This window comes from Boudabousia marimammalium, from assembly GCF_001936115.1.
GTDB lineage: Bacteria > Actinomycetota > Actinomycetes > Actinomycetales > Actinomycetaceae > Boudabousia > Boudabousia marimammalium.
Genome location: NZ_MPDM01000008.1, coordinates 1 through 57,671, shown reverse-complemented (window position 1 = coordinate 57,671; position 57,671 = coordinate 1). Strand labels below are relative to the sequence as shown.

The 57,671-nt window shown below is 55.4% G+C and carries 43 protein-coding genes and 2 tRNA genes (1 of these 45 running past the window's edge); 12 read left to right on the top strand and 33 right to left on the bottom strand.

Features of this window, described 5'->3' with window-relative positions; translation table 11 throughout:
* On the bottom strand, window positions 1–1,036 hold the start of the coding sequence (gene clpB, locus BM477_RS07305; RefSeq protein ID WP_075362014.1) for an ATP-dependent chaperone ClpB. The gene continues 1,592 nt to the left of window position 1, outside the view; 1,036 of the gene's 2,628 nt are visible here — the first part of the coding sequence; it begins with the start codon at window positions 1,034–1,036; the stop codon falls past the left edge of the window.
* 204 nt (window positions 1,037–1,240) lie between these two features.
* On the opposite strand from clpB, the gene BM477_RS07300 reads away from it, so the two are divergent.
* Window positions 1,241–1,432, top strand: a complete 192-nt coding sequence (locus BM477_RS07300) for a hypothetical protein (RefSeq protein WP_075362013.1) — start codon at window positions 1,241–1,243, stop codon at window positions 1,430–1,432.
* A gap of 96 nt (window positions 1,433–1,528) precedes the next feature.
* Here BM477_RS07300 and BM477_RS07295 read toward each other — a convergent pair whose 3' ends face one another.
* The 6 genes from BM477_RS07295 to BM477_RS07270 all read right to left on the bottom strand — a co-directional run bounded on the left by BM477_RS07295 (window position 1,529) and on the right by BM477_RS07270 (window position 10,074).
* A complete protein-coding gene (locus tag BM477_RS07295) occupies window positions 1,529–2,593 on the bottom strand; it encodes a hypothetical protein (RefSeq protein WP_075362012.1) in 1,065 nt (354 codons plus the stop codon).
* An 82-nt stretch (window positions 2,594–2,675) separates the two neighbouring features.
* Window positions 2,676–4,526 (bottom strand): glutamine--fructose-6-phosphate transaminase (isomerizing), encoded by a 1,851-nt coding sequence (gene glmS / locus BM477_RS07290; RefSeq protein ID WP_075362011.1) that lies wholly within the window; start codon window positions 4,524–4,526, stop codon window positions 2,676–2,678.
* Window positions 4,527–4,722: 196 nt separating this feature from the next.
* A complete protein-coding gene (locus tag BM477_RS07285; RefSeq protein ID WP_075362010.1) occupies window positions 4,723–5,880 on the bottom strand; it encodes a hypothetical protein in 1,158 nt (385 codons plus the stop codon).
* Complete coding sequence (gene dcd, locus BM477_RS07280) at window positions 5,877–6,515, bottom strand: dCTP deaminase (RefSeq protein ID WP_075362009.1); 639 nt, start codon at window positions 6,513–6,515, stop codon at window positions 5,877–5,879. The genes BM477_RS07285 and dcd overlap by 4 nt, the downstream gene beginning before the upstream one ends.
* A gap of 137 nt (window positions 6,516–6,652) precedes the next feature.
* Window positions 6,653–8,491, bottom strand: a complete 1,839-nt coding sequence (locus BM477_RS07275; RefSeq protein WP_075362008.1) for a phosphoenolpyruvate carboxykinase (GTP) — start codon at window positions 8,489–8,491, stop codon at window positions 6,653–6,655.
* Window positions 8,492–8,790: 299 nt separating this feature from the next.
* Window positions 8,791–10,074 carry an adenylosuccinate synthase gene (locus BM477_RS07270; RefSeq protein WP_075362007.1) on the bottom strand — a complete coding sequence of 428 codons (1,284 nt, stop codon included), beginning with the start codon at window positions 10,072–10,074 and terminating at the stop codon, window positions 8,791–8,793.
* A 117-nt stretch (window positions 10,075–10,191) separates the two neighbouring features.
* Here BM477_RS07270 and BM477_RS07265 point away from each other — a divergent pair, with 117 nt between their 5' ends.
* The gene (locus BM477_RS07265; RefSeq protein WP_075362006.1) at window positions 10,192–10,869 is read left to right on the top strand and encodes a hypothetical protein; all 678 of its coding nucleotides are present in this window, start codon (window positions 10,192–10,194) and stop codon (window positions 10,867–10,869) included.
* 115 nt (window positions 10,870–10,984) lie between these two features.
* On the opposite strand, the gene BM477_RS07260 is transcribed toward BM477_RS07265, so the two are convergent.
* The 5 genes from BM477_RS07260 to BM477_RS07240 form a co-directional block, all read right to left on the bottom strand.
* Window positions 10,985–14,551, bottom strand: coding sequence for a proline dehydrogenase family protein (locus BM477_RS07260; RefSeq protein ID WP_075362005.1), 3,567 nt, complete (start codon window positions 14,549–14,551; stop codon window positions 10,985–10,987).
* A gap of 200 nt (window positions 14,552–14,751) precedes the next feature.
* The gene (gene rlmB / locus BM477_RS07255; protein ID WP_075362004.1) at window positions 14,752–15,735 is read right to left on the bottom strand and encodes a 23S rRNA (guanosine(2251)-2'-O)-methyltransferase RlmB; all 984 of its coding nucleotides are present in this window, start codon (window positions 15,733–15,735) and stop codon (window positions 14,752–14,754) included.
* 143 nt (window positions 15,736–15,878) lie between these two features.
* Window positions 15,879–17,333, bottom strand: coding sequence for a cysteine--tRNA ligase (cysS, locus tag BM477_RS07250; RefSeq protein ID WP_075362003.1), 1,455 nt, complete (start codon window positions 17,331–17,333; stop codon window positions 15,879–15,881).
* A 33-nt stretch (window positions 17,334–17,366) separates the two neighbouring features.
* Window positions 17,367–17,906 carry a 2-C-methyl-D-erythritol 2,4-cyclodiphosphate synthase gene (gene ispF, locus BM477_RS07245; RefSeq protein WP_075362002.1) on the bottom strand — a complete coding sequence of 180 codons (540 nt, stop codon included), beginning with the start codon at window positions 17,904–17,906 and terminating at the stop codon, window positions 17,367–17,369.
* 13 nt (window positions 17,907–17,919) lie between these two features.
* Entirely contained in the window at window positions 17,920–20,295 is a 2,376-nt protein-coding gene (locus BM477_RS07240; protein WP_075362001.1) for a glycogen/starch/alpha-glucan phosphorylase, read from the bottom strand.
* Between the two features lie 185 nt (window positions 20,296–20,480).
* Between BM477_RS07240 and BM477_RS07235 the strand changes: the two genes are divergently transcribed.
* Both BM477_RS07235 and BM477_RS07230 read left to right on the top strand, forming a co-directional pair.
* Entirely contained in the window at window positions 20,481–20,852 is a 372-nt protein-coding gene (locus BM477_RS07235) for a cupin domain-containing protein (protein ID WP_075362000.1), read from the top strand.
* Complete coding sequence (locus BM477_RS07230; RefSeq protein ID WP_075361999.1) at window positions 20,845–21,648, top strand: class I SAM-dependent methyltransferase; 804 nt, start codon at window positions 20,845–20,847, stop codon at window positions 21,646–21,648. The genes BM477_RS07235 and BM477_RS07230 overlap by 8 nt, the downstream gene beginning before the upstream one ends.
* A gap of 487 nt (window positions 21,649–22,135) precedes the next feature.
* Here the strand turns inward: BM477_RS07230 and BM477_RS07225 are convergent, their stop codons facing one another.
* The 3 genes from BM477_RS07225 to BM477_RS08370 form a co-directional block, all read right to left on the bottom strand.
* On the bottom strand, window positions 22,136–25,630 hold the full coding sequence (locus tag BM477_RS07225) for an ExeM/NucH family extracellular endonuclease (RefSeq protein ID WP_075361998.1): 3,495 nt from the start codon (window positions 25,628–25,630) through the stop codon (window positions 22,136–22,138).
* Between the two features lie 249 nt (window positions 25,631–25,879).
* A tRNA-Ser gene (locus BM477_RS07220) sits at window positions 25,880–25,968 on the bottom strand.
* 83 nt (window positions 25,969–26,051) lie between these two features.
* Window positions 26,052–26,261: an LPXTG cell wall anchor domain-containing protein gene (locus BM477_RS08370; protein ID WP_158024403.1), complete on the bottom strand. Its 210-nt coding sequence runs from the start codon at window positions 26,259–26,261 to the stop codon at window positions 26,052–26,054.
* A gap of 154 nt (window positions 26,262–26,415) precedes the next feature.
* Here BM477_RS08370 and BM477_RS07210 point away from each other — a divergent pair, with 154 nt between their 5' ends.
* Entirely contained in the window at window positions 26,416–29,277 is a 2,862-nt protein-coding gene (locus BM477_RS07210) for a DEAD/DEAH box helicase (protein ID WP_075361996.1), read from the top strand.
* A gap of 427 nt (window positions 29,278–29,704) precedes the next feature.
* Here the strand turns inward: BM477_RS07210 and BM477_RS07205 are convergent.
* From BM477_RS07205 to serS, 3 genes are all read right to left on the bottom strand, one after another.
* Window positions 29,705–29,792 (bottom strand) — tRNA-Ser (locus tag BM477_RS07205).
* 153 nt (window positions 29,793–29,945) lie between these two features.
* Window positions 29,946–30,920 (bottom strand): HAD family hydrolase, encoded by a 975-nt coding sequence (locus BM477_RS07200; RefSeq protein ID WP_084543793.1) that lies wholly within the window; start codon window positions 30,918–30,920, stop codon window positions 29,946–29,948.
* Window positions 30,917–32,191, bottom strand: coding sequence for a serine--tRNA ligase (serS, locus tag BM477_RS07195; protein ID WP_075361995.1), 1,275 nt, complete (start codon window positions 32,189–32,191; stop codon window positions 30,917–30,919). Before serS ends, BM477_RS07200 begins: the two co-directional genes overlap by 4 nt.
* A gap of 114 nt (window positions 32,192–32,305) precedes the next feature.
* Here serS and BM477_RS07190 point away from each other — a divergent pair, with 114 nt between their 5' ends.
* Window positions 32,306–33,502: a diacylglycerol/lipid kinase family protein gene (locus BM477_RS07190; protein ID WP_075361994.1), complete on the top strand. Its 1,197-nt coding sequence runs from the start codon at window positions 32,306–32,308 to the stop codon at window positions 33,500–33,502.
* Window positions 33,503–33,562: 60 nt separating this feature from the next.
* Here the strand turns inward: BM477_RS07190 and BM477_RS07185 are convergent, their stop codons facing one another.
* The 3 genes from BM477_RS07185 to BM477_RS07175 are packed head-to-tail and all read right to left on the bottom strand — an operon-like array spanning window position 33,563 to window position 35,977.
* Entirely contained in the window at window positions 33,563–34,642 is a 1,080-nt protein-coding gene (locus BM477_RS07185) for a permease (protein ID WP_075361993.1), read from the bottom strand.
* Window positions 34,639–35,508 (bottom strand): TIGR03943 family putative permease subunit, encoded by an 870-nt coding sequence (locus BM477_RS07180; protein ID WP_075361992.1) that lies wholly within the window; start codon window positions 35,506–35,508, stop codon window positions 34,639–34,641. Before BM477_RS07180 ends, BM477_RS07185 begins: the two co-directional genes overlap by 4 nt.
* Complete coding sequence (locus BM477_RS07175; RefSeq protein ID WP_075361991.1) at window positions 35,486–35,977, bottom strand: nucleoside 2-deoxyribosyltransferase; 492 nt, start codon at window positions 35,975–35,977, stop codon at window positions 35,486–35,488. Before BM477_RS07175 ends, BM477_RS07180 begins: the two co-directional genes overlap by 23 nt.
* Before the next feature lie 232 nt (window positions 35,978–36,209).
* Between BM477_RS07175 and BM477_RS07170 the strand changes: the two genes are divergently transcribed.
* Window positions 36,210–36,587 (top strand): hypothetical protein, encoded by a 378-nt coding sequence (locus tag BM477_RS07170; protein WP_075361990.1) that lies wholly within the window; start codon window positions 36,210–36,212, stop codon window positions 36,585–36,587.
* A gap of 142 nt (window positions 36,588–36,729) precedes the next feature.
* Here the strand turns inward: BM477_RS07170 and BM477_RS07165 are convergent, their stop codons facing one another.
* The gene (locus BM477_RS07165) at window positions 36,730–37,434 is read right to left on the bottom strand and encodes a hypothetical protein (RefSeq protein ID WP_075361989.1); all 705 of its coding nucleotides are present in this window, start codon (window positions 37,432–37,434) and stop codon (window positions 36,730–36,732) included.
* A 153-nt stretch (window positions 37,435–37,587) separates the two neighbouring features.
* Here BM477_RS07165 and BM477_RS07160 point away from each other — a divergent pair, with 153 nt between their 5' ends.
* Window positions 37,588–38,637, top strand: coding sequence for an ABC transporter permease (locus tag BM477_RS07160; protein ID WP_075361988.1), 1,050 nt, complete (start codon window positions 37,588–37,590; stop codon window positions 38,635–38,637).
* Window positions 38,638–38,647: 10 nt separating this feature from the next.
* Complete coding sequence (locus tag BM477_RS07155) at window positions 38,648–39,517, top strand: ABC transporter ATP-binding protein (RefSeq protein WP_245792891.1); 870 nt, start codon at window positions 38,648–38,650, stop codon at window positions 39,515–39,517.
* A gap of 222 nt (window positions 39,518–39,739) precedes the next feature.
* On the opposite strand, the gene BM477_RS07150 is transcribed toward BM477_RS07155, so the two are convergent.
* Window positions 39,740–40,780 carry a PDDEXK family nuclease gene (locus BM477_RS07150; RefSeq protein ID WP_075361987.1) on the bottom strand — a complete coding sequence of 347 codons (1,041 nt, stop codon included), beginning with the start codon at window positions 40,778–40,780 and terminating at the stop codon, window positions 39,740–39,742.
* Window positions 40,781–41,665: 885 nt separating this feature from the next.
* Here BM477_RS07150 and betT point away from each other — a divergent pair.
* Together betT and BM477_RS07140 are read left to right on the top strand one after the other, a co-directional pair.
* Window positions 41,666–43,921 carry a choline BCCT transporter BetT gene (gene betT, locus BM477_RS07145; RefSeq protein WP_075361986.1) on the top strand — a complete coding sequence of 752 codons (2,256 nt, stop codon included), beginning with the start codon at window positions 41,666–41,668 and terminating at the stop codon, window positions 43,919–43,921.
* 134 nt (window positions 43,922–44,055) lie between these two features.
* Window positions 44,056–47,241, top strand: a complete 3,186-nt coding sequence (locus tag BM477_RS07140; RefSeq protein ID WP_075361985.1) for a choice-of-anchor M domain-containing protein — start codon at window positions 44,056–44,058, stop codon at window positions 47,239–47,241.
* Window positions 47,242–47,547: 306 nt separating this feature from the next.
* On the opposite strand, the gene BM477_RS07135 is transcribed toward BM477_RS07140, so the two are convergent.
* Complete coding sequence (locus BM477_RS07135) at window positions 47,548–48,603, bottom strand: class I SAM-dependent methyltransferase (protein WP_075361984.1); 1,056 nt, start codon at window positions 48,601–48,603, stop codon at window positions 47,548–47,550.
* Between the two features lie 104 nt (window positions 48,604–48,707).
* On the opposite strand from BM477_RS07135, the gene BM477_RS07130 reads away from it, so the two are divergent.
* Entirely contained in the window at window positions 48,708–49,430 is a 723-nt protein-coding gene (locus BM477_RS07130; RefSeq protein WP_075361983.1) for a glycerophosphoryl diester phosphodiesterase, read from the top strand.
* 112 nt (window positions 49,431–49,542) lie between these two features.
* Here the strand turns inward: BM477_RS07130 and BM477_RS07125 are convergent, their stop codons facing one another.
* The 9 genes from BM477_RS07125 to BM477_RS07085 all read right to left on the bottom strand — a co-directional run.
* Window positions 49,543–50,430 carry a class C sortase gene (locus tag BM477_RS07125; RefSeq protein WP_143230247.1) on the bottom strand — a complete coding sequence of 296 codons (888 nt, stop codon included), beginning with the start codon at window positions 50,428–50,430 and terminating at the stop codon, window positions 49,543–49,545.
* A gap of 124 nt (window positions 50,431–50,554) precedes the next feature.
* Window positions 50,555–52,138, bottom strand: a complete 1,584-nt coding sequence (locus tag BM477_RS07120) for a SpaH/EbpB family LPXTG-anchored major pilin (protein ID WP_075361981.1) — start codon at window positions 52,136–52,138, stop codon at window positions 50,555–50,557.
* Window positions 52,139–52,173: 35 nt separating this feature from the next.
* Window positions 52,174–54,129, bottom strand: coding sequence for a SpaA isopeptide-forming pilin-related protein (locus BM477_RS07115; RefSeq protein WP_143230246.1), 1,956 nt, complete (start codon window positions 54,127–54,129; stop codon window positions 52,174–52,176).
* A 514-nt stretch (window positions 54,130–54,643) separates the two neighbouring features.
* The gene (locus tag BM477_RS07110) at window positions 54,644–54,943 is read right to left on the bottom strand and encodes a hypothetical protein (RefSeq protein ID WP_143230245.1); all 300 of its coding nucleotides are present in this window, start codon (window positions 54,941–54,943) and stop codon (window positions 54,644–54,646) included.
* Between the two features lie 452 nt (window positions 54,944–55,395).
* Entirely contained in the window at window positions 55,396–55,590 is a 195-nt protein-coding gene (locus tag BM477_RS07105; protein WP_075361978.1) for a hypothetical protein, read from the bottom strand.
* Window positions 55,587–55,826 carry a hypothetical protein gene (locus BM477_RS07100; RefSeq protein WP_075361977.1) on the bottom strand — a complete coding sequence of 80 codons (240 nt, stop codon included), beginning with the start codon at window positions 55,824–55,826 and terminating at the stop codon, window positions 55,587–55,589. Before BM477_RS07100 ends, BM477_RS07105 begins: the two co-directional genes overlap by 4 nt.
* Window positions 55,823–56,245, bottom strand: coding sequence for a hypothetical protein (locus BM477_RS07095; protein ID WP_075361976.1), 423 nt, complete (start codon window positions 56,243–56,245; stop codon window positions 55,823–55,825). The genes BM477_RS07100 and BM477_RS07095 overlap by 4 nt, the downstream gene beginning before the upstream one ends.
* A gap of 57 nt (window positions 56,246–56,302) precedes the next feature.
* Window positions 56,303–56,572, bottom strand: coding sequence for a DUF7926 domain-containing protein (locus BM477_RS07090; RefSeq protein ID WP_143230244.1), 270 nt, complete (start codon window positions 56,570–56,572; stop codon window positions 56,303–56,305).
* A 274-nt stretch (window positions 56,573–56,846) separates the two neighbouring features.
* On the bottom strand, window positions 56,847–57,671 hold an 825-nt coding region (locus BM477_RS07085; RefSeq protein WP_143230243.1), incomplete at its 5' end, for an LPXTG cell wall anchor domain-containing protein.

The following is a 57,671-nucleotide window of genomic DNA, read 5'->3' as shown; positions in this document are numbered from 1 at the left end:
CTTCAACGGAGGGTTCCCCCACGAAGATCTGCTGGAAGCGACGCTCTAGGGCGGGATCTTTCTCCACGTTTTCACGGTATTCATCCAAAGTGGTGGCGCCAACTAGTCGCAGTTCACCGCGCGCCAGCATGGGTTTGAGCATATTGCCTGCGTCCATGGCACCTTCGGAGCCGCCTCCGGCCCCCACAACGGTATGTAGCTCATCAATGAAGCTGATGATTTGACCGTCAGATTCAGTGATTTCTTTCAGTACCGCTTTGAGGCGTTCTTCGAACTCACCACGGTATTTTGCACCCGCTACCATTCCGGCAATGTCGAGGGCGATTAGCTGCTTATCCTTCAAGCTGTCGGGCACATCGCCTGCCACGATTCGTTGCGCTAGGCCTTCAACGACCGCGGTTTTACCGACGCCGGGTTCACCAATCAGCACCGGGTTGTTCTTGGTGCGGCGGGAGAGCACTTGGACGACGCGCCGAATTTCTTCATCACGGCCGATCACTGGGTCCAGTTTGCCTTCGCGCGCCCGCGCGGTCAGGTCTTGACCGTATTTCTTCAGCGCTTCAAAGGTTCCTTCCGGGTCGGGGCTGGTGACTTTGGAGCTGCCGCGAAGTTTCGGCAGGACTTCACCTAGCTGAGCTTGGGTGGCTCCCGCACCTTGCAGGATTTGCCCGGCTTTTCCGGCCGAGGATGAGGTCGCCAGCAATAGGTGTTCGGTGGAAACGTACTCATCCCCCATCTCTTGGGCGGTTTTTTCAGCCGTATTGATAATCTCTATGAGCTGTCGTGATAGCTGCGGCTGAGTGACTGTGGTGCCGCTTGCGGTGGGCAGTTTCACTAGGCTGGTGCGCACGGCTGCGCCGACCTGTTTCCGGTCAGCACCGGAGGCGTCAAGTAAGGAAAGCGCGATACCCTCTCCCTGTTCCAAAAGTGCGTTTAGCAGGTGGATATCTTCTACCTGTGGGTTTCCGGCAGCCACTGCGCTTTGTATCGCAGAGCTAATGGCCTCTTGTGATTTTGTAGTTAGTTTCGTATTCATCAGTAAGCTTCCTCCAAATATTCAAGTGTTACTGAATACAACGACGACAAAGTTGAGTCTATTCCGCTCAACTCTATTTTTCTGTTTTTCCTGCTTTTATCAGCCAAGGGCAAAAATTCATGCAAATAGCGAAAAATTCAAGAAATTGGCGCAAACAATATGTAAGGATGAAAGAGTCACATAGGACTATGAAAGGAATCCGAAATGGATCTCAACGCAATGAAGGACGCCGCTAGTGATAAGGCTGCAGAGCTAAAAGACGTCGCTGAAGACACCGTCGAAAAAGCTAAGGACGTCGCTGAAGACGCCGCCGATAAGGCTAAGGAAACTGCCAGCAAGGCAAAAGACTCCGCCACCGAGGCAGTCACCGAGGCTAAGGACCGCCTAGGCTTCTAAAGTCTAATTCAGCGAATCAGCTGAAACTGTACTCAATAGTGATGCCCTCCCCAGATTCTGGGGAGGGCATCATTCATGTTATAGACTCTGAGGCGGCTAGTTCCTCATCGTTTTCCGGCGACCATTGACTTTTACCAGCCAGACAATGCCGACGATCATCCCCACGAAAGCCACTAAGCCAAAGATCATGGAAATCAGCAGGACACGCGAATAGTTGAAACTCCACGCCTCAAAATCTCCGGTCCCCATCAGGATTGCTGAAGGCTTAGCCCCTTCACAACGCATCGTGGCGGTTTTCTCCGGCATTGCCGGGTAAGTACGGATCTGCTGTCCAGTGGTTTCCAGACCAATCGGTTCACCGATCATTGCCTCAGAATCAGAGGTGGAAGCGCCCGGGTAGAGGGCACAGGTACTGCTGTCGTCAATCCCTTGGATGACCGCCCAAGCTTTCTCACCTTCACGAACTGGGAACTGCTCCCCCACCGCAACCTGGCGCATCTGACCAATCTCACTACCCGTTGGGGAGGCGCCCATCAGTTGCGCCGTCGTATAGATAATCAGACCGATCGGTAGAGCGAGCAGCACAAACACGCTCACCACCAAAGTCCAGATTGGCCCCTTACGGGAAGGCAGCGGCCCGGAGCTAGTGGACTGCGACTGCGGGGATTGCTTCGTCACCTGCTCGAACGACTGGCTCGCCGGCGCGTAGGGGTTGGCGGAAACATTCTTCGGTTGCTCTGGGCGAGGTGCCGAGGACGAGGGCGCTGACTCTCCCGGGCGGCGGAAACGCCCTTTACTTTCATCCCAGCCTCCCTGAGCCGGGGTTTGCGGGGCCGGCTGCTCACCCACTGGCGGCAGTCCCTGTTGCCGGCGGAACTCAGCTAGCTGTTTTTCATCCATTTTTACGCCATAGCGCGGAGCTACTGGGGGGACGGAAGTTGCTGCCGGCTGAGGAGATTCCACCTGCGAGACTTCTGGGGTTTGCATCTCGGCAGGCAGGCTCGGGTCCACCACCGGGTCGAGCTCTGGCGCGGAGCTGTCCTCTCTTGAGCTCTCCTCCACGGGTTGTCCGGCGCGTTGTTGGGCGGCCAGCTCCCGGCGGGAAGGGAATCTGCGCTGAGACTGAGAGTCTGGGTTGGGATTCAGATTTTCGTTAGTCACCTGTTTCTCCTTAAAGTCATTACCACAAGTATAGCCACCGAAAACACAGACTAAAGCCCAATCCGTTATTCAGGTAACTGCACTACTCTACCGTAACTGACTTAGCGAGGTTTCGAGGCTTGTCCACATCATGCCCCAACAGGACCGCCACCTTGTAGGCCAGCAGCTGCATGGGGATGGTCAACAGGATGGGATCTAGCTCCGGTTCACTCTTCGGTACCACATAGGTTTGCGCATCCAAGCCAGAAAGATCAACACCCGCATGGGTGAAGGCCACTAGCGGCCCCTGCCGGGCCATAATCTGTTCGGCCGCCGCAATATTGCGGTCAGTCAGCTCATCATCAGGAATGAAAGCAACGGTCGGCATCTCTGGGCTAACCAGCGCCAGAGGCCCGTGTTTGAGCTCCGACGTCTGATAGGACTCCGCATGAATATAGCTGATCTCCTTCATCTTCTGCGCCCCTTCGGAGGCTACCGGGTAGCCGCGCACGCGCCCAATATAGTAGATGGAGCTGGCTTGGGAGAGAGTTAAGGCGAGGGGGTCGAGGAGGTCACGGTTCTCAATAATTTGTGTGATCTTCCCCGGCAGTGCCGCAATCCCCGCAACTAGGCGCCGACCGTCAATCAAAGAAAGGTCATGCACCCGCCCCATCTCCACCGCAATCATCGCGAAGACGATGGCCATATTAGTCAATGCTTTCGTGGAGGCGACAGCCACCTCAGCTCCGGCGTGAATGTAGACGCGACCGTCAACTGCGCGGGCAATCGTGGAGCCAACCGCGTTGATAACGCCAACCACGTAGCCGCCCTTGCGTTTAATCTCTTCTACGGCGAAAGCCGTATCAGCGGTTTCACCTGATTGTGACACCACAATATAAAGGGTGTCAGCTTCGATTAGCGGGGCCCGGTAACGAAACTCTGAAGCCGCTTCCGCGTCCGCGGGGATACGCGCGATCTCTGCAATCATTTGCGCCCCCATCTGGCCCACATAGTAGGCGGAGCCGCAGCCCAAGATCTTGACCCGACGGAAGGAACGAAGCTCTCGCGGGGAGAGGTTCAGGTCCGGCAGACGGGTCGTGCCATGCCGTTCATCGAGGTGACCGCCAATGAGTTGCTCCGCCACCTGCGGTTGCTCCATCATTTCTTTCATCATGTAGTGCTCATAGCCGGAGCGGGCGAAATCATCCTCGGTCACTTCAATGAGTTCGGGAGTGCGACCCACATCATCGGTTTCCTTAGTGAAGGCCCGCAAATGATTCGGAGTCAGGACCGCGAGTTCGCCGTCCTCTAGGTGAATCACCCGGTCCGTGTAGGCCACCAGAGCCGCCACATCCGAAGCCACATACATGGTTCCTTCACCGACGCCCAAGACCAGCGGGGAGCCCTGCCGCGCCACCACCATCGACTCTGGGTGTTCACGGTCCAGTACTGCAATCGCATAGGTGCCAGTGACTTGATCGACCGCCGCTAGAGTGGCTTCTTCCAAGGTTTTGCTGCCTCTGTCAAAAGCCTGCCGTACCAGTTGGGCGATTACCTCCGTGTCGGTGTCGGAGCTGAACCGTACCCCCTCGTCCATGAGGCGAGTGCGCAAAATCGCTGCGTTATCAATGATGCCGTTGTGGACTAGGTGAATCCGCTCATCGGAGGAAACCTGCGGGTGAGCATTGTTTTCGGTGGCGGGGCCGTGGGTTGCCCAGCGCGTATGCCCGATGGCCGCCACGCCTTCGAAACCTTCCGGGAGGGCATCTTCAAGTTCCTTGACACGCCCCACTTTGCGGACCCTGCGCAAGGTGGCGGGGACATCCGCGGTGGCCGAGGGCGCGAGGACACTCACACCAGCAGAATCGTAGCCGCGGTATTCCAGCCGGTAAAGTCCAGCGATGACAAAATCTACCGGGTTATTGACGCCGATCGCGCCGACAATTCCACACATAGGAGCTTCTCCTCTTACTTTGCACACCAGCAGCCTTTAAGTGTTCAGGTAAAACCTGAGCTTGCGCTAGCTAGGCGGTGAATACGTGAATTGCACTGTACTCTGAGGGAAAGTTTTTGTCAGGGCAGAGGTCACGAAAAATGCAAGATTCTGGCGCTTTTCGCGCACTTTCGTGCGAAGTGGAAAAATATGCTGTTCAGGACTGATCGAAAGCGACAATAAATCCGGCATCGTCCACAGCTTCACCGTCGGTGCGCTCGCAGATTTGCGCGGCGATCTGCTCAATCAAAACCGTGGCCGCGAGGCGTTCCATCCGGATTTGACGAGACGGACGGCTAGACAAATGCGTCCGATCTTGTGAGGGATGCCAAGTCAGCAGGTAGACGGCAACTTGTTCCTTCACCCATTCTTCCCACCGCAGGGCGCGTGGCACCACGTCTGAGTAATCAGCCTCCAGGATGACTGCGCCCCTCCGTTCGAGGGGGATTTCAATCGCGTAGGGGCTGGTTGAAGAGCTCAGCGCCGATCCCAATGCCAACGGCACCAGTTGATGCTCAGGGGCCTCAGAGGCCCGGGCAAAACCAGGATTGACCCAAGGCGCCCACGCATCGGTCAAGACTCGAGCTTGCGGGTTGATTCGCTGAATCAAAGAAAGCATATCTTTGCCCGGCAGCCACGCCGGCGCATACACAGTCAGATCCACTAAATGGTCCGGGTCGGGCTCGTAAACTAGGCCTTGGTCGGAACGAATCCCCCCACCCACACGGGCGGCCACATCCAGCAGGTGACTGAGCACTTGATACTCATCCCCAACCGGGAGTTCACCCTTAAATAGCGGGGAGACATGATCGGAGGCGTAGAGGGCTTCAGCCACCTCGACCGCCATGCCAGCCTCTGGCTGTCTGCGGTTCGGGGCAACCTGAATCAGGTATCCCCAGGCAGCTGAGTTAGGTAGTTTGAGTTCGCGCCCAATCTGACGCGAAATTTGCCACGGACCAGACAGGGTGACCTCATCGAAAAGGCCGAGAATGCCGGGCATCAGCCAGCCGGCCTCATCCCACAAACTCACCACTAGGGCTTCAATTTCTTCCGCCGTGACGTCCTGTGGAACGAACAGCAGGTGTTGCTGGTCCGCGGTGATGGGGAGGAGTTCCCCCTCACCCCACTGAGTGGCAACCACGTAGGTGTCTTTGGCGGGGTCGGTGAAGGCGTGACCGTCGCCGGCGAAACGGTAGGTTTCCCCCTCGTAGACGGGCTCCGTGATGGCCGCCAAAGTGGGATCTTCCAGCTGGGGCTGCTTTTCGGACTGCCCTTCTGCACTGGCTTCCTGGGCGGACCCGCGTGAGGGAATCATTCCGCGGTGTCCCCGTGAATGCTGTGGGTGTGAGCACGACCGGCAATATCAGAGTTCGCGGTGATGCTGACGCGGGAGAAGTTCAGGTAGGAACGCGAAGCGGTGGGGCCGCGCTGCCCCTGGTAGCGCGAACCGGTGGCGCCCTGGCCGTAGGGGCGGTCCGCCGGGGAAGACAGCTGGAAGAAGCACAGCTGTCCGATCTTCATGCCGGGGTACAGCAGAATCGGCATGGTCGCCGTATTGGAAAGTTCGAGGGTGACATGCCCGGTAAAGCCCGGGTCAATGAAACCGGCCGTGGAGTGGGTGAGCAGGCCGAGGCGCCCGAGGGAGGATTTACCTTCCAGACGGGCCGCAATATCGTCCGGCAGGGTCACCTTTTCGTAGGTGGCGCCGAGGACGAACTCTCCCGGGTGAAGCACGAAGGGACGATCATCGCCAGCATCTACCAGATGGGTGAGGTCTTCTTGCTGTGCGGCAGGATCAATCACAGCGTAGCGGTGATTATCGAAAAGCCGGAAATACCTGTCGAGGCGCACATCAATACTGGCTGGCTGGATCATTTCCAGGTCGAGGGGGTCGAGGTTGATTCGTCCCTCAGTCAGCTGGTTTTTAATATCGTGATCTGAAAGTAGCATGCTTCTATTTTGACATGTTTTGGGTAATTTGTGGGCAGTAGCTAGAAATGAACCCCGCCCGGTTGGGCGGGGTTCATCTATCAGTTCACTATCGCTTCAGCTACTGGGTCTCCCCGGTAGTTAAAGTGGCTAGTTGCTTACTTGCGAGCTTCAGCGATACGTTCGCGCAACTTAGCCAGCTCGTCCTTGATGGCGGCGGGCAGCTTGTCACCGAACTGCTTGAAGTACTCTTCAGTCTCAGCGGCTTCCTTGTCCCAAGCTTCAGGGTCAACGAAGAACAGCTTATCCCAGGTTTCCTTATCGAAGCCCTTGAGGCCGTCGATGTTGAAGTCCTCGAACTTGGGGTAGCGACCGGTGATACCGTCAATGGCATCAACCTGACCGGAGGCACGACGGACAACCCAGTCGAGAACGCGGGAGTTCTCGCCGAAGCCCGGCCATAGCCAGTTGCCTTCGTCATCCTTGCGGAACCAGTTGACCTGGTAGACCTTCGGGAAGTTCTCGCCGAGCTCTTCCTGCATGTCCAACCAGTGCTGCCAGTAGTCAGCCATGTGGTAGCCACAGAAGGGCAGCATTGCGAACGGGTCGTGACGCAGAGCGCCAGCGGTCACGTCGGTAGCAGCAGCGGTAACTTCGGAAGCCACCGAAGCGCCAATGAAGACGCCGTGAGCCGGATCGTACTGCTCAGCAACCAACGGAACGTTGGTGGCGCGGCGGCCACCGAAGAGGATGGCGTCGATCGGTACACCCTGAGGTGCTTCCCAGTCGGGGCAGATAATCGGGCACTGTGCGGCCGGGGTGGTGAAGCGAGCGTTCGGGTGAGCAGCCTTTTCACCGGACTCCGGGGTCCAGTCGTTGCCGTGCCAGTCGATCAGGTGATCGGGGGTCGGGCCGTCAATGCCTTCCCACCACACGTCACCGTCATCGGTTAGGGCCACGTTCGTGAAGATGGAGTTCTCACGCATGGTGTCCATAGCCATCGGGTTGGTGTCGTAGGAGGTGCCGGGAGCAACACCGAAGAAGCCTGCTTCGGGGTTAATGGCGTAGAGGCGGCCGTCGGGGCCGGGGCGCATCCAGGCAATGTCGTCACCAACGGTTTCGACCTTGTAGCCGGGGATGGTGGGCTGCAGCATGGCAAGGTTGGTCTTGCCACAAGCTGACGGGAAGGCAGCGGTCACGTGGTACTGCTTGCCGGTGTTCTCATCGGTCAGGCGCAGAATCAGCATGTGCTCAGCCATCCAGCCGTCACGCTTTGCCATGGTTGAGGCGATACGCAGCGCGTAGCACTTCTTACCGAGCAGAGCGTTGCCGCCGTAGCCGGAGCCGTAGGACCAAATTTCGTTGGTCTCGGGGAAGTGGGTGATGTACTTCTCATCGTTGCAAGGCCAGGCGGTGTCTTCCTGACCGGGCTCCAGCGGTGCACCCACGGAGTGAACGGCGGGAACCCAAGTCTGGCCCTTAGCCATCAGGTCAAGCGCTTCGGTGCCCATGCGGGTCATGATGCGCATGTTGCAAACAACGTAGGGGGAGTCGGTCAGTTCGATGCCCAGCTGGGAAATCGGGCCGCCAACCGGACCCATGGAGAACGGAATGACGTAAAGGGTGCGACCCTTCATAGCACCATCAAACTTCTCCATCAGGATCTTCTTCATTTCGGTGGGGTCGTACCAGTTGTTGGTCGGGCCAGCATCTTCTTCCTTTTCGGAGCAGATGTAGGTACGGGACTCAACACGGGCAACGTCCGAAGGCAGTGAGCGTGCGAGGAAAGAGTTGGGGCGCTTCTCCGGGTTCAAGCGGGTGAACATTCCCGACTCAACCATTTCAGAGGTAAGGCGGTCCCATTCTTCCTGGGAGCCATCAGCGAAGTACACGTCTTCCGGCTTAGCCAGCTCAGCAATACGTACAACAAAATCGATGACGTCTTCCGGAGCATTCTTCGGTGCTGCGGCGCGTACATCCTGTGCGGATACTGTCATTATTTGTGCCTCCTCGGCGGATATATTCGTGGCTGTTGCCACTGGAATCTACCCTTCTATTGTGTACCCTAATTCCCAAAAATTTCTGCCCTTAAGTCCCACGGCGAAACAGGCGTTTCTTAGGTAAGCCTTACTAATCCAATTCCATACCTAAAATACCCCTTCTCAAAAGCGCATAAAGCCGCGGAAATTGGCGCAGATACTGAACTTTAAGGACGTTTTGTCAGGAAAGTTAATTCGCTTAATTAATCCCAAAATCAGCGTGTGGCGAACAGACATTAACCCTGAATTCAGGGTCCCTACACCAAGGGGTAACGCACAATTGCGGCTTCGCGGCCAGGACCGGTGCCAATTACCGAAATCCGACAACCAGACAAACGCTCCAAAGTCTCTACATAGTCACGGGCAGTAGCCGGTAGTTCCTCCCAAGTGCTGGTCTGAGAAATATCCTCAGTCCAGCCGGGGAAATACTCATAGACCGGTTTCGCATGATGGAAATCAGTCTGATGGTCAGGCATCTCATCAAGGCGCTGACCATCCACCTCATAGGCGACACACACCGGAATCTGCTCGTATCCAGTCAGCACATCCAGCTTGGTGAGAACAATATCGGTTAAACCGTTCACCCTCGTCGCATACCTAGCCACCACAGAATCAAACCAGCCGGTGCGGCGCGGACGACCCGTCGTGGTACCGAACTCTCCGCCAGCCTGACGGAGCCCCTCACCCACCTCGTCATGCAACTCAGTCGGGAAAGGCCCCTCCCCCACGCGCGTGGTGTAAGCCTTCGCGACACCGACGACGCGATCAATCCGGGTCGGCCCCACGCCAGAACCCGTACAGGCGCCCGCCGCCGTGGAGGAAGAAGAAGTCACAAAAGGATAGGTGCCATGATCAACATCCAACATGGTGGCCTGGCCTGCCTCAAAGAGCAGCATCTTGCCCTCATCCAAAGCATCATTAAGTTCCTTCGTGGAATCCACCACGAAGGGGCGCACCCGCTCCGCAAAAGACAACAGCTCATCCGCCGCAGCTTCCGGATCAATCGAATCCATGCCATAAAGAGTGGTCAGCAGATGATTCTTCTGCTCCAAAGCGCCCCGCACCTTCTTACGCAGAATCGACTCATCGAAAAGGTCTTGAACGCGGATCCCGACACGGTTCATCTTGTCCGCATAGGTCGGCCCAATACCGCGGCCAGTGGTGCCGATCTGACGCTCCCCCAAATGCTTCTCCGTAGCCTGATCCAAGACTCGGTTGTAGCTGGGAATGATGTGCGCATTGGAGGAAATCTGCAGGCGGCTGGTGTCAACGCCACGAGACTGCAACTCATCCAGCTCCGCGAAAAGGACCTCCAGGTCCACCACCACGCCATTACCAATCAGCGGGGTCACGCCCGGCGTCAAGATTCCCGACGGAAGCAGGTGGAGAGCAAACTTCTCACCCTCAATCACGACGGTATGCCCGGCGTTATTGCCGCCGTTAAACTTCACCACGTAGTCAACCTGGGAGCCAAGCTGATCGACGGCTTTACCTTTTCCTTCATCGCCCCATTGGGTGCCAAGAACAATCACTGCGGGCATAGTCTTCCCTTTCTTCACGTTGGGCCGCGTCAATGCTAGCACGCCCGGGCACTCAGTTTCTTAAGCTTGGCAGATATCTCACTTACCTGACGCCGCAGATTCGGTAAAGTAGAGGCTATGCGTATCAAAAGTTTCCTTCGCGCCGCCGGTGCCGCCCTGCTCTGTCTGGGATTGTCCGGCTGCGTCATCCAATCCGATATTGAAATCAGTAGCGACCTGCTAGTGGATGGCAAAATCTCCGCGGAAATCCCTCGGCCTCTCCTCGCCGGCAAGGAGAACTCCCCTCTGTCAGGTAGCTGCAAGAATTTTTCGCAAAACTTCAATGCGCAGCAGAAGGCCAACCAGATGATGCCCAATGCCCGACTAGCTTTGGAAGTAGTCGAAGACAAATCAAACGACCAAACCCTGATCTGCGATTTCCAGTTCCGCCAATGGGATCCCAACCTAAACAGCCGGGTCCTGTGGGCAGCGGGAGATGGCTACGTATTCGATCTGACCCGCCCCGTCAACGACCTCTTCGGACAGGCCGGCAATGACACAAAAATCAGCATCAGATTGACTTTCCCGAAACCAATCACGAAGGCCGAGGGCGGAAACATCTCCGGTAACACAGTGACGTATGATTCTTTGGAAAAACTCCGCGAAGCTCATCAGATTGTGGCCGGCGATATTGAAAACAAAGGACTGTGGGAACAGTACAGCCTCTTCTTCATTCTGCTGGCCGCCATCCCGGCTGGCGCAGTAGTCATCCTCGGCATCCGGAAAGGCAAACTGGAAACCCCGGAAGACCAATAGTTTCCGGAAGATAATGGGTTCTGGAAAACAAGTAGGTTCCGAAACTTAAACCTAAAGGAGCGCCGGCTGACCATCAGATCAACCGGCACTCCTTTGTGCCATGTATGACTAGGCTTTAAAGCACCGACTCCGACAACGGCGTATGATTCCCGAAGCGGTGGTTAGTGAAAGAAATTGCCTGCTCATGTACGAAAGGTAGCATTTCCACGCGGCCCGCTTCCGTTACCGGATCAGCCCAGATAGCTAGGTCTATGCTGCCTTCAGCAGCGTCAGAAACTGGCTTCACCGCACCGTTAATCAGGCGTATACGGCCATCCAATCCCCAGTCGGTGGACTTCACGCGGCGCAGCCAGTGCTCCTGATCTTCAACATGGACCTTCACGTCCGCGACCTCCAACACGTGCCGGACTCGCTCCGGCAAATCCAGGGCAGTGGAAACCGTTACCGGCGCCCCAGCCCGCAGGCCGGCCCCAATTACACGCAGCAGCTTCGCCACAGCGCCCATCTGGAAGACGCCCTCGGCCTCTTCACCCTTCGGGTTGTCCCCGTCAAGGCGAACCGTAACAGGCAAAGCCACGTAACGGAGCACGTTCTTTTCAGTGGGGATACCGGTCGGATCATGGTAGACACCGAACTCGGTATTCCAAGCCCGCTGATCAGAAATGTAGGCTGCCGCCAGCGCCCGCAGATCCTCACCGGAAAGCTGATCGCGGGCCGCATCAAGAAGCTCACTCAGGGCGGTCACCTTAACGGTACGCTGAGCCTCGTTAACCACCTCATCAACCGGCCTGCTGTCAGCCTCAGTCGGGGCAGGAGCCCAGTTACCGAAAGCGTAAAGGTAGTTCGGGCCGCCAGCCTTCGCGCCGTTACCGACGGCGGAACGCTTCCAGCCGCCGAAAGGCTGACGCTGCACGATAGCACCGGTAGTACCACGGTTAATATACAGGTTGCCAGCATGGACGTTATCAATCCAGTAGTTGATCTCTTCGGCATCCAACGAATGGATACCGGAAGTCAAACCGTAATCAACCTGGTTGACCCATTCAACGGCCTGCTCCAAAGTCTCAGCCCGCATCACACCCAGAATCGGGCCGAAGTATTCAGTCAAATGGTAGGCGCTGCCAGGCTGAACGCCAGAGCGAACCCCCGGAGACCACAGCTTGCCGGAATCATCCAGCTGCTCCGGCTTCACAATCCACCGTTCACCCTCGCCCAACTTGCCGGTCAGGCCTTCCTTCAGCTTGCCCGTTGGCGGGGCAATCACCGGACCCATTTCTGAGGTCGGATCCCACGGGTAGCCAACCTGCAAGGAGTTGACAGCATCCACCAGCTGGCGGGCAAAACGGGCGGAAGTACCGACCGAACCCACCAAGATGACGAGGGAGGCCGCTGAACACTTCTGTCCAGCATGACCGAAAGCAGAGTACACGACGTCCTTAACTGCCAGATCAAGGTCAGCGGACGGGGTGACCACGATAGCGTTCTTACCGGAAGTCTCAGCCAGCAGCGGCAGGTCCGAACGCCAAGAACGGAACAGGTCCGCAGTCTCAGAGCCACCGGTCAAGACGACGCGACCAACCCGCTGATCGGTGAGCAGCTGCTTGCCGAGGGCGCGTTCACCCAAAGACACAAAAGCTAGCAAATCGCGCGGCACCCCAGCTTCCCACATGATTTCAGCAAGGACCGCGCCACAGCGGGCCGCTGCCGCTGCCGGCTTAAAGACAACAGCGGAACCGGCAGACAAAGCAGCCAGCACGCCACCGGCAGGAATCGCCAGCGGGAAGTTCCACGGCGGAGTCACCACGGTCAAGTTGGTGGGCGTGAACTTAGCACCCTCGGTCTCCTGGACCATCTTCAACGCGGACTCCGCGTAGTAGTGGGAAAAATCGACAGCCTCGGAAACCTCCACGTCACCCTGGTCGAAAGTCTTGCCGGCTTCAGAGCCAGCCACCTCAATCAGCTCGCCGCGATGCTTCGCCAAGGCCAGACCCACGTTGTGTAGAATCTCGACGCGCTCCTCAATGGGACGGGCGACCCATTCACGGCCCGCCGCGGAGGCGCGAGCCATGATCTCTTCCAGCTCTTCCTCCGTGTTGACCTTAGCATCAGCTAGGCCCTGCTTACCCAAATCGGAGTGCTCGAAACGGCCAATGATTTCGCGCGCCCACTCCAGATTGTGCATTAGTGACGGGTCAGAGTCAGGCGTATTCGCGAAGCTCAAGCCACGGGCCGGGGATTCAGTCTGACCGGCAGCACGTAGCGGCTCCAAGATTTCGTCAGCGGATTCCGTCTGCCGGTTCTGGGTGCGGTTGCGCGGCTTCACGTCATCATTGATGCGGTCCATAGCGGCGAGGAAACGGTCACGCTCACGGGCGAACATTTCGGGATTATCCGGCAATTCAAAGACCGCAGACATGTAGTTTTCGTCGGCAGCGTTCTCTTCCAGACGGCGAACCAGATAGCTGATAGCCACATCGTATTCGGCGGGGTTCACCACCGGAACATACAGCAGTAGGTTGCCTACTTCAGCGGCAACGGCGTCCGCCTGCGCGGTAGCCATACCGGAAAGCATTTCCAGTTCGACACCCCAGCGGACGTTACGCCGTCCGGCCAACTCCCAGGCGAAAGCAATGGTGAATAGGTTGTGTCCGGCCACGCCCAAACGCACGTTCTGCAAATGCTCCGGCGTCATCGCCCAGTTGAGGACGCGCATGTAGTTAGCGTCGGTTGCTTCCTTGGAGTCACAAACCGTGAGCGGCCAGTCATGGGAGTTCGCTTCGACGCGCTCCATGGCTAGGTTTGCGCCCTTCACCACGCGCACCTTAATCCCGGAACCACCCTTGGCGCGGCGTTCTGCCGCCCATTCCTGCAAGTCTTTCATGGCGCCGAGGGCGTCCGGCAAATAAGCCTGCAGCACAATGCCGGCCTCCAGCTTTTCCAAGCCTGGTGTGGACAGGATTCGCTTGAATACGGCCAGAGTGAGCTCCAAGTCACGATATTCTTCCATGTCCAGGTTAATGAACTTATTCGGCGTGGTCTCGGCCGCCAAACGGTACAGGGGAAGTAGCTTCTGCACTGCGCGGTCAACAGTCTCATCGAAAGCCCACGCGCTGTGCGGGCCAGTAACTGCGGAAACCTTCAAAGACACGTAGTCAACATCATCACGACGAAGTAGTGCCAGAGTGTCTTTGAGACGCTTGTCGGCTTCCTTGTCACCCAAAACTGCTTCACCCAGCAGGTTAATGTTGAGTCGAGCCCCATTGGCGCGCAGGCGTTTAATAGCAGGACCAAGCTTCTTGTCGGTTACATCCACAACTAGGTCGCCTACTAGCTGACTGAAAACCTTACGTGCGACCGGGGTTGCCACCGACGGCGCGAGGGGCGCGGCCGCGCCACCGAAGCGAGCGGGAGCCCTCAGATACCAGGGCAAGAAAGCCGGGTTTTTAGCCCCCAGTTCAGCCAGTTTCTGAGCAGCAATACGTTGATCTTCGGGGCGAATCACCTGGTCGACAAACTCAACCGTATAGTCCAAACCGGAAGGGTCTTTGAGCGCCTCTGACAGGAGCTGCGCTGCTCTGTCAGTCGGATAATTTTTTGAGGCCTTAGTCCACCGCTGCGCGGTTTTCAAAGCGGCTTCACCAACTTCACGAAGCTCTACTGAATCGATTTTAGACGAGGTCATCTATAGCACCTTTCTGAAAAGTCGCGCCCACGAGCGCGCACAATTAAAGAGCACAAATTATGCGGCACAGCATATTCGAAGTCTTTCGCACCATACTACCTTTAGAGTTAGAGAAAATCTAACTAGGCAAAAAGTCCTATTAGCAAGGTGTGAAGATATCGTATCAGAAAGGTTTGAGAAGGTGGACAGAAACTAGAAACCTATTCCGCTCTCAGCTGGGCAACCTCGTACAGGGCAATCCCGGTAGCCACTGAAGCATTCAAAGACTCCACCGCTGCGCTGATAGGAATAGAAGCAATCTGATCGCAAGTATCGCGCACCAGACGGGACAGACCATCCCCCTCGGCCCCAGTAACCAGCAGCAAAGGCTCCGTCGCTAACTTAAAATTGCGCACACTCACGTCAGCGTTACCATCCAAGCCAACGGCGAACAAGCCGGCATCCTGGCACTGCTGAATGGTCCGCGAAAGGTTCGTGACCTTAGCGACCGGCACCCGCGCCACCGCTCCGGCAGACACCTTCCACACGGTCGCATTCACGGAGGCGGCGCGACGGGAACCAATAATCACGCCATCCACCCCGAAAGCCCCACCGGCACGCAAAACAGCGCCCAGATTATGCGGGTCAGTGATAGAGTCCAACATCACGAACAACGGGGGACGCTCCGGCCCACGGGCCAGCGCCTTCTCCAGCAGCTCATCAAAATCAGCGTACTCGTAAGCGGGCACCTCAATGGCGACACCCTGATGCACAGCCCCGTCGGAGGCACGATCCAGATCAGTTTTCGACACCTCAATAATCGGGGCACCCAAAGCAGTCGCGGTGCGAACCACCAGCTCCACCCGGTTATCGGAAAGACCGCCAGCTAGGAAAACCTTATGAATCGGGGCGCCCGCACGGACAGCCTCAGCGACCGGATTACGGCCAAAAATCAGCTCCGCTCCCTCAGAAACCTGCACGCGCGAGCGACGAGCCGCCGCTGCGGCCTGCTGCTGACGGGTCTTCTCACGACGCTCCGCAGCGACCTTCTTCTTATGGGCCACATGGTAAACGCGATCCTCAGCCTTCGGGGTCGGCCCCTTACCAGCCAAGCCGCGCCGGCGCTGACCGCCGGTGCCTTTAGTGGAGCCCTTCTTAGAGCCTTCTTTACGGACCGCGCCGCGACGCTGTGAATTGCCTGCCATGCGAATCCCCTCTCAATAATTCCTTAGATACTGATGTGATTATACGGGAACAGCAGATAAACGCGCCCCAATGAGACCAAGCCAACGCCGGACAGATACGGCGGGTAACCATCCAATCCCCTCCGGGCTTTGGATGCGGCTCCTCAGCCTAAATGCCAGCGGGCCCCATCTTTGCTGTCTTCCACGACCACGCCAGCCTCAGCTAGGCGATCACGCAAAGCATCCGCCCGCGACCAATCCTTTTCCGCCCGGGCCTGCGCCCGTTCAGTCAAAGCCGCCTGCACTAAAACATCCAGCGCATGCTCGGCGGCCTCATCCTCGGCGCCTTCACCGCGGCTGCCAGCCCACTGCTCAGAAAGCGGATCCAGTCCCAGCACATCCAGCATGGCCCGCAGATCGAGGGCGCGCTCCGCGGCGGTCTCCACATCGCCAGCATTCAAAGCAGTATTCCCGGCCTTCAAAGCGGCATGGACCGCGGCCATCGCCCGGGACAGATTCAAATCATCATTCATCGCGGCAGTAAACTCTGCCGGCAGTTCACGGGTAGCCAGCCCACCCTCGGCCTCAGCCACCTGCGTCGCAGCCTCCGCAGCGCGGGTCACGAAACCAGACAGGCGCTCCCATAGGGCAGCAGCCTTCTCCAAGGTTTCCCCATCAAACTCAATGGTGGAACGGTAATGCACCGTGCCGAGGGCGAGACGCAACGCCGGAGCGCCAGCCTGCGCGACCAGCTCATGCACGCTCAGACCATTCCCCAAAGACTTAGACATTTTGTCGCCCTTCAAAGTCACCCAGGCGTTATGCATCCAGATGCGGGCGAACTCGTAGCCGGCACCGTGGGACTGCGCAATCTCATTCTCATGGTGAGGGAAACGCAAATCAATGCCGCCGCCGTGAATATCGAACTCATCACCCAGGTAGCGACGCGACATGGCGGAGCACTCCAGGTGCCAGCCGGGACGTCCTCGACCCCACGGGGACTCCCAGGAAGCAGTCTCCGGTTCGGTCGGCTTCGCGGCCTTCCAGAGCGCGAAATCGCGCGGATCACGCTTGCCCGCTTCGGTGGCCGCATCAATCTGCGACTCATCCTCCGTGGTCTGCATGTCCTCCAGGCGCTGCCGGGTCAGCGAGCCATAATCGGGCAGCGAATGCACCTCAAAGTAGACGTTACCGCCTCCGTCCGCGTAGGCGTGGCCGCGCTCCATGAGGCGGGCGATCATCTGCTGCTGGTCAATGATGTGCGCGGTTGCGCGCGGCTCAAAAGTGGGCGGTAGCACGCCCAGCAGCCGGTAGGATTCATCGAAGTTACGTTCCCAGCGGGCCGCCCACGCCCACCACGGGACACCGGCCTCTTGGGACTTGGCAAGAATCTTGTCATCAATATCGGTGATATTGCGAACGTACCTGACTTCCAGGCCGCTACGCTCCACCCAGCGGCGGAGCACATCAAAACCCACTGCGGCGCGCACATGCCCAATATGGGCGGCGCCCTGCACGGTTGCGCCACACAGGTACATGGACAAGCGTCCGGGTACGACCGGGTTTACCGGTTCAACTTTTTTCGTGGCAGTGTTATAAAGGTGCAGGTCAAAACTCATAGTTACAGTGTATCCGTCATCAGGTCCCGAAGCCTATACGGCTTGGGGGCGCGGGTAGATTAGCGCGGTGGCGAGGGCGGCCAAGCCTTCCCCTCGCCCAGTGAAACCCAGGCCGTCCGTGGTGGTAGCTGAAACACTGACGGGCGCACCCACAATCTGGGACATGACGGCTTCCGCTTCGCCGCGACGCGGCCCAATCTTGGGGCGCAACCCCACAATCTGGATGGCAATGTTTCCGACCGTCCAGCCGGCAGCTTCCACCAGCCGGATCGTCTCAGTTAGCAGGGCTTCACCTGAGGCGCCCGCCCATTCGGGGCGGGACGTCCCAAAGTTGGAACCCAAATCGCCTAGCCCAGCGGCAGACAGCAACGCGTCGCAGGCCGCATGGGCGGCCACATCCGCATCCGAATGCCCAGCCAGACCGTTAACGTCCGGCCAGTCCAGGCAGGCCAAACGCATGGGTCGCGGCTCAGATGCGGGAGCGAAAGCATGCACATCCACTCCCATTCCGGTCCGCGGGTATTGCCAGAAGTAGCTGTTAGCCGCTGCGTCTTGTGGGCGTTCGTCTAGCATTGGGCTGACTGTTTCAGATCCGGGTTTCTTCCAGCTTCCACACCTCACGGGCATAGTCGCTGATGGTGCGGTCGGAGCTAAAGCGGCCGGAGTTCACAATGTTGATCCAGCACTTACGCGCCCAAGCTAGGCGGTCTTTCGCCCAGTCTTCAGCCATGCGGTCGCGGGCTTCACGGTAGGCTGCAAAGTCACCCAGCACGTAGTACACGTCCGCGCCTTCCCAGGAAGAACCATCCAGCAGGGAGACCAGCAGGTCGTGGAACATGCCGCTGGCGTTATCGTCCAAGGTTCCGTCCACGAGGGCGTCCACGGCCCGCTTCAAACCGGGGACAGTCTGGTAGAACTCACGCGGATGGGTTTGTGCCCGCAAGGCGGGTAGTTCTTCTTCCTTGGCGCCAAAAATGTAGGCGTTTTCGTTTCCGACGGCGTCCACGATTTCCACGTTCGCACCATCTAGGGTGCCGAGGGTGAGGGCGCCGTTCATCATGAACTTCATGTTCGAAGTGCCGGACGCTTCTTTACCTGCCGTGGAGATCTGCTCCGAGACGTCCGCTGCCGGGATGATGTGTTCAGCGGGGGAAACATTGTAGTTTTCCACGAAGACCACGGTCACAAACTTGGACACTACCGGGTCGTTAGCGATGACGCGGCCAACCTCGTTAATCAGCTTAATGATCGCTTTGGCACGGACGTAGCCGGGCGCTGATTTAGCACCGAAGATGAAGGTGCGCGGCACCCAGTTGCCTTCCGGATTGTCCTTAATCCGGAAGTACAGGTCAATGATGTACAGGGCATTCATCAGCTGACGCTTATACTCATGGAGTCGCTTAATCTGAACGTCATAGATTGAGTCAGGGTCAATCTTGATGCCGTCGCGGCGCTCCACCCATTGCGCGAAGTCCCGCTTGTTTCCATCTTTAATGTCGATTAGGCGACGTAGCACGCCCTCATCGTCAGCGAAATGCTCCAGCTCTTTGAGCTTATCTAGGTCGGAAACCCATGCGTCGGAGCCAGACAGCTCAGTCAGCAGGGCGGACAGCTCCGTGTTGCACTGGTTCAACCAGCGGCGCGGGGTCACGCCGTTCGTCTTGTTGTTGAAGCGCTCGGGCCAAATCTCGTACCAGTCGTGCAGGGTTTCAGCCTTCAAGATTTCAGTGTGCATGGCGGCCACACCGTTAATGGAGAAGGACGTGTAGCAGGCGATCCACGCCATGTGCACCATGCCGTTTTGGACTGGCGCCATGTAGTCGATTTTGCCCGGATGGTAGCCCTTTTCGGTGAGCTCAGCACGGAAACGACGGTCGATTTCGTAAATGATTTCAAGGATTCGCGGGAAGAGCTTCTCAAAAATGGAAATCTGCCAAGTTTCCAGGGCTTCAGCCAGCACGGTGTGGTTCGTGTAGGCGAAAGTCTTGGTGGCAATCTCCCAGGCGTCTTCCCAAGTCATCTTGTGCTCATCCAGGAGCAGACGCATAAGCTCTGGGATAGCCAGCACCGGGTGGGTGTCATTCAGCTGGATGCAGTTGTACTTGGCGAAGTCGCTCAGGTCGCTGCCGTGCTGCTGAATGTAGTTGTCCAGCATTTCCTGCAGGGAGGCGGAGGTGAAGAAGTACTGCTGACGGACGCGCAGAACTTTACCTTCAAAAGTGGTGTCGTTCGGGTAGAGGACACGGCACAGGTCCATGACGCGTTCACGTTCCACGATGGCATCAGTGAAGCGCTGCGAGTTGAAGGCGTCGTAGTCAAACTCTTCAATCGGCTCTGAACGCCACAGGCGCAGCGTGCCGACGTTCTTCGTGCCGTAGCCGGTGATCGGCATGTCGTATGGGATGGCCCGCACATTTAAGTCAGCGAAAGAGACACGACGCTGTTCTTCTTCGCGGCGGATAACGAAGGGGTACCCTTCTTCCATCCAGGCGTCAGGGTGCTCAACCTGGAAGCCATTGTCGAACTCTTGACGGAACAGGCCGTAACGGTACAGGATGCCGTAGCCGGTGACAGGCAGGTTCAAGGTCGCGCAGGAATCTAAGAAGCAGGCTGCAAGACGGCCTAGGCCGCCATTTCCGAGTGCAGCATCGGGTTCTTCTTCGAGGACGTCGCTGAGGTTCAGCCCGTAATGTTCCAACGCTTTCGCCGCATCTTCGACTTGGCCAAGGTTGGTCAGATTGTTAAGCAGTGCGCGGCCTTCCAAAAACTCGGCAGAAAGATAATGCTCCTGCCGGCCCGCGGCATAGGTTCGCCGAGTTTTATCCCAGTCATCAGCCAGTTCAGCCATGACAGCAGCCGATAAGCCCGCCCAAAACTCACGCAAAGTCGAATTTTCGGTAGTGCGGCCGGACTCACTACGCACAAAGGCGCCCAAATTGTTGGACAGTTCAAGATTAGACATACTGCTCCTTAGATTGGTTCTCTAACAGGCTACCGGCTGAGCCGAGTTTTTGGGACTTCTGAAGCTGTTGATTGGCGCACTTCACATTCTACAAAAATCAGCAGCCCCCTCTACAGAATTTAGCTCTAGGTTTTCCAGCCCACTCCCTGTAGGGTAGTTAGGTAAGTCTAAGCAAAGGAATTTTTATGCCTTCCACTCCCGTTTCCCAGTCCTCTTTCCATACCGGGCTATTCGACAAGCTACCCATCTTAGAGGCAGCAACCACCTCCCGCATGATAGTAAACAATGACGTACTTCGCCACGTCCTCTTTAGCTTTGATGCTGGACAAGTCCTCACCGAGCACGCCTCCCCGCGCGCCGTCATTGTCAACCTACTTTCCGGTTCAATGCGGTTCACGATTGGAGACCAAGAAACTCTCCTTGCCGCGGGTGACGTAGTCTACCTAGCACCTGGTGACCGCCATGCTCTCGAAGCGCTCTCCCCCTGCCATATGTCGCTGACCCTAGTTAAGGTAACGGAATCCGAAACTGGGACGGAGGCAGGAACAAATGAGTGAACCACGCCGCGATCTGCGCCCCGGACCTGAAGAACACCGCCTCCAAGGGCACTGGCTGTTAGCCAAAATGGGGAAGCGAGTCCTGCGTCCCGGCGGGATTGAAATGACCCAGCGCCTCTTGTCAGCAGCGGCCCCCTCGACTACGGACCGAATCGTCGAATTCGGGCCCGGAGTGGGGCGAACGGCCGAACATTTGCTGGCGGTAAACCCAGTCTCCTATACTGCGGTGGACCCGAACCCGGAAGGCGCACCAGCCTTAGCTGAAGTGATGGCGCCCTACCCGCAAGCGCAGAAGGTCACAGCTGATGCCGCGGAGACCGGGCTGGAAGATGGCTGCGCGGACTTAGTAGTCGGGGAAGCCATGCTGACTATGCAATCACCGGCCGGGAAAGCCGCGATTGTGGCGGAGGCTGCGCGCATCTTGGCGCCGGGCGGCCGCTATCTGGTGCACGAGCTAGGTTTCCACCCTGACAATCTACCCGCCGAAGTGGTAAAAGAGGTTCAGAAAGGGCTTTCGCGTTCCATTAAGGTCGGGGCACGGCCACTGACCGAGCAAGAATGGCGCAAACTCTTGGAATCTGCCGGGCTGGAAGTTGAGTTCGTGTGGACCAACGCGATGGCTTTGCTGGAGCCAAAACGGATGATTCAAGACGAGGGTTTGGGCGGTTTCTTAAAGTTTGTGAAGAACATGGTAACGAACCCGGCTGGCCGCAAGCGGGTGCTGGGAATGAGGAAGGTTTTCCGCGCGAACCGGGAGTATTTGAACGCGATTGGGCTGGTCGCACGCAAACTATAGAAGTACCGCGTGAGATTCACGTGGACAATACACGTATAAAGGCATGAGAGCATAGAGGCTGTCGAGACATTTACGTGCAATCTCCTCCAAATTATTTCTGTGTCTACAACAGTAGAAGACAAATAGAGTCCCGCCAGCATGATGCTGGCGGGACTCTATTTTACTTGTAAACTAAGCCGCTTAAGCATCCTGGCGACGAACCGCTATTTCCGGCCGAAAGCCATACCCAAGCTGGCAAGACCGACCAAATCCTCCAGTTACGTGAGACTTAATCTCCCACACACGGCATTTTGGGGTTGGGGCTACGAGAATTGTTGCCTTAACCCCAACCCCAAAGTCGACATCCTAAACGCCCAGGCAGGTAGCCAGCAATCTATATCGTGCTTGGCTGTCATCAATTTTGCAGCAGGCAGTAAACTAGCTGACTACCTTTAGGAGCAGGCGCTCCTATTTAGCTAACCTTCCTATTCAGCCGGCGCTACAGCGTCTACTTAACCGGTGCTAGATAGTTGTTCTTCATCCGGTACAAGAAAGCGGCGATTGCATCACGGTGGATCGGCTCACCGGGGCGGAACCTGCCATCATCCCAACCAGTGCTCACCTTAGCGGCGGCCAGCCAAGTAATCTCGCGACCGAACTGGCTGCCGGCAACATCAGTGAACATCTTCGCGTTGGAGACATCCAAAGTATCGGGATTAATAGCCGACGCACACTGGTCAGGCATCTGGTCACAGAACCGGAACAAGAACGCAGCCATCGCCTCACGGCTCACGGGCTGACCCGGACGGTAAGTACCATCATTCCAGCCCGTGGAAATACCGGAAGCATGCATCCACTGAATCTCCTTGTAGAACAAGTTGTTCTTCGGGACATCCTTGAATGCCGGCTTGGAAGTGTCAACAGCCGGGCTACCTGCCACACGGTACAAGAAGGCGGCCATCGCGTCACGGTTCACTGACTTCAACGGACCATAGGTTCCATTCGGGTAGCCAGTGGAATACTGGTTTGTGGCCATCCAAGCAACCTCTCCAGCGAATGCGCGCGAAACAGGCATGTCTCGGAACGGAGCTTTTACCGGAGCAGGAGCGTCGGCACGGTGCAGGACCATTTCCACAGTAGGCTCCACAGTCGGCTCGGTTGTCGGTTCCGCAGTAGGCTCCACAGTCACCTCAGGAGTCGGCTCAACCGTAGGCTCCACAGTAAGCTCCACAGTAGGCTCAGCCGTGGGCTCCACAGTAGGCTCCACAGTAGGCTCAGCCGTGGGCTCCACAGTCGGCTCGGTTGTCGGTTCCGCAGTAGGCTCCACAGTCACCTCAGGAGTAGGCTCAACCGTAGGCTCAACCGTAGGTTCCACAGTCGGCTCAACCGTGGGCTCCACAGTCGGCTCCGGAGTGGCCTCGACACAATCATTGTCTAAAGTGCAGATAGCCACCTTAATCGGATCGTGATCGGAGGAACGGTACGGAGAAGTGGCATCGAAGAAGTGCTCGTAGTTGTGGTTGTAATTCCAACGTGAATACTCGAAAGCAAGAGGCTCCATGGCGTTGACGTTCCAAATATCGGCACCTTTGACCATGCTCATGGCATCAGCGTTGCCCAAAGCGTGGTCCAGTGAACCAACCATGCCGCCGAACTGGTAGGACTCCTTCTTGTTGTCGCCAGTGATATAGGTATCTGCAACATTGACAAAACCAAGCTCTTCAAGCTTCAGAATAGAGTCTTCCTTAGAGTATGAGTTCAAGTCACCAATGACAAAAGTGGGAACACCGGAGAACTCATTGTTCACCCAGTTACCCATCTCTTCAGCCTGGCGGACACGTAACTGGAAGTTGTTTCCTTGGAACTCATCAGTGTCGCTGGGGTCCTTCAAGCTACCCTTAGACTTGAAGTGGTTAACAACAACCGCGAATACCTTACCTGCCGCTGCACCGTCCTTAACAGCCTGGAACTTTTGCCCCAACGGCTCACGGGCAGCACCGGTGAAATGGTCGTTATCCTTCATGACCTTAGAAGCATCAACTGGCTGAACCTTTTCGGGCTGATAGATGAAGGCCAAACGGATGTAGTCCTGATCGGATACTGACGGAAGCGCCTCAGCGGCCGGAGATGCGACTGCTGCCCACTTGGTGGAACCAGCGTCTGCATTCAATGCGGCAACCAGATTGTTCAAAGTCTCGTCGCGATCTTTGCCGAACTTGATCGAGTTTTCGATCTCTTCCAAACCGACAACAGTGGAGTCCAACTCATTGATTGCCTTCACAATCTTCGCCTGTTGCATCTGGAAAGCCTGATCTGAGGCTGCACCGCGAGGCTTGCAACGCTTACCAGTTAGCGCAGTTCCATCATACGCAGTGTATTGCTGGCAGCCATCACCCTCGGCCAACTTGGTGAAGTAGTTGAGCACGTTGAAAGACGAAATGGTGATGTTACCTTCAGTGAAAGTAGGGGCAGCAGTGCGAGTCGACGGGCCGAACTGCACCCAAGAACGCCATTTCTCTGCACCCCAAGTCTCGTCACGGTTTGAAAGAGGCTCTGTGGGTTGCAAAGTCCAACGTGCCTCACGGTTCTCAGTACGCTGATCAAGAATCATGGGTTTCGTCAGATTGAGATGACGACCGACGCGCGGGGAATCATTGTAGTCAAGCCAGGGCACGCTGTTCAGATAGTTCAGCCAGCCATTGTTGATGTTCATCTTCTTCTTATCGAACTTGGTGTAGTCCCACGACCAGCCATCATCAATGGCGAAACGCTGTGCTTCAATCTTGTCAGCGAGTTCCTGAGCTTTTGCACGGTCAGCGGAAGGGCTGACCACGTCGGAAGGCTGAAGGTAAGGCTTATCGCCGGGGGCCAAGTCCATACGGCCAGTCCGGTTAGTGAAGTAGTTAGAGGAGATAGTGTGCTGACCAGTTACCTTAACCAGCATGCCCTCAAGTTTTTCACGGGCCTGATCACCTTCGGGAAGGTACTCCATCTCAACCGGCACAATCGGATCAACCTGCTCGGTCAATACCTTGTGACTACGGTAGTCAAGCTGAGTGAGGTCTTTGTACTCTTGTGCAACACCCGTGACCTCAACATAGCTACCAATGGTCACAGTCTTGAAATCGACCTGGTGGTCGTAGGTGCTGTGTACGAAAATACCGTCGGAAGCGTCAGCAGTACGCGCACCCGGGGTCTGAATGTAGAAACCGTAATAGCCACCGTAGGGGTAAACAGCGGTGACAACACCACGAGTGGTTACTTCTTGATCAGCCAACGAGGTGGCAGCACCAGTTCCCTGAATCTGCGCAATCGGAGTCACGGTAGCGGCAGGAGCATCCGGGGTCTCGGCAGGAGCATCCGGGGTCGTATTGGCGTCGCCAGGAGTCGGATCGACTGGCGCTGGATCCGTCATATCCTTCGAGGTCTTCGGGGTAGCCGCAGCGAAAACAAAATCAGCACTGTTGTTGTCAGTGTCAGCCGCATTCATACGCTGGAAAGAGTTCTCTTTAACCGAAGCTGGCTTGACAGCCGCGGCACCCTCAAACTTCGGGCTGCTACCCCAACCGAACAGGTCAACAACCTCAGTGCCACGCTTCAAAGCGACAGCGCCAGCACTCTGCGCAAGGTTCAAGTCAGTGCGATCAACCTTGTCAGCATTGGCATTCGCGGTACCAGGAGAGCATGCACCCTCGACGAAGAAGTGCCCATTCGCTTTAACTACTTCATTAGTAAAAGTAATCGGGTTACGATCCGCACCCTTAGAGTTACTTGCTACCAGAGACATCCCAGCAAGGGAAATATCTCCACTAGTCGGGTTATATAGTTCAACGAAGTCACAGTGCGTAGCACCCTTCGAGGAACCAAATACGTACACCTCATTAATCACCAGGTGATCTGGTGTCTGTGCAGAGGCAGAGGCCGCCGGCAAAGCAGTCAATGATACCGCAGCAACTGACAGCATGGTTAAGGCAGTCAGTTTGTACGAACGGAAAAGATTCACTCTCGCACCTTCCTTTAGAATTTCTATTGTTGGCAAAATCATTTCAAAGGTCTGAGACCAGTCTCATCCTAACAAAGCCGCGGGACATTACTCTTTGCTACTTGACTAATTGTCAGCGTCAAAAGAAGACAGGGTTGTCATATACAAATAGTAAGACCAGCTATTCCAACAAATGCGCACATACAGCGATAAGAAATAGCAATACAGCAACAAAAAGTCCCGTTGCCAAAGAGCAACGGGAACCATTTGCGGAGACGGAGGGATTTGAACCCTCGAGGGACCTTTCAGCCCCTACTCCCTTAGCAGGGGAGCGCCTTCGGCCGCTCGGCCACGTCTCCTGATACGCCTTCGTTCGGAAGGGTACGCACAGAGTTTACAGTCTAGAAGCGGATTGGGCTACCGCAAAACAGTGAAATCTTGGTTACATTGTCTTAAACTTACCCAAACCGAGCTTCTTTTCCTTCCGTCGGCGGAGCCACCAGGCCAATAGCGCCAGTAACGCCACCCCAACCAAAATAGCAAGTAGCCAGTACTGGCCAAGTCTGGCAAACAAGATTACGGCCAGCACGACTGGCAGGGCAGCCAACAAAAGCACTAAAGCCATCAAGATCTTCTCATGAAATCGATTCACAGTTTCCTCCGGTTCACAATCGCACTCACTTCCGTCCCAGCATACTAGCTCTCCACCCTTGCAGGCGTGCCCCATCTCAGAATATGTCCCGCCCTCCCACCAATGACCAGTTGTAGAATAGTCCCATCCATTCCGGCAGGCAGGGAGCATAATAGTGACTTTCACCCGTAATGATGCGGTGCAACTAATCACATACCATAAAGCCAACCAGGCACTACTACAGCAAGTACTTGACACTGCAAAAGACACCCAAAGTAGCCTACAGTTTGAGGCCAGCCTAGAAGCTAACGAGTACGCGAATGCCCTAAATACGGAGCTTTTCCACGCGACAGGACTCCCCTCCAGCCTTGACCTTCCCTCCCCAAATTTCTTGAAATACTTATCAATTTTGAATCAGCTTGAGCCTTTGCAGCAGCGCGCCCTCGCCCTCCAAGAGCGAGACAGCGCGGTCGTCCAGCAAAACCTGATTGCGCTTAGCCCCGCGACCAGTCGCCTCTCCTGGTTCTTCTCAAACCGCACCAGCAAAGCCCTAGCGGAGCGCGCCTATGAGAAACTCCGACAGCTCGCTTCCGGCTCATACCTTACGCAGTATGCCCAGTTGCGTAGCAGTTTCGAGCGGGTGACGGCAACCGGCCCCGATGAAGCTACCCTCAATTTTGAGCTAGATCGGGAAGCTTTCCAGCGCACCTACTCGCTACTTCCCGCAACGGGCGCTAAAGGCTCCAGCCCGGCACTAGTCAGTTTGAAAGCAAGGTTGGATCATATCGAGGACGCGAAACTGTCTCTCAGCCAGCAAGAACTGGATTTAGCCGCGGTGATTAAACAGAACGCGGGTAAACTTCGGCAGGAAATGACTTTTGCCTTACTGGAACAAATCCCGATTGAATCAATGAAACGCGAAATTCCGCGTCTGCGGACAAAAACTCTGACAGAGCACGGGTATTTAACGGTCGCCCACATCCAAGCTGCCTCAGCGAAGCAACTGGAAGAGATTAACGGAATCAGCCGCAACGGAGCACGCCTCCTAAAAGAAGCCGCTGAACAGTATGGGCAGAATCTTGCCTCCGGAGCAGCATTAAAGCTAAATCCTGATGATTCTAGCGAAGACAGCGACCGCATAGTTCGCGCCGTGCAACAGTACCGACTACTAAACGGATACCGTAAACAGTGGGCCCAGTTGGAGCGGAACCAATCCCACAAGATTGCCGAGGGCGCGGGCATCTCCGACGAAAAAGTAGCCGGAGCAAATGCGGCTTCTGCAACCAATACTGGGATTGCAGCTACGATTCGACGGCTCCGGCGACTCAATGGGCCGGCATGGTCTTTACTAGCTGAAACCCAAAAAGAACAGCTAAGGCAGACAGTTTCTTTCCTCCAAGACCATTACTGCCCCGCATATGAGGACCTAATTTCTGACTATGCTATCGCTCAAACACGGATTGCTGGAGCAATCACAGCGGACGCTTGGACCGATTTTGTTGAAAACTCAATTGAGTACTATCAGATTCTGGAGGAGATTCTTCCGGGCATCCTCGGCAACAAAAACTCCACGTACGGTTTGCCGGAAGCACTTGCCACCCAGATTTCAGAGCAAAAAATGTCCCTCGCAGGCTTGAACTGTACCTTGCGCGGATACCAGGAGTGGGGCGTAAAGTACGTGCTCCATCAGGGCAGCGTGATTCTAGGTGACGAAATGGGTCTGGGGAAAACTGTGCAAGCCATCGCGGTGATGGTGGCGTTACGCAATGCTGGGGCAACCCATTTCGTGGTGGTAAGTCCCGCCGCTGTGCTGACGAACTGGGATAAAGAAATCTCAGAGAAATCTGATCTAAAAGCCGTCAAGATTCACGGCGAAGATCGTGAAGAAGCCCTGGCACGGTGGCTGGCAGACGGCGGAGTAGCGGTCACAACTTTTGAGACGCTCAAACATTTCGTGTTTCCTGAAGGTTTCCGCTTCGGCTTGCTGATTGTGGATGAAGCCCACTATGTGAAGAACCCGGAAGCGCAACGCACCCAGCATCTGCGTGACTTAACTAGGTTCACTCCCCGACATTTGCTGATGACAGGAACAGCTTTGGAGAACAAGGTTGAAGAAATGGTTTCCCTGGTGAGGCTGCTGCGCCCGCAGTTAGCCACCAGCCTATTCGGGGTGGCTCACATGCTGACGGCGGAAACTTTCCGGGAAAAAGTTGCAACCGTCTATCTGCGGCGTAAGCGTGAAGATGTTTTAGGTGAACTACCGGACCTGGTTGAAAGCAGTGAATGGTGTGAACTGTCGCGGGAAGAATGGCTGAAATATAGGGAGACTGTAACTGAGACCGATTTCGCTGCGATGCGCAGGGTTTCTTGGAATGCGCCTGATTTGACCCAGTCCGCTAAGGCAGAACGGTTGCTAGACATCGTGGAACAGGCTGGGGCCGAGGGCCGCAAGGTGATAGTGTTCTCGTTCTTTTTGCAGACCTTGGAGAGTGTCACCGAACTGCTGGGATCTGCTTGCATTGGCCTGATTACCGGGTCTGTGCCGCCGGCTCGCCGGCAAGAGCTAGTGGATGAGTTTACTGAGGCTCCCACCGGTTCAGTGCTGGTCGCCCAAATCCAGTCAGGGGGCACAGGGTTAAATATTCAGGCAGCCAGCGTCGTGGTTTTCTGTGAACCGCAGCTAAAACCTTCCAGCGAGAATCAGGCATTGTCACGAGCCTACCGGATGGGGCAAGCCCGTAGCGTGTTCGTGTACCGGCTCTTGGCGGAGCGGACCGTGGATGAACGCATTATGGAGCTACTGAAAGAGAAGCAACAGGTTTTTGCGGCTTTCGCGGATGATTCCGTTGCCGGTAAGCAGGCAACTCAGATGGAGACTTCAGAGCCCACTGGTGACGTGTCAAAGGCCGAGGGTGAGCAGCCCGAAGTCGACTCCACAGGCATAAACACCATCTTGCAAGAAGAACTTGAGAGGGTCAGTAGCGATAGTCCCGAAATGTTCCCGCACCACTCCACTTTTTCTACCACCGAGTCGTAAACCTCACTACTCTCCCGCCACCCAAACAGCGCCCACACACCACCCACGCACCAACCACCACACACCACCCACACCGCGCCCACACAGCGCCCACACACCACCCACGCACCAACCACCACACACCACCCACACCGCGCTGAGTCGCAAAACGTTCCACTGAGCCGCAAAAACACACCAAAAACAACACTATGCAACACAGCCGCACACCACCCCCGCACCAGCCACACACCAACCACACACCGCTGAGTCGCAAAACGTTCCACTGAGCCGCAAAAACACACCAAAAACAACACTATGCAACACAGCCGCACACCACCCCCGCACCAGCCACACACCAACCACACACCGCTGAGTCGCAAAACATCCCACTGTGCCGCAAAAACACACCAAAAACCCCACTATCGCAACGATAGCGGGGTTTCACCGGCGGAGAGTAAGGGATTCGAACCCTTGGTACGGGGTCGCCGTACAACGGTTTTCAAGACCGTCTCTTTCGGCCGCTCAGACAACTCTCCAAGTCAGTTTGACAGCCCACCAGGCGAAGGCGCACGCCCTCGTCCTCGAAAACCATCAAGTAACTGTCATATATTAACGGAAAACTAACACATAAGCACAACGCAAACAGCGTGAGATAGGGCGCGTCAACCAAAGTGGCCGCGAAACGCGAACTAGCGGGACAAGATTGCCTCAATGAAGGCGGGAACCCCATCCTCATCCACGCGGGCCGTGCGGGCAGTAGCCAAATCGACCACGCCCTGCGGGCTATCCCCCATCGCGACGGACAGGTGCGCCCACTCCAGCATTTGCGCGTCATTCCAGCCGTCACCGAAAGTGATCGTGCCCTCCATGGGCAGGTTCAGACGCTGCCGTAGCTCCTCCAAAGCGGAAGCCTTTGAGACGTTCTCCGGCGCGATATCAACCCAGGCGGTCCAGCCAATCGCCCACTCTACAGAGTGCAAGCCGGCAGACTCAACTAGGTTCTTGAAACTCACAATATCCATATCCGGGTCGCGGGCAATCACTCGGCAAACCTGGCGGTGCAGCATCTGATCAAAGTCCACGACCCGCTGATTACCGGTCAGCTCCCCCTCGGGGAAAGCGTGAGAAACCTCGAAGCCGAAGTCGGCAATCTCAATCCCCAAGAGCACGTCCGGCATGGCCTCACGCAAAGCCAGCAGCGCGTCCGTCGGATCGAAAGTCCGCTCCATGATGACTTCAAAACCATCCGGGTAGGAATCATCCAAACGAATCAAAACCGCGCCGTTGGAACACACCACGTAACCGCTGGTGATGTCCATTTTGGCTAGGACCGGTTTAATCGCCCAAGAGGCACGCCCCGAAGCTAACAGTACCGTCGCACCGGCAGCCTGCAGGCGCTTAATGGTCTGCTTCATTCGCTCCGTGACGGTGCCGTCGCTTAGCAAAGTGGTGCCATCAATATCGAAGGCAATCAGCATCTGGGTCGGATCCATGACCAGGTCATCTGGCAGCTGCTCCCGCGCCACTTCCACCAGATAATCAAAATCACCAGTGGGAGCGCCCGGCGCAATGCCACCGAAGTGGCCACCCATCGGCTTAGTAACCGGATCCAGCTGCTCTAAATCTTCGCTCAGCTGCGCGGCGTCATCTTGCGGATTCGTCACTTAGTGGGCTCCAAAACTTCACGGCCACCTAGGTAGGGACGCAGGCCCTCAGGAACAATCACGGAGCCGTCAGCTTGCTGATTATTCTCCAAGATTGCGACCAGCCAGCGGGTCGTCGCTAAAGTACCGTTCAAGGTGGCGGCAATCTGGTTGCGACCTTCTGCATCCTTGTAGCGGACGTTCAGGCGGCGGGCCTGATAGGTCGTGCAGTTTGAGGTGGAAGTGACTTCCATCCACCGGTTCTGGGTGGGTAGCCAAGCCTCACAGTCAAACTTGCGGGCAGCGGAGGAACCCAGATCGCCGGCGGCAGTGTCAATCACGCGGTACGGCAAGCCCACTTTCGCTAGCATTTCTTCTTCCCAAGCCAGCAGACGCTCATGCTCAGCCGCCGCATCCGCCGGATCACAGTAGCTGAACATTTCCAACTTGTTGAACTGGTGGACGCGAATAATGCCACGGGTGTCGCGGCCAGCGGCGCCAGCTTCACGACGGTAGCAGGTCGACCATCCCGCATAGCGGCGCGGACCCGCCGACAAATCCACAATCTCATCCTTGTGGTAGCCCGCCAAAGCAACCTCAGAAGTACCCGTCAGGTACAGTTCATCCGCCGGCAGATAGTAAATCTCGTCAGCGTGAGCACCGAGGAAACCGGTGCCGCCCATAATCTCCGGCGTCACCAAGGTCGGGGTAATCATCGGGGTAAAACCAGCGGCCTCAGCCTGATCCAACCCACAGGTCAGCAAAGCTAGCTCCAAACGGGCACCGATACCAGTCAGATAATAGAACCGTGCACCAGAAACCTTCGCGCCACGCTTCATGTCGATAGCGCGCAGCCCCTCAGCTAAATCAAGATGATCCTTAAGCTCAAACCCTTCAGCCGCAAAATCACGCGGAGCGGGACCCTCATGGCGTAGCACCACGAAATCTTCCTCCCCACCGGAGGGTGCCCCCTCAATCAGGTTCTGCAGGGCACGCGATGATTCATCAAAATCGGCCTGCGCCTGGTTCGCGACAGCTTCCGCCTCTTTCACCGCTGACGCCAGCTCTTTAGCCTGCACCAAAATCTGCGGGCGTTCCTCCGGGGAGGCTTTCCCCACGGACCGAGACACAGATTTCTGCTGCGCCCGCAAATCCTCAAAAGCCTGCAAAGTGGAGCGGCGGGCCTCATCGGCAGCCAAAATACGGTCAACCAGTTCCGGGTCTGCACCGCGGGCGATCTGGCTGTCGCGGGCGACCTGCGGATTTTCACGAAGAATACGAATGTCAATCATGGTGACAGTTTAACGCGTTACCGCAGAATTTGGGCGGCAAGAGCACGCATTTAAAACACAAATTACATGAAATGTCGCACCTGCGATGTCCCGGGTCTGCGGTAAAGTTATGGCATGGACTTATTTCTGGACGTGATGTTTTGGGCCATTGTGATTGTGGCGGGTCTAGTGGTTTTCGGGGTTGCTTGGTGGGGCTTAGAAATCACCGAGGTCCCGGATAGCCCCGCGGAGGCTTCCTCGGCCCCCTCTCGTACCCCTTCCCCGCAACGCACGGCGTGGGTGATTTACAACCCGCTGAAGGTTGGAGATGAGCAGCAGTTCCGCAATCTGTGCACCAAGTTTGCTTCACTGGCGAAATATGACACCTGTACTTTTGTGACTACTTCTGAGCATGATCCAGGGATTGGTCAGGCGCGAGCGGCTCGTTCTGCGAATGCGACGAGGGTGATTGCCGCCGGTGGTGATGGAACTATACGTCTGGTGGCCGGCATCCTGGACGGCAGTGGGATTCCTTTGGCGATTCTGCCGGTCGGCACCGCCAACCTCTATGCGCGAAATATTAACCTGCCGACTGATGATTTAGAGTCCGCGATGCGGATTGCTTTCAGCGGCACCCCGAGGCCTATGGATTTGGCTTGGTTAACCATCATGGAGGATCAGGAGGATGCCTTAACCCCGTCCCCGGCGACGCCTTCCACGGAGTTGCAGCGTCCCCTCTACCCGGAGTCCCGCTCCTATTCGATTAGCGGCCGGCATCCGTTCTTAGTCATGGCAGGCGTTGGCTTTGACGCGAAGATGATGGCTGATACGAGCTCTGATTTGAAGAAGCAGATTGGCTGGGGCGCCTACGTGGCGGCCGGCATTAAGAATGCTTTCGGTGAGCGCCTGCATGTGCGGGTCCGTTTGGATGATGCCGATCATAGTTCCGATATTTTCTTGCGCACCCTGCTGTTTGCGAACTGTGGACGTCTCCCTGGGGGTTTGAACCTAATTCCAAACGCGAAACCGGATGATGGCCAGCTGGATGTTCTGGCCTTGGATATCCGTAACGGTCTGCTGGGTTGGGTGAATGTGTTCAACCGTGTGATTGCTCAGGGGATTGGTTTTAGCCGCCGCGACGTGAAGATGGATTCGGCTTCAATCAAGTTCCGTCAGGCCCGCGAGGCTACCGTGCAGTGCTTGCCTGCCCATGATGTGCAGTTGGATGGCGACCCGGTCGGCAAGGTGAAAGCACTCAAGGTTGAGCTCGCACATCACGCCTTGCAGGTGGTTGCCCCGAAACCAACTTCTAACTTGAACGCTCAGGCTTGAAACTTTACTAGGCCGCAGGATGGGGGCTGGCTTTGATTTGGGGCCGAGGACGAGGGCGCGTTAGAGTGCCCCAAAAAACAGGAAGCCGATAGTTGCGGAAGATAATAGTGCGCAAGCCAGCACTAGCGGGATGAAGGCCCGCACGAATTTGATGCCGAAAGCCCCGATTTGCATGGAGATTAGCTTAATGTCGATCATGGGGCCGACCACCATGAAGGCCAGCTGCGCGGTCGGGGAAACTGCGGTGAAGGAGGCCGCTACGAAAGCGTCCGCTTCGGAGCAAAGCGATAGCAAGATTGCCAGTAGTGCCATCACAAGGACCGCTAGGGTGGGTCGTTGTGAAACGGTGTGGAACCAGCTGATTGGCACCATTACTTTGACGAAACCGGCGGCGATTGCCCCCAGCACTAGGAAGCCGCCGGCTTGCGTCAGATCGTGCAGGGCAGCTTGCTGGAAGAGTCGTAGTTTTTGTGGCCATGTGCCTGACTGGTTGCCGCGGACTGGTGTGGAAACAAGATCAGTGGCGACCGTGAAGTGGGAGTCTGGCTCGCTGGTATGTGAGGCGCCCACAGCAGAGGAATCGGCGGCGACAGTAGCTTGCGGGCGGCGGCTGATTGCCAGCCAGAGCCAGCCCGCGGCAATGACGGCCGCAAAAGAGGCCACCAGCCGCGCCCACACCATGCCCGGTAGCGCATAGAAGGCGACCGCGGTGGATACTAGGACGACCGGGTTCACGGCTGGGGAAGCCAGCATGAAAACTAGGGCGGCTGAGCGGTCCACACCGTTACGGATGAATGATTGGGCGACCGGCACTGACGCGCATTCGCAGCCCGGTAAGCCTACGGCGGCGACCGAGGCGACGGGCACTGCTAACACCGGGTTGCGGGGCGTGATTTTTTGGAGGAATCCAGGCGGCGCGAAGGCCTCAATGCTGGCGGAGATGCTGACGCCCAGCACCAGGAAGGGGAAGGATTGGACGCAGATGGCTACCGTAATGGCGGCCCAGGATTCAAGTCGTCCTGGCAGAGGCAGGAAGGGATTGGCGGTGCTCCCCCAACCGGCCCCGAATTGGCTCCATGCGATCAGGACCAGCGCGATTGCGACGAAAACTGTGAGGGCAAGGGTGCGTCGGCGGCTCATAGGTATGGCTTCTCCGGCTGCGGGATTGGGGTGATGCGGGTGGGCTTAATGAATACGGCGTTGAGGCTGTCATCTTCCACGATTTGTCCGTCGATTTGCAGCCAGGTGTCATTAGGGATGTCTTGGTCGGTCACAATCACGGCGGAGTATGAGATTCCGTCGGCGGCGCAGCAGAAAATTTTGAAACGACTTAGCTGGTATGCGGCCTTGGGTTGGCCGGGTTTGCGCGGCTCCCCAATGTCGCCGTAGGCGTCCTCAGGCAGGCCATGCGAAACAAAACCAATCACCCGCAGCGGTTTGCCCCATAGTTCTTTCGGGTCACCTAGGTTAAAGCGGTCAGAGAGTTCTTCTAGGGTGAGCGGGTTGGGCTGGTTCGGGTTTAGGGGTGTCAGGTCGAGGCCGCCTTGGAATTTCGCGCCGATCGCCGAGGACGAGGGTGAGCCGCCGTCCGAACCGCTGAGTGAGCTGGCGTTGGTGGAGTTCTCTAACATGGCTGCGCCCAGCGGGGAGGGCGCGGAGGCGACTACTAAAACAGCGGGAATTAGCAGCAGATAAGCGAACCATGGGGTACGTAACATATTTTTACCCGAAGCTTGGCGCAGGCTTTGGCCCAGTGTTGACAGGCTGAGCAGTCCAACTAGGGTAGCGGCAAGCAGCAAAAATGGGCGCCAGAAGGTTTGCACATAGTTATTGGCGTGACCGCTAGCTACTAGGCTGAGAATAAAAACTGATACCAGTAGCCAAAACACTGCCAGCAGAGCACTGTTTACTGCCTGTGCTGCTTGAACATCATGCGAATGCTCATGGAACACCCCCGAATGGGGTGCTTTGCTGCCCTGAGAATCAGGCGTTTTCTGCCTCCACAATGGCTTTCAACTCTTCCTTAATTTCATCCAGTTCTTGGATGCCTTTACCGTCGGTCAGAGCCAAGATAACGCCGTACAGGTACTGGTTCAAGCTGAAGCTACGACGGTCACCCTGTTCTGGCAGGTCGGTGCGGCGAATATCGGAGCAGGTGAAGAAGACTCGCTTCTTGTCGCCGCGGGAAACCATTTCGAAGATCTGACCGATTTCCACTAGGGTGCCGATGCCACCCTGATCCACGATCACCACAATAATGTCGGCTTGGCGGATTCGGTCGGTATCGGCTTTCACGATGCGCTCAGCCAAGCCATTATTGGCTTCAACTGTGACGGCTTTTTTGTCGTTGATTGACTTATTCAACCTGGGAGAATAGAAGTCAACCCCCGCTTCGGTGAGGATTTCTTCCACCCGAGCCAGCTCACACTGGTTTCCGTAGGTCATAATATTGCCGGCAACATATGCGAAAGCCATCTGTTTTATCCTTCTGTTAGCGGGGCTTGATACCCGATTTGTTCTGCTTCGACTTTAACAGGTTGGCGGGACTTTAAACTATAGAACCCAGTTTTTCGGTTGAATACAACACAGTTGCGAAACGCGTTTCGATTCTTATGCTGCCCATTGATATAGTGGCCAAGACGTAACCTAATGCCTATTACTATGTTCAAGATGATACTCAAATAGGCTGACATGAGAAGGAGTCTTTATGACTAACCCGTACGATCCCAGCCAAAACAACGCCGCCGCTGAAACCCCGGCCACCGCAGAGCAGGCCCAATACGGCCAAGGACAGTACGGCCAAGGACAGTACGCCCAGCCGATGTACCAGTCTTCCGCTCAGCAGGGCGGCATTAACGGCGACTCCACCAAGTCTTGGGTGATCAACCTGATTCTTGAAAGCTTCCTGTCTGTGATCTGGTGGATCGTGATTTTAGTTTCCTCTGACCAGAGCGAATCCCGCAAGAACTACGCGAAAGCCCGCCTGATTGTCTTCGGCATTTTCATCGCCCTGTTCTTCATCATCATGATTATCGCCGCCATTATTGGGGCATCCATGCTTCCCAACCCAAGTCAAGGAATCTAGGTTCTCAAGAGTTTAACCTGTAGTGAATCTAGGTTTAGAGATTTAGCTTTAGTAAATCTCAGTTAAAGAAGCAGAAACCGCCCCTACCGTCCAGAATCTGGAATAGTAGGGGCGGTTTTTATCTGCTCTGGGGGCATCTGTTTTAGAAGATTTCTAGCCCCTCACGGCTCATGAAGGTACCGTGCCCGCTCTTCACGTTCCAGCAGGTCACGCCACTCTTTTCGGACACGCAAGCATAATCCATAAAGAAGACGGACTGACCGTATGGGACTACCTGCGCTTCAGGTTCAGGCACCATAAAGAACGCCACGTCGCTAAGTACCTCAAAATACGCGCCCGCTGGGTCACTGAACTCTACCCAGTTAGCGGGGCTGTCTGGACCATCGGGGCCTTGCACCTTGGGGGCGGTTTTCACCTGCAAGATTCCACAGCCCGCGACTGCTTCACCATCGAACTGACCCAGGTCGCAACCAATATTGCCTGAAGGTGTCTTCCAGGTCGCTACCTGAGCTCCATCCCCAGTATGAACAGAGGTAATCTCGGTAGCATCCTTCGGGATGGGGCCGCCAGCCTGAGGGTAGGCGCCCGCGGGGAGGTCAAAGCCCTGCGGCGTTTTCAGCTGTTTCACTGCCTGCTTTTTCGAGGCAGCTTCCGGGGTGGCTTCCACCGTAACTTCCGGGGTGGAAACTGTCGGAACAGCCTCCACTGTCATCACTTTCTCTGCGGTTGTCTCCGGTGTGGGAGCGGCCGGTCCATCCGCGGTGCAGGCTGTTAAACCCATCCCAGCCAGCGCCAAAATAGGTAGCAAGGTGACAATTTTGCGACCCAATAGTCGTTTTTCGCGCATTGGTTCTCCCGAAATAATGATTGCTTACGCAGTCAGCTAAAAGCATTGATTACGGCTGAAATATTACCAGAAACTGGCGGGTTTCCACCGCACACGTCCTCGTCCTCAAGACAAAACTAAACCCGGTTTATGACACTGTGTAATAATCAGGGTATGTTTCTAGCCTTCAAAGAGATTACGCACGAAAAACGGCACTTTGCGCTGATTACCGCAATGATTACTTTGGTGGGGATTCTGGCCTTTTTCCTCACCGCACTGGCGGTCGGGCTGCTGGCCGCAATGACGCAGGGCATTCAAAAGCTTGACTCCGATTATGTGCTGTTAAGCGAAGCCTCGAACCAGAGTATCCAGGCTTCCTTGATTCCCGAGGATGCCGCGAAGCAGATTGAGGCGGAAGACGTGGCCCGCCTCGGCTTGGGAGTCCTCACCCTCAAACGCGGAGATGAGCGCACCACCACCACGATTTTGGCGATGGATCCCAAAGATTTCACCGCGCCGCAGCTGGTTGAGGGAAAAATGTATGGGGCCGAGGGCGAGGTTGTCGCCGATGACAGCTTGAAACAAGACGGCTACAAGCTGGGCGACACAGTGCAGACCTCGCAGCGAGATGAGCCTTTCAAAATTGTTGGTTTCACCACTGATCGCACCTATGCGGCCGCCCCGATTGTTTATATGACAATCCCAGATTGGCAGAGCACCGGACCGCAGTATCGTGGCTTTGTTTCCGCAATCACCACCAAGGGTGAGGTTTCCGCCAGTCAACTGGAAGATTACAAGCTGACTTCGCAAACCCTTTCAGATTTCTACACTGAGCTGCCTGGCGTGAGTGAACAAAATCTGACCTTCATGCTGATGGTGATTGCGCTGATTATTGTTTCAGCCGTAATTTTGGGGATCTTCATTTACGTTCTCACTTTGCAGAAGAGGCGGATTTTTGGCGTCATGAAGACGCAGGGCATCAGTAACTGGATGATTGGCTGGTCCGTAATCTGGCAGACTGCGATTCTTTCCATTCTGGGTTCCGTGCTGGCGGTGGTCATCGTGATTGCTTTGCAGGCGGTCATCCCACCGCAGGTTCCCATCACTATTCCTTGGCTGCTGTTCGGATTGATGGGTGCCATCATGGTTGGTTTCAGCCTGTTGGGCGCGCTGTTCTCCGTGCGTAGCGCCACCAAAGTTGATCCGCTGATTGCGTTGAAGTAAAGGAACAAAGTTGACTGAGCAACATGACGAAACCCAGGAGCGTTTCCCCAGCCGGCAGCGGCTCAACGCCGAAAACACACAGGCACAGCGGGCCGAGGGCGCACAGGCCACCGACCAGCCGTTATCCCCGGCTCAAGCGCAAGCGACCGAGCCAGCTACTCCCCCTCGTCACGAGCCCGAGGGCGACGCGGAGCTAGGCCAGGTGATTGTGAAGCTAGACGGAGTCTATAAGGATTTCCAGCAGGGCTCTGAGACGATTCACGCCTTGCAGCCGACAGATTTTCAAGCTCGTGAGGGTGAGTTCATTGCCCTGATTGGCCCGTCTGGTTCCGGCAAATCCACGATGCTGACCATTATCGGCGGCCTCCAAAAACCCAGCGGCGGAACCGTGCAGGTGGGCGGACAAAATCTGGCGGATTTGAATGAGTCTGAGCGGGCAAAAGTCCGTTTGAAAACTATCGGTTTCGTTTTACAGTCTTCCAATCTGGTGCCCTATTTGACGGTTAATGAGCAGCTCACGCTCTTTGATCGTGCAGCTAAAACTCGCGATACAGAAGGCCACACTCAGGCGGATCGTGACAAGCTGTTAGCCTCTTTGGGGATTGAGAAGCTGAAGGATAAGCATCGTTCTTCCCTCTCTGGTGGTGAGGCGCAACGCGCCGCGATTGCTCGCGCGCTTTACGGCAGGCCGGCCGTGATTTTAGCTGATGAGCCGACCGCGTCTTTGGATTCGAAGAAGGCGCATGAGGTGGCCGCATTGCTGCGTGAGCAGGCGCGCGCTTTCAACACCTGTATCATCATGGTCACCCATGATGAGAGGCTGATTAATCAGGTCGACACGGTTTACCGGATGGAAGACGGCGTGCTCCAGAGGAGTTAATCCCTGCACTTTTTGGATTTCATTTGCCCACATTCACAATCGGGTTCGCATTCCTAGCAGTCCGCGCTACTGCACGCCCTAAAACCGCTGAGTCGCAAAACGTCCCACTGCCCCACCAACCAGACACCACCCAAACACCGCTGAGTCGCAAAACGTCCCACTGTGTCGCAAAAACCACCCCCAAAACAACACTATGCAACACACCCACCAACAACCAGCCCCTCACCAGCCGGCTAAAAGATACAGACGAACCCTCGGCGCCACCATCACCTGAGGCATCAACGAAGCCAACTCTCTTTGCACACTCACGGGGTTTCGTAAATCATCAAACGTGAACCTGATTAGGTGGATTCCCTGGCGTTCAATCTTGTGGTGTCGCCGCTTCTCCTGCGCTAAAGCATTCGGGGTTTGATATTTGGATAATCCATCGATCTCCACCCCGACGGCAGACTCTGGGAAAAAAGCATCCAGGAAAAACTTCTCACCCTCAGCTCGAACTAGATGCTGCAAAATCGGTGACGGAAAGTCCCATGCTGCGCAAATCAACCGAAAACGAGTCTCCAGCGGAGACTGCGCCCACGGTGTCATTAAAGCCGCCAGCTCTTTTGCCTGATGGTAGCCTTTGCAGTGCCGCAGCTCCTCCAGCCGCTGCAGCACTTGTTCCTTAAGCTGAGCGAACCGCAGCTCAGTCTGTTCGCGATGCCGAGCATCCGCTTTGCAAAGTTGCTGACAGGCACTGTCCACGGCAATCATTGCCGGTAGCGGCGGGCGGCGGCGCAGCAGAGTGCAGATTAGTTCTATCGGCTCCACCGCCAGCATTCCTTGTACTTTGCGCACGCGTAGAGGTGAAACTTTGCAGGTGATTGGTTCGACGGCGACTCCTGAGATGTAGTTCCCCGCTAGCCAGAGCGGCGGGTAGCGATAGCGGTGCCGGTTGCTGCTGACTGGCCGCACGATTGATATTGGCGGGTTTGCATTGTTGATGTTGAAGCCGTAGAGCAGGCATGCAGATTCTAGGGTAAAAACCGTGTGTTTTTGCGCTTCTGAAGTTGCTTTGAGCCGCGCCAGACCGGCGATTAGTTTTGCTTCATAGATGTCTTTTTCGTTGAGATTTTGCGGAGTTTGGAGATAGTGTCCGTGCTTGATTCTGACGTATTCGGGCGGTGTTTGGCCTTGTTTTGGCGGCTGTAGTGCGCGCGTAATGGTTGATCGAGTCAGTTGCTGCGCGGGTGTGATCTGGATGTCGTCGCAGGAAATAGTCATGCTTTATTTTTGCGTGTTTGATGCTGGGAGGCTGCTTGTTTTCGTGAGGTTCTGAATTCGATGAAGTGCTGTTTTTTGTGGATAAGTTCGAGGGTGCGCGCTGAAGTTGGCAGCTTGTGCAGGTGAGGTGATTGGCCGAGGGCGCGCTGTGTTATTGACCAGCTGCGGCATCTTAGTGAGCGTCCCCGAAACCGCTGAGTCGCAAAACGTCCCACTGTGCCGCAAAAAACACCCCCAAAACAACACTATGCAACACACCCACCACACTCACCGCACCACCCAAACACCGCTGAGTCGCAAAACGTCCCACTGTGCCGCAAAAACCACCCCCAAAACAACACTATGCAACACAACCACCGCACTCACCAACACTATGCGACACAACCACCGCACTCACCAACACTATGCAACACACCCAGCGGCGCGAAAAGAACAAACCGTGGTGTAGGCGACGCAAAAGATCGAATCTTGTTGCATCGGTCTGTACTGAAACGGCTAGTGCGCATAAAATAGTTATAAATAGGCCAATATTTATTGATATGGAAGGATACGGAGCAACACAAAATCTCGCGGCACGAATCAGATACAACGGAAAGCATCCGCATCACAGAAAACACTCACCACCACTCAGACCACACCACCACACACCCCACCACACCGCTGAGTCGCAAAACGTCCCACTGTGCCGCAAAAAACACCCCCAAAACAACACTATGCGACACACCCACCAAGAATATCCGGCACCACAACAAACACCCAGCACACCACGTAGTGACAGACTCACGGTGCAGACGTAGACATCACAACAGACTCACGGTGCAGACGTAGGCACCACAACACCGACCAACACAAAGCGCAGCGGCAGAAGACCGATAAGAAAGGACAATGATGGCAAAGGCGAAAGACTCCTCGGCGGAGAGTCCGCTACGATGGCCTCACCTTCGGCGCACTGGCCGCGCGGCACACACCGACGCCACCGAAAACCCTCGGCCCCGCTTCAAAACCCAACTCAACCCGCCGGTCCTAGCGGCGTCAACCATAATTATTACGCTCATCACCGGGTGGGCGTTCCTCTCACCCGGTAGTGCGCAAGCGACGCTGGGGACCACGGTAACTTGGATTACCAGAGTTTTCGGCTCGTTCTATATTGCGCTGGCGACCGTGATTTTAGGCTTCGTGATTTGGCTGGCGCTGTCGCGGTTTGGGCGGATTCGGCTGGGCCCTGAGAACTCCACGCCGGACTATTCGTTGCTGACTTGGGCGGCCATGCTTTTCGCTGCCGGCATTGGCACTGACATTCTGTTTTTCTCCGTGGCGGAGCCCGTCACCCACTATTTGACCCCGCCTTACGGTGAAGCGGAAACCGTGGAGGCCGCCCGTCAGGCCGTAGTTTGGGGACTGTTCCATTACGGCATCACCGGCTGGGGCATGTATCTGCTGGTGGGTGTGGCCTTGGGCTATTTCTCTTACCGGCGGGGGCTACCTTTGTCGGTTCGTTCGGCCTTATATCCGATTATTGGGCAGCGCATCGGTGGCCCGCTGGGGCACGCCGTAGATACTGCCGCGCTGATTGGCACAATTTTTGGGGTCGCGGCTTCGCTGGGTATCGGGGTGGTGCAGCTGTCCTTGGGTTTGTCTTTGGTGACGCCGTTACCCAATGGGACAGCAACCCAGGTGGCCTTGGTTCTGCTGGCCATTGTGATGGCTTCAGTGTCGGCAACGACTGGCCTTGATCGAGGGATTCGCCTGCTGTCTCAGCTGAATGTGCTGCTGGGGATTTTCTTGGCCCTGTGGGTGCTGTTCACTGGCAACACGGCTTTCTTGGTGGGTGCTTTTGTCACCAATATTGGTGATTATGCGGCACGTTTCCCGGCTTTGACTTTAGACACGATGGCTTATGGCGACCATGTTGAGTGGTTGTCTGGTTGGACGTTGTTTTTCTGGGCTTGGTGGATGGCGTGGGCGTCTTTTGTGGGCATGTTTTTGGCTCGGATTTCGCGTGGCCGCACGATCCGAGAGTTTGTTTTTGGCTCTCTCATCATTCCGTTCATCTATGTGGCGATGTGGATCAATATTTTTGGCGACGATGCGATTGATTTGATCCGGAGCGGACACCGTCATCTGGGGGAAGCGGTGCAGGCCGCTCCGGAGCAGGGCATCTATCATCTACTTTCTGCCCATCCGGCGGCTACCTTCACAATTGTTTTAGCGGTTGTGGTGGGTTTGCTGTTTTATGTGACTTCGGCGGATTCTGGCGCGTTGGTGATGGCGAATTTGAGTTCCACCTTGGCTGAACCGGAGGATGATGGGCCGGCGTGGTTGCGGATTTTTTGGGCGGCCATCACCGGTATTGTCACCATTGCGATGCTGCTGGTGGGGGGGATTCCGGCGCTTCAGAATGCGACTGTGATTATGGCGGTACCGTTTTCGGTGGTGCTGATTTTGATTATGGTGGGCTTGTTTACGGCTTTGACGCAGGAGGATCGGCAGCAGCAGCTTTACGATTTGACGGCGACTGATTCGGTCTCTGCTGGCGGTGACGCAGTACCCTGGTCGGAGCGGCTGGCTAGTTTGATTGCGGTGGTTGGTGAGGACCAGGCGCGGGTTGCGTTGGGGCGCACGGTGGCGCCGGCTTTGCACCGGGTGGCGCAAGAGTTGGCTGATCATGGGGTTTTGGTGCGGGTCTCAGTTTCTGGGGCCGAGGGTGCTTCTGGGGCCGAGGGCGCGGCGGTGCCAGAGGACTCCACGCTGTCTAAGGAATCCGTAGCACCGGGGGACTCCGCCCGGGTGGAGTCCTCCAGCCAGGGCGCAGAATCCATCCCCCGCATAGAATCTTCCAGCGATAACGCCCCTTGTTCCGCTGTGACTTTAACCGTTGGCGAGGGCAAATCTCAGTTCGTGTATGCGGTCTCTGTGGAGATGAAACCGTCACCTTCGTTTGCGGGACATATGGTGAGGAATGCGGATTTGTCGGCTCGGCATGCTGTGAGGGTTACTGGGCATCAAGGTTCTTACGATATTTATGGTTTATCTACCGATCAGGTGATTCATGATTTGGTGGATCATTATGAGCGACATTTGGGGGTTTTGGCTCTGGCACAGCAGCTTAAGGAAACGCGCGGACACGCGACTCAGCCGTAAAAGATAACGAATCTATTTTGCACTAGCGAAAGCTAATGAGAATCTATATCATTAAACGGTAATCGTTTTCATTAGCATTAGAGTGTTTGCCGATAACCCTCGGCCCCACCCTAAGGCAAATCGCTAGGAGTCCCATGCGACCTCAACTCAAAACCCTTAATCGTGCCCTGATTGCTGCCGGGGTGACGACCGCTTTCATACTTTCCCCCATGGTAGCAACCAGCTTAACGCCGGGAGCCTCACCAGCTTTCGTGCCAGCCGCCCACGCCAGTGTAGATGACCAAGCTGGCAACCCGGGCGACGCGAACTACAACAAAGGCAAGTTCGTGGCCACCCGCAGGCATGTAGACTCCCCGAAAGTCTTCGCCACTGAAACCGGCGGGCTAGTCCTCAAAAATGAGGTCGGCGACAAGGAGCTGCGCCCTCTAGACGAAACCGTCAACTGGGTCGGGAAAGGTTACGCTCGCTACAAGGGCACCCAACAGTATCAACTGACGGTACCCGAACGAACCGGACTCGAATTCGTTGGCCCTACCGGCACCGTAGTCTACGAAGCCCCTGCCAGTCCGTGGGGTAATCACGACCCCATCTGGTCAGGATTCGGCGCTGACACCAAACTGGGGGAACAGGGCTACCGTGATGACACCATCGCTCTTGACCTCCTCAAGGTCGATGGCCCCGGACAGGTACAGCTCTTCGCCGCCTACATTCCTGACGCCGACGACGAGGACGCCCCCAGCTGGCTCACCGTAGAACGACTGCTTTCCTCCACCGATGACGGCTGGAATACGACCCGCCTCGTCCCTGGCACGCACACCCACAACCGGACCACCTTCACCCGTCCCGGCCGCTACGAGATCACCTACCGTGCCATAGCCCGCGACGCAGAAGGTAACTTGGTGACCTCGCCGGAGCAGGTCGCAACCTGGCAGGTCGGTGGCGTCCGCCCCCGCAATGATGAATCCATGCCTGAAGGCTGGGACCGCACCAACTGGATTGCGGATCCGCTGCTGCGCTACCAGCAGCACACTTATGCCACCCCGCCGGAAGACTACACCTTCACCCTCGATGATTACCGTGACGGCCAAGCAGATGGGGACAGCAACTTGACCTCCATGCGTTTCAGCACTGGTGCACAAAAACTTGACGGCGTCGCCACAATCTGGATTAACGGCTACTATTTGACCGACCTAGACGTGGTGGATGGAAAGCTCTCGGTCAGCCCCACCGGCGACCACACCGGCGACCGAGTCGATCAGTGGAATGAGCTACTGGGCAGCGGCGAATCTAAACTACAGATCTCTTTCGTGCCCTCCGACCCGGCAGCAGGCTCATGGTTCAGCGCCCCAATCTCATACCGCCACGGGCAGGGTGAAGTGGTCACCACCTCCGCAGAATCGAATGGCTCTTTGCACCCTCGAATCCCCGATCCAGGCAACGTCGAATTCAACAAGGGAGAATACCAGCCCACCGACTACGGTTTCGCCGCCACGGTTAAACCCGGCACACTCCCCCACACCTACCAGGTCCAGATTTGCGCCACTGACCCGAAGATGCGGTTCTTCGTGCGCGGCGGCTTCTATGATGAACCTGACGACCAGTACCCCTCGACCCAGCTGAGCGGCAACTCCACCTCAGTTGACGGCTGCTACAGGTACCAGGATGATGACCGTGAATGGAACGAACTGCAAGGCACCTACCCGAAGTTCCACATTTACCCGCATCCCGAAATGAAAGCGGAAGCCACTGAGGTCAAGTTCACCGAGCCTTACAATCTTGAGGACGCCTTGACCCAGACCGGCAAGTTTGGGGGCGCCGAGGATGATGCGGCAGAGCAGCCTACTGAGCCGACTGTTGAGACTCCGGAGAAAGTGACTCCTGAGGCCAGCCCGGAGGCTACCCCTGAAACCAGCCCAGAGGCTAATGCGCCCGGGGCTGAGGCCACCCCTGAAACCAGCCCGGAGCAGCAGCAGAAGCGCCTAGTGATTAACAATGGCCATCTTGATATTTTGGGCAAAGTGGTTGACGGTAAAACGCAGATTTCCTTGCGTGATGATAGTCTTACCGCCGCTAATGATAGTGTGGTTCGGAAACTGGATGACGTGATTTTGGCAGTGGGTAATAATGCGCGCGCGTCGCGGCCGGATAACTCTGGCCCTGCCTATGATGTGCTTGGCCCGAAGGGTTCACATTTCTTCTGGCTTCCGCAAACGCAGCAAGATGGCATCGTGTGGCCCGGTTACAACACCGAGGGCGTGGATTATTCACAACTTGAAGATGGATTGAATCTGAATTTCAAGATTCAGGCTGCGCCGGAGGGTTCACGCTTCGCTCTAATCAGCACCAGAGGTTTGGGCGATGATTTTGCCTTGTTGCTTGATTCTGCAAAGAAGGATTTTTCTGTTGAAACCGAATTTGCGACTCATGCGCACTTTGGCTGGTTATTTTCGAAACCTGGTTTCTATCAATTTGAGCTATCTTATTCAGGTACTTTGAATGATGGTTCTGCGTTGAAACCGCAGAAGGGGATTCTTCGTTTCGCAGTCGGCAGGGATGCCGTCGCTGAGGTTAAAGATGGTGTCTGGCCGACTCTTGAACTTATTGGAGATGACCCGGTTACTCCCGAGGATTCTGCGGTAACTGTGGAGTCTCCTGAATCTACACAACCAACTGCTGAGGCTACCCCTGAAGTTGCTCAAGAGATTAAGATGGCTGAGGCAGAGGCACCCGCAAAGAGTACCTTTAAGGATGTGTGGCCCTCCCGGCCATTTGCTGGCGAGATTGAGTGGATGGCTGAGCAGAAATACTCGACAGGATACAAAGATAAGACATACCGTCCGCTGAATTCAGTAAACCGTGACGCAATGGCAGCATTTTTGTACCGTCTAGCCGGTAGCCCGAAAGTGAATCTTGAGAGGCCTGCCTTCAAGGACGTTGCCAAGTCTAATCAGTTCTATAAGGAGATTCAGTGGATGGCTGAGTCGAAGATTTCAACGGGCTGGGATGACGGCACGTATCGTCCGTGGAAGCCGGTCAGCCGCGAGGCTATGGCAGCATTCCTGTATCGGTTCTGCGATCAGATGCCGGAGAAGTGCGCTAGCGCAATCAATCCAGATACTCTGGATTTCAGCGGGGCATCTGCTTTCCCCGATGTAGCTGGGATGAGCATGTTTGAGAAGGAAATCAAATGGCTTGCTACCGCTAAGGTTACTTCTGGCTGGCAGGATGGTACTTTCCGTCCGCGTTTGCCAATCCAGCGCGACGCGATGGCAGCCTTCGTTTACCGGATGACTCATAACTTTCTGGGGCCGGTGAAGTAACGGAGAGTGATTCTCTATAAATAAGTGAAGGTCGGGATGGGAGCTTATGCTTCCTATCCCGACCTTCATTTCTGTGCAAGAGTTTTGTCCTCTGCCGGACTGCACTTGTCGATGTTAAGGCTTTGCCGCACTTTCTTTCATGCGCCATTGTGTCGCAAAACCCACAAATCACCCCAAAAACGACACCCAAAACAACACTTTGCAACACAGTCATGGAATTGATTGTGCAGACGTGGAGGGTGACTGTGCTTCCTGTAGGATGCCGCCTGTTGGCGGGGGTGGATTCGCGGTGGCGGGAGCAGCCGCCTAAACTTGGGCACGCAGCACTGTGAATCGCCGATCGCGGCCCAGCTGTGTTACATCTCGGAAAGACTCTGCTAGTAAAGCCCGGTATCGTAGATGCGAATTGTGAACCAGGTAGAGCACTCCGCTGGGGCGAAGCAGCCGATGCGCCGCGGCCAGCAGTCCCTGCACCATGGTCGGGTCCACAGTTGTTCCCGCATGGAACGGCGGGTTAAGCAATACCGCGGAAGCCTCGGCATCGGGTAAACTTTGCGCGGAGTGATCCCACACAAGCTCGACTTGGGGCACGTTGAGGCGGGCGGATTCGATTGCGTCGGCGGCGGTGTCGGTCGCGATGATGCGCGCGTCGGGCAGGGCGGCGTTGATTGCCCGCGCGACGGAGCCGTTGCCGCAGCCTAGGTCGATGATGGGGCCGGGCAGTTCGCCTACGGATAGTAGGTCGCGGACGGCGTGTGTCGCCAGAAGGTTGCCGCCGTGGTCGGCGTTGGTGCCGGAGAATACTCCCCCGACGGCCCAGAGTTCGCCTCGCACTGGCTGGTAGTCCGCGATTTCCTGCGGGGTTTCCGCCTGCAGGCACCGGAATTTGCCTTGCCCGCGCGATGCTCGCACCCGCGCGAAGGCTTGCGTGAGGATCGTGTTTTGGTTGCGGGTCATGTGTTTGTTGTTTCCGCCGGCGACGAGGGTTACCGGTGCGCCTGCGCGCCTTGCCGCCAGTGCTTGGGCGTAGTAGTTGAGCTCGGCCAGCGATTTGGGTAGATGTGTGGCGGCGATGAGGGGCGTGTCGGCGTGGCTGAGTAGCTGATCGAGCCGGAGGCTGGCGTCGAAACCGGCAATGGTGACTCGGTGGCGAGACTCTAGCGCGGTAGCAGTGGCGGCGGCGGTTTCAGCTTGCTGGTAGGTGCGGGCGCCGACAATCACTTGATCGCAGCGTTGCAGCAGGTGTTGGAGGAGCGCCCCGTGAGGGTCGGTGAATACGACTCCGGTTGCCGTGACTTTATCCTCCCTGGCGGGTATTGCTGCCGTGAGCTGGGCGATAATCAGTTCATCTAGTCGTGTCATGGTTTAACAGTACGGCATCTGCCTGTTTTCCGTCTCCGCTGGTGCTCCTTCGTTCCACGGTTTAGACTGTTTTTTGCTTTAACTTTTGTGATTTGGAGTGTGTTATGCAGGGTCGCATTTACGCGCACCGGGGGATGCGTTCCTTGGCGCCGGAGAATACTTTGTCGGCTTTCCGCAAGATGGCGGATTATGGGCAGCAGTGGTTGGAGACTGATGTCGATATTTTGGGTGATGGCACCCCGATTTTGATGCATGATACTTTGCTGGATAGGACCACTAACCGGAGCGGTTTTTTCTATGATTTGCGGGCGGAGGACTTGCCCGGCATTGATGCGGGGTCGTGGTTTTCCCCGGAGTTCACGGGTGAGCCGTTGCCGCGTTTGGCGCAGCTGGTGGATTTGATGAATGAGCTGGAGTTGAACGCGAATATTGAGTTGAAGTCGCATGAGCGGGGCGCGGCCGGCAGTGCGCAGCTGGTGGAGAATACTTTGCGGGAGTTGTCTCGGCTGGATCCTGGCCGGGAGGTGATTATTTCGTCTTTTAATCATTTGCTGTTGCGTTTGGTGCGTGAGCGCACTGACCGGTATCCTTTGGCGGCTTTGTTTGTGAAGGAGAATCTGCTGGATGATTGGCGTTCGGTGGCGGAGCTGTGTGGTGCCACGGTAATCCATCCGGAGACGACTGGACTGTCTCGGGGCCGGGTCCGTGAGATGCGGGATGCGGGTTTCGACGTGAATGTTTATACGGTGAATGATCGGGGGCGTGCGAATGAGTTATTCAATTGGGGCGTGACCGGTATTTTCACGGATTACGCGCAGAATTTCTAGTTTCACGCTGGTTAGCGGGCGAGGGTTTTCGGGCTCACGCCCGCTTTCTGCTGTTTCCGAGGCCGAGGGCGCGCTAAGTTGTCCTGGCCTGTGGTGGTGGTGTGATTCTAGCCTAGGGCCGGTGTGCTGGGTTTTGGTTGCCTTTCTTGATAGCGATGATGGTCAGTAGCGAGTGCCCCGCAATGGTCATCCCGCTAATAAATACGACAGCGTAAACTATCGCGAACCAAGGAAAATGCGGCAAGTTTGAAGGACCTTTCGCAGCAGCTTCATCCTTCGCAGGAGTCGGATAAATCCTCTCCCCAGTAACCAGGATCCGCTGCGTGTTAATCCCTAACGGGGTGCAGGTCACCAGTGTTACTAGGTCTTTTCCTTCGACTGGTTTGATTGCTTCACTGTCTTCGGGTTCAACAACTTGTACTTCGATGACCCGGTAGGCTAGTACTTCTTCGAAGATGTTGAGGCTGAAGTCGTCGCCGACTTCGATCTTGTCTAGGTGGGTGAACATGGTTGCTTCGGCTAGGCCACGGTGTGCTGTTATGACGGCTCTAGTCCCCGCGCCCCCAACCGGCAAAGACGTTCCTTGTAGATGCCCAGCGCCTTTAAGCAACGTATTTTCACTGGTACCGTGATAGATAGGAACATCCACATCAGCTTTCGGGACTAGGACTCTGCCCATAATCCCAGTATTATAAAGATTCAAAATATCCTCATAATCCCACAACCCCAACGCACTCTCAGTCTCTTTCACATCCGAAAGCGGAATGTTCGCATTGGGGGCTAGTCTAGCCCCGGAAGTGAGTGCATCATTGTAGCGGCGGGCTTGCCGGAACTGTTCCACTCCACTAGGTTCAGCGTGTTTAACTTCTTCATGAAAAGTATCAATAATCGAAGCCTGATGATACTGATGAGTCCAAGACGCCGCAGTAGGATACAACAACACCGCAAACCCCACCACAGCTAAAATAGCGCTGATCATACGCCCCACATAGACTCTCAAACCACAAACTCCTTAAACATTAACAAAACAAATCTAGAGAAAAGAGCCCCAAGACCACCAGCGGCGTATCTTGGGGCTCTCTCTAGGACTAACTAATCAACAAAGATTAACTAATCCAAACTATTCAGGCCTTGCGACGGCGGGTCACCATTACGGTACCTGCAGCGAACAGCAGAATGGTCGCACCAGCAAGAGTCATCAACAGCTTGCCGGAAGCACCAGTCAACGGCAGTTCAGGCACATCAGTCTCAGTGAAGGGCTCATTCACGAAAGGCTCACCATCAGCGGCATTTTTTGCGCCCGTGGTCTTGGTGACTGCGATTTCGCGGGTTTCACCGGAGAGCTTGAAGCCAGCAGGAGCTGTGATTTCACGAACGTAGTAGGTCTTCTGAGCAGCATCGGTCGTACCACGGTACAGATCGGTGATTACGACCATACCATCAGCAGCAGAGGTCACGGTCTTAAAGCAGTTGTCACCCTTGTTAGCCACAGTCGCGGCATCAGCTAGAGCTTTAGTCGTAGCGACACAGAAGACAGCGCCTTTAAGGGGCTTGGGGTCATTCTTGTCGACTGAGACCTTCTTGAGGTTGTAGTCACCGAAGTAAGCGATCGGATCTTCAGGATCGGGCTCATCGGGGTTCGGAGGAGTGGGAAGATCGGGGTTTCCGGGAGGTGTTTCACCATCGGGAAGCTCGTTGTATTCCCAGACCCGTGAAGGAATATGGTTGAATACCGTGTTGTTATCAAACACCGCATTAACAGTGGTGCTCAGTTCCAAGGTGATGTTCTTGCCCTTGGCAGCGTCAAGCTTAGCCAGACCGGCAGTAGTGAAGGTTACCGTAACCTTTTTCGCTGACTTACCGGTGGCAGCGTGGGTGTAATCATCTTCAGCAACGGTGTAATCGGTGTCCACGGTTGCATTTACGCCATCAATCTTTACAACTGGGGCAGTTTCTGTAGAGAGAACGGAACCGGTTGCTAGGAAGTCGACTAGCTCAAACTTTTTGAAGGTTGCAGCAGCTTTAACTGCTTGAGGAATCTGAGCGGTCACAGTCCATTTGATGTCTGACCCGGTGGAGACGGTAGGAGTATCGGCAGCAACTGCCTTTTTCACCTTTTCGGTTTTAACGTTCTTGGGGTAAACATGAACATCGTACAACCAACCGTTGTCCGCTGTAGGAGCAGCAGTGTGATTGGGGAAAGGAACGGTAACGTAGAACGGGTCTACCGCAGCGGTTACGCCCGCGGGAAGCTCAGTTTCTTCGACATAGTAGACACCGACGGGCAGGGTGAAGGAAACTTCGCCACTGGCAACGGTTGTGCCTTCATGCAGAACCGCAGTATCAACAGCCACTCCCGCAGAGGGAGTGCCGTTCTTCAGCTTCTCAAGCTCGGCCCAGCCAGCGCTGGTCTTAAGGTCAATACCGGTGACCTTTTTAACGGTGAATTTTGCACCTGCAAGCGCTTCTGCACCTGTGGGAGCACTCTGCACGGAGCCGTCATTGTTGGTAGCGGCGCCTTTCCATGCCGGGGCTGCGTACTTGTGAATCGTCAGCGTGCCGTCTTTATCGACAATGTTGCCGGGGTTTCCTGCATCGCCCTTGACAGCGAATGCTGATGGGGTGACGATCATCGCGAAAGCCACGACGATTGCCAGCACCAACGACAGGACTATGCCTGCACGCTTGGTTGTATTTGTGTTACTCACTATGAACTCCTTAGTGTTCTTCTCGTGTGTTTCTATCATTTGGTAGGGTTTCTACGTCGCATGGCGGCGGGCATCAAGAAGACACCAGTAGCCCCTGTGAGCAGAACCAGTCCAGAAACTAGGTATGGTAGGGTTCCCCAGCCACCCGTTAGGGGCAGGGTGGGGGGCTCCACCGGCATTTGATTCTGGATTACGAGGGTCCTGCTTTGGTTATCTTTGTCCAACACGAAGTCGTGGACTTTGTCGTTGCCTCCGGGGAGGAGGTAACCTGTTGGCGCGTTGGTCTCAACTAGGCGGTACTTACCAAACTGCAAGTTTCCGACTTTGATGAGTCCTGGACTCCCGTCCCGATCGACGTTCTGGTTAGTGTTTTTCTGCCCAGTGACATCGTCGGTAAGTTTTTGGATAATGGTTTCGTAGGCGTTGCTTTGTTTGTTGAACTTTTGCAGTTGCCATTCCGAACCTGGTAGCAGCAGCTCATTGTTAAGCGCATCTACCTTTTTGATGGTGAATTCCGCGGGAATCTCCGGGTTGAAAATGTCGTCAAGCGTTAGCACACTGTCCGTCGTGGTGGTGTCATCTAACGTCACTTCAGAATCAGCGACAGCTTTGTATCCGTCAAGAGTTTTCGTTTCTTTCAGGCAGTATTCACCCTTTTTAAGGTTATCCCACGCAATACGGCCTTGCGAATCCGCTACCTTGGTAGAAATCTGGTTAGCCAAGTTTGCACTATTGCACGTGCCAGAGTGAAGAGTGAACTCGGTCCCAACACCGAAACTTTCGCTCCCATCAAGGTCTCTCAGTTTCTTGACAAACTTCAGCGTGTATTTTTTCGGCGTATTCACAAAGGTACATTCAATCGGTTTGGTTCCCGAAGTGGTGACCGTTACTGTGCCTGTTGCACCGTCGATCGGCCCCAGAATGGTGGTGTTAGTTTCCGTGTCCACACATGTCAGCGTCGTCTTGTAGCTACCTGAATCAGCCACATCATTGAAGGTCTCCGTGAGTTCGATACCGGTATTTAGCGGAATCGTAAACTTGGGGATTACTTCTTCAACGTCCGTAGAGTTACCGGTCGAAGATCCTGTCTTATTGATAGCGGTACCGCTAACTGCAGCAAAGTTAAACTGGTCAGTCGCATCTGCCCGCTCCGTAACCTGATGCTTGACGATTAGCTCTCGTTGAGGTGACGGCCTCAAGAACCCCGACATGTCGGTCACTGAAATGTTATTTGAACCATGATTGACCGAGTAGGCACCCAAAATAGAGTGATTGTTGACGTACTCGTTTATACCTGAAACGATATTTCCAGCTTTATCGTATTCACGAACAAAAGTGTAGTCCGTATTACGCTGCCCGTTAAAGAAACGTTCACTTGTCGCAACCACATAGTTGCCTGCTGGGGAAAGGTCGAAGCCGGCAAAGAAGTTAGTCAGATTTCTTGTGTTGATAGGCTGCAACTCCAGCACCATGGTGCTCGGAATCTGCGTTCCAGTGCTGCCTCTGCGCCCGTTCCGGCTGTGATCGAATCCCTGATTTGACGGGGTCTTCCAATCAGCATTTTGGGGCCGATTGCCGGGGACCACAAATTTAGCGACCGGATTGTTTAACCGTTCTTGCAGGCTGGCACTATCGATTTTGTGCACATTTAATGCCAATTTTCCCGGTTCGGAGGGGTCAAAAGAATTCGTAATAATCGAGGAATCAGCAATATATAAGTCCCCAGTTTTACTCACGATCATATTGCCGTGGTTTGAGGTGGACTTTTTGAGCGCCTCCACGAAACCTAAGTAGACTACTTCACCGCTGGGACGCAGCGCGAAAATCTTTTTGATAACTAGGTTTTCCTCGCCCACCTTTTTACCGGTCGGAACGATACCACCAAACACATAGGTTCCATCTGCTAGTAGTCCACCACCAGTGACTGCGCCATGGTAATCAGAGTAGGTGTTATCTCGAGTATTTTCTTGGTAGGTGTCCCTATCTGTCACCAAAGTGGGTTCTACGCAGAGCCCTCTTCCAACACGTTGGTCAGGAACTCTGTCAATGCTGATGGTTTCCCCATTTTTTTGAGTAGTCCCCCACTTGACGGTTTGCCATGCGGTTCGGGATTTCCGTTCCCATGTACCGGTGGCTTTGTTAAGGCGGAAAATTACTGCACCAGCGTTGACACTGTCAATAACTGGACGGGTACTCACTCCGCTGACGTAAATGTACTGGTCGTTTTGGGCTAACCCATCAAAGTAGCCTTCCCCCGAATTACGAATGAATTCAGGTCTGGCACGGTTTGTGCCAGTAGCATTATCTAGCCCATTAGGATCTTTATCTCCATACTGGGGAATATTATCTCTTACCGGTCTCCAGCAAAATTCTCCAACAGGGATATCGTGAGTGCTTACCAAATCATACCTGTTGGTAGCCGTATTGAACTTAATGTGCCGGACTTCACCTTGGGATCCTAGTGTCCAGAGACCATCAGCAGCGATAGCCGAAGTACTAGACAGATTAGAGGGGGGGGGTTCCAGCGCCTCTTAACGCTCCACGAAATGCTGCATAACCTGAAGCTTCAGGAGTCTCAGCGGTAGCCACCAGCTCAGGGGTTTCCACAGTCGTAGCAGGCACAACTTCCACGCTTCTTGCTGCCTCACCAAGGGGCACAGAAGCAATCTGCGATTCAGGGGTACGCGCCACGGAAGAGGATTCAGCATTTGCGACATCACCAAGGCTGGCCACTGACCAAGTCATAAGTAACGCCAAAGTGGCCAATGTAGCGATACGCGTCTGCCGCTTGGAATGATTTTTCAAAGTATGCCCTTTATTGATGCGCTATGTCTTACTTGCTGGCCTCAAACAAGATGCACATTCAAATACAGAACCCTCGGAAAGCGTCCCGCACGACTCGTTGTTTAAGGCGTATGAAAGGACTCTAACATTTGTTGCGATAAAAAACAATATCTTCGTTTGACAATTGTAATGTCTCACAATAATCTAGAAAGATACCTCACAAATTTGTTGTTTTGCTAAACAAATTTATATTTTACTGCTATATTACCCTTTCTTTTGTTTCAGACTCCGCAAGGCCTCGTCGCAGAGTCACCATCTTGAAACCCACACAATCCACACCAAAATAGGTTTCGGGTGACACTCTCACCCCACCCACAACCTATTTATGGTTTTTGAAGTCCAAAGAATCCCGTTCAGTTAATCGGTTTCGCTAGCGCCCGGCCACCAACTGTGAACAACCCAGAAACAACCAATCACCATGCGGCATTCACACCAGTCTCAGACAGAGCTTCACCAAAACTCTTCCACCGGTTCAAAACTGTCGGAACAGCAGCCTCAGGAATCACTCCAATCTCTGGCGTAATACCCGAAACCCGGGCTTCAGCCTCAGGAATCACTCCAATCTCTGGCGTAATACCCGAAACCCGGGCTTCAGCCTCAGGAATCACTCCAATCTCTGGCGCAATACCCGAAACCCGGGCTTCAGCTTCAGGCCAGGCTCAGGGGTACGCTTCGGGGTAAGCACAACAACATAATGATTCTTCACCACAGCCTTACTATCCCCACCCTTAGTGATAGCTACAACCACACCATCTTCACCATCAACCGTGTAAGTAGTAGCCAAAACAAAACCAGCCTTGTTAGCGCCATCAAACGCAGGGGAGTTGAAACGATCCTCACTCAAAACAAACTTTTCGCACTTGGGAAAGTCCCCGGGAAGTTACTCTTCTCACCCGAAATAACTTCAAAGACGCCCACACCACTACGATTATCGGCGTTCACAGTGCCGAAAGGAGTCCAACCAGGATATTCATCAACCGTAGCGGTTCCACGCAAAGCCCAACTCACCTTCACGGGGAACTTAGAACCAGCTGGCAACGCATGCGGCCTCAGCTCCTTTACGCTCTTAACCACACGGAAGCATCCAAAACCAGGCTTCATCTCAATCGTCACAGAAGACTGATTAACATAAGAAGTCTCGGTTCGAACACCTAGTCGCATCTCATCCAAGGAGATGTCATTAGCATAGGCAAAACCAGGAACCACCAGACCATTATGAGAAACTAGGGTGCCATCGATTAGTAGCTCTAAGAGCACTAACATCGAGAAGATAATCAGTACAGGTATAATTTTTTCAGTATGATTCTTACCTTCAAAGTGCTAAAGCCGCCAACCTTCGAGCCCCGCAAAGCACTGACCAGGGTCAAGATTCTCAGTGAAAACTAAAGTCCAAGGCGTAACCCCACCAAAGGACTTATTAATCCCAGCCTTATCAAACTCAGCCTGAAGGTTTTCGGTACCAAACAGAACCCTCCACACAAACTTGCTACCGTCAGCTCGCGGCATATCAATAGCCTTAGTTAAAGCAGCATACGGGATGTATTTGAGAGGCGCCACAACAGCACCATCAGCACCTCTTTTTTCCCCCATCAGTGGGAAGCTTAACCATCTCAGCGTCATCATCGGACAAAGTCAATTCCACAAGATTAGCTGTAGTCTCCAATACCACCTGAACTTGCATAAATTGAAAACTGTTCACTGCCACACCTGACTACTTGTTTGGTTTATTAGTGCTAAGAGTGCGGGTTAGGGCGAATTCTTTTTGATTTGTATTGCCGTGTTTTAGGGAATGAAAATAGGTTGTGGGCGACGCTTTCGCGCCGCCCACAACCTATTTATGGTCTATGAAACCTTAGGGTTTCATTCAGGCCTGCTTCTTGCGGCGTACCGCTAGGAAGGCAAGTCCTGCGCCCAGTAGGGCGAGAACACTGTAGGCGATGCCGTTAGTGCTTACACCCGTCTTGGGCAGCGTTGCACCGTTGACAGCCTTGATGGTGACTGTGGTGTGCTTGACGATTGGTTCGCCAGCTCCTTTGTCGCCATCAGGACGGTTGTAGGTGATCGTGATCTTCACCGGCTGATCCTTGCGAGTTACCTCGGTCGGGGTGCCGGAGATGACGCAGGCAGTACCTTCTTCGTTGAGCTTGATGGTCACTCCCTTGGGAAGACCTTCAGCTTTGCAGACCAGGTCAGTTGCCTTACCGGGGTTGTCGATCGGAATAGTAATCGGATCGATTGGCTTGCCAACTTCACCGTCGATGGAGGGGACGGTCGGAGCGGTGGGTGCTACTGCACATCCGTTCGCATCTACCTTAGCTCCATCTGGGGTGTTGTCACACTGATCCTTGTCGTCGGGCACGCCGTCACCGTCTTTGTCACCAACAGTCGGCACGTCAGGCTTCTCAACAACAGTGATAGTAACGGTATCAATCGGATTACCGTCCTTATCCTTAACTGTCACGACAACCTTATCGCCAGGCTTAGCATCCTCGTTGATGGTCACAGTAATGTTTCCATCCTTATCGAGAACAACAGTACCAGGACCAGTGCTTTCAACTGTCGCACCATCTGGAACATCGCCACCAGCGTTAGGAACTACAACATCATCACCAGGCTTACCGGTAACGTCTTCCCAATTCGGAGCAACAGGCTTCTCAACAACAGTGATAGTAACGGTATCAATCGGATT

Bases quoted from the DNA above. Each gene is read 5' to 3' on its own strand.
- BM477_RS07300 (WP_075362013.1), top strand. From the start codon at position 1,241: ATGGATCTCAACGCAATGAAGGACGCCGCTAGTGATAAGGCTGCAGAG.
- glmS (WP_075362011.1), bottom strand. From the start codon at position 4,526: ATGTGTGGAATTGTCGGCGCGATCGGCGTCAATAACCCGGTAGATTTT.
- BM477_RS07285 (WP_075362010.1), bottom strand. From the start codon at position 5,880: ATGATTCCCTCACGCGGGTCCGCCCAGGAAGCCAGTGCAGAAGGGCAG.
- dcd (WP_075362009.1), bottom strand. From the start codon at position 6,515: ATGCTACTTTCAGATCACGATATTAAAAACCAGCTGACTGAGGGACGA.
- BM477_RS07275 (WP_075362008.1), bottom strand. From the start codon at position 8,491: ATGACAGTATCCGCACAGGATGTACGCGCCGCAGCACCGAAGAATGCT.
- BM477_RS07270 (WP_075362007.1), bottom strand. From the start codon at position 10,074: ATGCCCGCAGTGATTGTTCTTGGCACCCAATGGGGCGATGAAGGAAAA.
- BM477_RS07265 (WP_075362006.1), top strand. From the start codon at position 10,192: ATGCGTATCAAAAGTTTCCTTCGCGCCGCCGGTGCCGCCCTGCTCTGT.
- BM477_RS07260 (WP_075362005.1), bottom strand. From the start codon at position 14,551: ATGACCTCGTCTAAAATCGATTCAGTAGAGCTTCGTGAAGTTGGTGAA.
- rlmB (WP_075362004.1), bottom strand. From the start codon at position 15,735: ATGGCAGGCAATTCACAGCGTCGCGGCGCGGTCCGTAAAGAAGGCTCT.
- cysS (WP_075362003.1), bottom strand. From the start codon at position 17,333: ATGAGTTTTGACCTGCACCTTTATAACACTGCCACGAAAAAAGTTGAA.
- ispF (WP_075362002.1), bottom strand. From the start codon at position 17,906: ATGCTAGACGAACGCCCACAAGACGCAGCGGCTAACAGCTACTTCTGG.
- BM477_RS07240 (WP_075362001.1), bottom strand. From the start codon at position 20,295: ATGTCTAATCTTGAACTGTCCAACAATTTGGGCGCCTTTGTGCGTAGT.
- BM477_RS07235 (WP_075362000.1), top strand. From the start codon at position 20,481: ATGCCTTCCACTCCCGTTTCCCAGTCCTCTTTCCATACCGGGCTATTC.
- BM477_RS07230 (WP_075361999.1), top strand. From the start codon at position 20,845: ATGAGTGAACCACGCCGCGATCTGCGCCCCGGACCTGAAGAACACCGC.
- serS (WP_075361995.1), bottom strand. From the start codon at position 32,191: ATGATTGACATTCGTATTCTTCGTGAAAATCCGCAGGTCGCCCGCGAC.
- BM477_RS07190 (WP_075361994.1), top strand. From the start codon at position 32,306: ATGGACTTATTTCTGGACGTGATGTTTTGGGCCATTGTGATTGTGGCG.
- BM477_RS07185 (WP_075361993.1), bottom strand. From the start codon at position 34,642: ATGAGCCGCCGACGCACCCTTGCCCTCACAGTTTTCGTCGCAATCGCG.
- BM477_RS07175 (WP_075361991.1), bottom strand. From the start codon at position 35,977: ATGGCTTTCGCATATGTTGCCGGCAATATTATGACCTACGGAAACCAG.
- BM477_RS07170 (WP_075361990.1), top strand. From the start codon at position 36,210: ATGACTAACCCGTACGATCCCAGCCAAAACAACGCCGCCGCTGAAACC.
- BM477_RS07165 (WP_075361989.1), bottom strand. From the start codon at position 37,434: ATGCGCGAAAAACGACTATTGGGTCGCAAAATTGTCACCTTGCTACCT.
- BM477_RS07160 (WP_075361988.1), top strand. From the start codon at position 37,588: ATGTTTCTAGCCTTCAAAGAGATTACGCACGAAAAACGGCACTTTGCG.
- BM477_RS07150 (WP_075361987.1), bottom strand. From the start codon at position 40,780: ATGACTATTTCCTGCGACGACATCCAGATCACACCCGCGCAGCAACTG.
- betT (WP_075361986.1), top strand. From the start codon at position 41,666: ATGATGGCAAAGGCGAAAGACTCCTCGGCGGAGAGTCCGCTACGATGG.
- BM477_RS07140 (WP_075361985.1), top strand. From the start codon at position 44,056: ATGCGACCTCAACTCAAAACCCTTAATCGTGCCCTGATTGCTGCCGGG.
- BM477_RS07135 (WP_075361984.1), bottom strand. From the start codon at position 48,603: ATGACACGACTAGATGAACTGATTATCGCCCAGCTCACGGCAGCAATA.
- BM477_RS07130 (WP_075361983.1), top strand. From the start codon at position 48,708: ATGCAGGGTCGCATTTACGCGCACCGGGGGATGCGTTCCTTGGCGCCG.
- BM477_RS07095 (WP_075361976.1), bottom strand. From the start codon at position 56,245: ATGTTAGTGCTCTTAGAGCTACTAATCGATGGCACCCTAGTTTCTCAT.
- BM477_RS07090 (WP_143230244.1), bottom strand. From the start codon at position 56,572: ATGGGGGAAAAAAGAGGTGCTGATGGTGCTGTTGTGGCGCCTCTCAAA.